Source organism: Kitasatospora sp. NPDC004723, from assembly GCF_040609255.1.
Lineage (GTDB): Bacteria > Actinomycetota > Actinomycetes > Streptomycetales > Streptomycetaceae > Kitasatospora.
The window spans coordinates 1-55662 of the sequence record NZ_JBEXJT010000042.1; the positions used below are offsets into that span (position 1 = coordinate 1).

General features: G+C 73.2%; 51 protein-coding genes and 1 pseudogene. 22 read left to right on the forward strand and 30 right to left on the reverse strand.

Features of this window, described 5'->3' with window-relative positions:
- Positions 1-210: 210 nt before the first annotated feature.
- Positions 211-1179: a cytochrome c oxidase assembly protein gene (locus ABZW10_RS29845; RefSeq protein WP_355371906.1), complete on the reverse strand. Its 969-nt coding sequence runs from the start codon at positions 1177-1179 to the stop codon at positions 211-213.
- Between the two features lie 377 nt (positions 1180-1556).
- Here ABZW10_RS29845 and ABZW10_RS29850 point away from each other — a divergent pair, with 377 nt between their 5' ends.
- From ABZW10_RS29850 to ABZW10_RS29870, 5 genes are all read left to right on the forward strand, one after another.
- Positions 1557-1937 (forward strand): hypothetical protein, encoded by a 381-nt coding sequence (locus tag ABZW10_RS29850; protein WP_355371908.1) that lies wholly within the window; start codon positions 1557-1559, stop codon positions 1935-1937.
- An 82-nt stretch (positions 1938-2019) separates the two neighbouring features.
- Positions 2020-3192 (forward strand): inorganic phosphate transporter, encoded by a 1173-nt coding sequence (locus ABZW10_RS29855; RefSeq protein WP_355371910.1) that lies wholly within the window; start codon positions 2020-2022, stop codon positions 3190-3192.
- On the forward strand, positions 3189-3437 hold the full coding sequence (locus tag ABZW10_RS29860; protein ID WP_355371912.1) for a hypothetical protein: 249 nt from the start codon (positions 3189-3191) through the stop codon (positions 3435-3437). The genes ABZW10_RS29855 and ABZW10_RS29860 overlap by 4 nt, the downstream gene beginning before the upstream one ends.
- Before the next feature lie 172 nt (positions 3438-3609).
- The gene (locus ABZW10_RS29865; RefSeq protein WP_355371915.1) at positions 3610-3942 is read left to right on the forward strand and encodes a MarR family transcriptional regulator; all 333 of its coding nucleotides are present in this window, start codon (positions 3610-3612) and stop codon (positions 3940-3942) included.
- 63 nt (positions 3943-4005) lie between these two features.
- Positions 4006-4236: a hypothetical protein gene (locus ABZW10_RS29870; protein WP_355371917.1), complete on the forward strand. Its 231-nt coding sequence runs from the start codon at positions 4006-4008 to the stop codon at positions 4234-4236.
- Between the two features lie 208 nt (positions 4237-4444).
- On the opposite strand, the gene ABZW10_RS29875 is transcribed toward ABZW10_RS29870, so the two are convergent.
- The 3 genes and pseudogenes from ABZW10_RS29875 to ABZW10_RS29885 all read right to left on the reverse strand — a co-directional run bounded on the left by ABZW10_RS29875 (position 4445) and on the right by ABZW10_RS29885 (position 5587).
- Positions 4445-5116, reverse strand: coding sequence for a peptidoglycan-binding domain-containing protein (locus tag ABZW10_RS29875; RefSeq protein WP_355372058.1), 672 nt, complete (start codon positions 5114-5116; stop codon positions 4445-4447).
- Positions 5093-5359, reverse strand: a pseudogene (locus ABZW10_RS29880) (peptidoglycan-binding domain-containing protein); the annotation flags it as partial. The pseudogene ABZW10_RS29880 and the gene ABZW10_RS29875, both read right to left, overlap by 24 nt.
- A gap of 78 nt (positions 5360-5437) precedes the next feature.
- Positions 5438-5587 carry a hypothetical protein gene (locus tag ABZW10_RS29885; RefSeq protein WP_355371919.1) on the reverse strand — a complete coding sequence of 50 codons (150 nt, stop codon included), beginning with the start codon at positions 5585-5587 and terminating at the stop codon, positions 5438-5440.
- 527 nt (positions 5588-6114) lie between these two features.
- Here ABZW10_RS29885 and ABZW10_RS29890 point away from each other — a divergent pair.
- Positions 6115-6585: a helix-turn-helix transcriptional regulator gene (locus ABZW10_RS29890; protein WP_355371922.1), complete on the forward strand. Its 471-nt coding sequence runs from the start codon at positions 6115-6117 to the stop codon at positions 6583-6585.
- A gap of 56 nt (positions 6586-6641) precedes the next feature.
- On the opposite strand, the gene ABZW10_RS29895 is transcribed toward ABZW10_RS29890, so the two are convergent.
- The 3 genes from ABZW10_RS29895 to ABZW10_RS29905 all read right to left on the reverse strand — a co-directional run bounded on the left by ABZW10_RS29895 (position 6642) and on the right by ABZW10_RS29905 (position 9147).
- Positions 6642-7361, reverse strand: a complete 720-nt coding sequence (locus ABZW10_RS29895) for a peptidoglycan-binding protein (protein ID WP_355371924.1) — start codon at positions 7359-7361, stop codon at positions 6642-6644.
- A gap of 197 nt (positions 7362-7558) precedes the next feature.
- Complete coding sequence (locus ABZW10_RS29900; protein WP_355371927.1) at positions 7559-8638, reverse strand: N-acetylmuramoyl-L-alanine amidase; 1080 nt, start codon at positions 8636-8638, stop codon at positions 7559-7561.
- Positions 8639-8781: 143 nt separating this feature from the next.
- The gene (locus ABZW10_RS29905) at positions 8782-9147 is read right to left on the reverse strand and encodes a peptidoglycan-binding domain-containing protein (RefSeq protein ID WP_355371929.1); all 366 of its coding nucleotides are present in this window, start codon (positions 9145-9147) and stop codon (positions 8782-8784) included.
- A 282-nt stretch (positions 9148-9429) separates the two neighbouring features.
- Between ABZW10_RS29905 and ABZW10_RS29910 the strand changes: the two genes are divergently transcribed.
- From ABZW10_RS29910 to ABZW10_RS29925, 4 genes are all read left to right on the forward strand, one after another.
- Positions 9430-9756, forward strand: a complete 327-nt coding sequence (locus ABZW10_RS29910) for a MazG-like family protein (RefSeq protein WP_355371932.1) — start codon at positions 9430-9432, stop codon at positions 9754-9756.
- 84 nt (positions 9757-9840) lie between these two features.
- A complete protein-coding gene (locus ABZW10_RS29915; protein WP_355371934.1) occupies positions 9841-11136 on the forward strand; it encodes an ABC transporter ATP-binding protein in 1296 nt (431 codons plus the stop codon).
- Positions 11137-11203: 67 nt separating this feature from the next.
- The gene (locus ABZW10_RS29920; protein WP_355371937.1) at positions 11204-12076 is read left to right on the forward strand and encodes a PIG-L deacetylase family protein; all 873 of its coding nucleotides are present in this window, start codon (positions 11204-11206) and stop codon (positions 12074-12076) included.
- Positions 12048-12419, forward strand: coding sequence for a transposase (locus tag ABZW10_RS29925; RefSeq protein WP_355371940.1), 372 nt, complete (start codon positions 12048-12050; stop codon positions 12417-12419). The genes ABZW10_RS29920 and ABZW10_RS29925 overlap by 29 nt, the downstream gene beginning before the upstream one ends.
- Here the strand turns inward: ABZW10_RS29925 and ABZW10_RS29930 are convergent, their stop codons facing one another.
- Entirely contained in the window at positions 12420-13022 is a 603-nt protein-coding gene (locus ABZW10_RS29930) for a TetR/AcrR family transcriptional regulator (RefSeq protein WP_355371943.1), read from the reverse strand.
- A 63-nt stretch (positions 13023-13085) separates the two neighbouring features.
- Between ABZW10_RS29930 and ABZW10_RS29935 the strand changes: the two genes are divergently transcribed.
- Together ABZW10_RS29935 and ABZW10_RS29940 are read left to right on the forward strand one after the other, a co-directional pair.
- Positions 13086-13535, forward strand: coding sequence for a hypothetical protein (locus ABZW10_RS29935; RefSeq protein WP_355371945.1), 450 nt, complete (start codon positions 13086-13088; stop codon positions 13533-13535).
- Between the two features lie 121 nt (positions 13536-13656).
- On the forward strand, positions 13657-14133 hold the full coding sequence (locus ABZW10_RS29940; RefSeq protein WP_355371948.1) for a YdeI/OmpD-associated family protein: 477 nt from the start codon (positions 13657-13659) through the stop codon (positions 14131-14133).
- A 361-nt stretch (positions 14134-14494) separates the two neighbouring features.
- Here ABZW10_RS29940 and ABZW10_RS29945 read toward each other — a convergent pair whose 3' ends face one another.
- On the reverse strand, positions 14495-15475 hold the full coding sequence (locus tag ABZW10_RS29945) for a WYL domain-containing protein (protein WP_355372061.1): 981 nt from the start codon (positions 15473-15475) through the stop codon (positions 14495-14497).
- A gap of 117 nt (positions 15476-15592) precedes the next feature.
- Here ABZW10_RS29945 and ABZW10_RS29950 point away from each other — a divergent pair, with 117 nt between their 5' ends.
- The gene (locus ABZW10_RS29950) at positions 15593-16534 is read left to right on the forward strand and encodes an alpha/beta hydrolase (RefSeq protein ID WP_355371950.1); all 942 of its coding nucleotides are present in this window, start codon (positions 15593-15595) and stop codon (positions 16532-16534) included.
- A gap of 226 nt (positions 16535-16760) precedes the next feature.
- Here ABZW10_RS29950 and ABZW10_RS29955 read toward each other — a convergent pair whose 3' ends face one another.
- Both ABZW10_RS29955 and ABZW10_RS29960 read right to left on the reverse strand, forming a co-directional pair.
- Positions 16761-17444 carry a response regulator transcription factor gene (locus ABZW10_RS29955; RefSeq protein ID WP_355371953.1) on the reverse strand — a complete coding sequence of 228 codons (684 nt, stop codon included), beginning with the start codon at positions 17442-17444 and terminating at the stop codon, positions 16761-16763.
- Positions 17441-18655: a histidine kinase gene (locus ABZW10_RS29960; RefSeq protein WP_355371956.1), complete on the reverse strand. Its 1215-nt coding sequence runs from the start codon at positions 18653-18655 to the stop codon at positions 17441-17443. Before ABZW10_RS29960 ends, ABZW10_RS29955 begins: the two co-directional genes overlap by 4 nt.
- 143 nt (positions 18656-18798) lie before the next feature.
- Here ABZW10_RS29960 and ABZW10_RS29965 point away from each other — a divergent pair, with 143 nt between their 5' ends.
- Both ABZW10_RS29965 and ABZW10_RS29970 read left to right on the forward strand, forming a co-directional pair.
- Positions 18799-19527 (forward strand): ABC transporter ATP-binding protein, encoded by a 729-nt coding sequence (locus tag ABZW10_RS29965; protein WP_355371959.1) that lies wholly within the window; start codon positions 18799-18801, stop codon positions 19525-19527.
- 85 nt (positions 19528-19612) lie between these two features.
- A complete protein-coding gene (locus ABZW10_RS29970) occupies positions 19613-22015 on the forward strand; it encodes an FtsX-like permease family protein (RefSeq protein ID WP_355371962.1) in 2403 nt (800 codons plus the stop codon).
- A gap of 344 nt (positions 22016-22359) precedes the next feature.
- Here the strand turns inward: ABZW10_RS29970 and ABZW10_RS29975 are convergent, their stop codons facing one another.
- Positions 22360-23355, reverse strand: a complete 996-nt coding sequence (locus ABZW10_RS29975; RefSeq protein WP_355371965.1) for a 2-hydroxyacid dehydrogenase — start codon at positions 23353-23355, stop codon at positions 22360-22362.
- Between the two features lie 267 nt (positions 23356-23622).
- Between ABZW10_RS29975 and ABZW10_RS29980 the strand changes: the two genes are divergently transcribed.
- Together ABZW10_RS29980 and ABZW10_RS29985 are read left to right on the forward strand one after the other, a co-directional pair.
- Positions 23623-24039, forward strand: a complete 417-nt coding sequence (locus ABZW10_RS29980) for a tyrosinase cofactor (protein WP_355371968.1) — start codon at positions 23623-23625, stop codon at positions 24037-24039.
- A gap of 42 nt (positions 24040-24081) precedes the next feature.
- Positions 24082-24909: a tyrosinase family protein gene (locus tag ABZW10_RS29985; protein WP_355371970.1), complete on the forward strand. Its 828-nt coding sequence runs from the start codon at positions 24082-24084 to the stop codon at positions 24907-24909.
- A gap of 107 nt (positions 24910-25016) precedes the next feature.
- On the opposite strand, the gene ABZW10_RS29990 is transcribed toward ABZW10_RS29985, so the two are convergent.
- The 7 genes from ABZW10_RS29990 to asnB form a co-directional block, all read right to left on the reverse strand.
- Positions 25017-26042, reverse strand: coding sequence for a 6-phosphofructokinase (locus tag ABZW10_RS29990; RefSeq protein ID WP_355371973.1), 1026 nt, complete (start codon positions 26040-26042; stop codon positions 25017-25019).
- A 370-nt stretch (positions 26043-26412) separates the two neighbouring features.
- Positions 26413-27141 carry a glutamine amidotransferase gene (locus ABZW10_RS29995; RefSeq protein ID WP_355371976.1) on the reverse strand — a complete coding sequence of 243 codons (729 nt, stop codon included), beginning with the start codon at positions 27139-27141 and terminating at the stop codon, positions 26413-26415.
- Positions 27142-27205: 64 nt separating this feature from the next.
- Positions 27206-28468 carry a MurT ligase domain-containing protein gene (locus tag ABZW10_RS30000; RefSeq protein WP_355371978.1) on the reverse strand — a complete coding sequence of 421 codons (1263 nt, stop codon included), beginning with the start codon at positions 28466-28468 and terminating at the stop codon, positions 27206-27208.
- A gap of 294 nt (positions 28469-28762) precedes the next feature.
- A complete protein-coding gene (locus ABZW10_RS30005) occupies positions 28763-30220 on the reverse strand; it encodes a GNAT family N-acetyltransferase (RefSeq protein ID WP_355371980.1) in 1458 nt (485 codons plus the stop codon).
- Positions 30221-30276: 56 nt separating this feature from the next.
- On the reverse strand, positions 30277-31800 hold the full coding sequence (locus ABZW10_RS30010; protein WP_355371983.1) for a pyridoxal-dependent decarboxylase: 1524 nt from the start codon (positions 31798-31800) through the stop codon (positions 30277-30279).
- 123 nt (positions 31801-31923) lie between these two features.
- Positions 31924-33060: a hypothetical protein gene (locus ABZW10_RS30015; RefSeq protein WP_355371986.1), complete on the reverse strand. Its 1137-nt coding sequence runs from the start codon at positions 33058-33060 to the stop codon at positions 31924-31926.
- Between the two features lie 276 nt (positions 33061-33336).
- Positions 33337-35187, reverse strand: coding sequence for an asparagine synthase (glutamine-hydrolyzing) (gene asnB / locus ABZW10_RS30020; RefSeq protein ID WP_355371988.1), 1851 nt, complete (start codon positions 35185-35187; stop codon positions 33337-33339).
- Between the two features lie 203 nt (positions 35188-35390).
- Here asnB and ABZW10_RS30025 point away from each other — a divergent pair, with 203 nt between their 5' ends.
- Together ABZW10_RS30025 and glmS are read left to right on the forward strand one after the other, a co-directional pair.
- A complete protein-coding gene (locus ABZW10_RS30025) occupies positions 35391-35675 on the forward strand; it encodes a hypothetical protein (RefSeq protein WP_327683601.1) in 285 nt (94 codons plus the stop codon).
- Between the two features lie 64 nt (positions 35676-35739).
- Positions 35740-37566 (forward strand): glutamine--fructose-6-phosphate transaminase (isomerizing), encoded by a 1827-nt coding sequence (gene glmS / locus ABZW10_RS30030; RefSeq protein WP_355371991.1) that lies wholly within the window; start codon positions 35740-35742, stop codon positions 37564-37566.
- Positions 37567-37656: 90 nt separating this feature from the next.
- On the opposite strand, the gene ABZW10_RS30035 is transcribed toward glmS, so the two are convergent.
- Complete coding sequence (locus ABZW10_RS30035; protein ID WP_355371993.1) at positions 37657-38811, reverse strand: serine hydrolase domain-containing protein; 1155 nt, start codon at positions 38809-38811, stop codon at positions 37657-37659.
- 118 nt (positions 38812-38929) lie between these two features.
- Positions 38930-40762, reverse strand: coding sequence for a beta-galactosidase (locus tag ABZW10_RS30040; protein WP_355371996.1), 1833 nt, complete (start codon positions 40760-40762; stop codon positions 38930-38932).
- A gap of 366 nt (positions 40763-41128) precedes the next feature.
- Here ABZW10_RS30040 and ABZW10_RS30045 point away from each other — a divergent pair, with 366 nt between their 5' ends.
- Positions 41129-42562 carry an amidase gene (locus tag ABZW10_RS30045; RefSeq protein ID WP_355371998.1) on the forward strand — a complete coding sequence of 478 codons (1434 nt, stop codon included), beginning with the start codon at positions 41129-41131 and terminating at the stop codon, positions 42560-42562.
- Between the two features lie 18 nt (positions 42563-42580).
- On the opposite strand, the gene ABZW10_RS30050 is transcribed toward ABZW10_RS30045, so the two are convergent.
- The 5 genes from ABZW10_RS30050 to ABZW10_RS30070 all read right to left on the reverse strand — a co-directional run bounded on the left by ABZW10_RS30050 (position 42581) and on the right by ABZW10_RS30070 (position 48188).
- Entirely contained in the window at positions 42581-44569 is a 1989-nt protein-coding gene (locus ABZW10_RS30050; RefSeq protein ID WP_355372000.1) for an FUSC family protein, read from the reverse strand.
- Positions 44570-44684: 115 nt separating this feature from the next.
- Positions 44685-45980 carry an MFS transporter gene (locus ABZW10_RS30055; protein ID WP_355372003.1) on the reverse strand — a complete coding sequence of 432 codons (1296 nt, stop codon included), beginning with the start codon at positions 45978-45980 and terminating at the stop codon, positions 44685-44687.
- Positions 45977-46675 carry a helix-turn-helix domain-containing protein gene (locus ABZW10_RS30060; RefSeq protein WP_355372006.1) on the reverse strand — a complete coding sequence of 233 codons (699 nt, stop codon included), beginning with the start codon at positions 46673-46675 and terminating at the stop codon, positions 45977-45979. Before ABZW10_RS30060 ends, ABZW10_RS30055 begins: the two co-directional genes overlap by 4 nt.
- A 73-nt stretch (positions 46676-46748) precedes the next feature.
- Positions 46749-47129 carry a MerR family transcriptional regulator gene (locus ABZW10_RS30065; RefSeq protein ID WP_355372064.1) on the reverse strand — a complete coding sequence of 127 codons (381 nt, stop codon included), beginning with the start codon at positions 47127-47129 and terminating at the stop codon, positions 46749-46751.
- A 36-nt stretch (positions 47130-47165) separates the two neighbouring features.
- The gene (locus ABZW10_RS30070) at positions 47166-48188 is read right to left on the reverse strand and encodes an NADP-dependent oxidoreductase (RefSeq protein WP_355372067.1); all 1023 of its coding nucleotides are present in this window, start codon (positions 48186-48188) and stop codon (positions 47166-47168) included.
- A gap of 275 nt (positions 48189-48463) precedes the next feature.
- Between ABZW10_RS30070 and ABZW10_RS30075 the strand changes: the two genes are divergently transcribed.
- Positions 48464-49207, forward strand: coding sequence for a PIG-L deacetylase family protein (locus tag ABZW10_RS30075; protein ID WP_355372009.1), 744 nt, complete (start codon positions 48464-48466; stop codon positions 49205-49207).
- On the opposite strand, the gene ABZW10_RS30080 is transcribed toward ABZW10_RS30075, so the two are convergent.
- The 3 genes from ABZW10_RS30080 to ABZW10_RS30090 form a co-directional block, all read right to left on the reverse strand.
- On the reverse strand, positions 49204-51057 hold the full coding sequence (locus ABZW10_RS30080) for a SpoIIE family protein phosphatase (RefSeq protein ID WP_355372012.1): 1854 nt from the start codon (positions 51055-51057) through the stop codon (positions 49204-49206). The two genes, ABZW10_RS30075 and ABZW10_RS30080, sit on opposite strands and share 4 nt — an antisense overlap.
- 65 nt (positions 51058-51122) lie before the next feature.
- Complete coding sequence (locus tag ABZW10_RS30085; RefSeq protein WP_355372015.1) at positions 51123-51317, reverse strand: DUF1918 domain-containing protein; 195 nt, start codon at positions 51315-51317, stop codon at positions 51123-51125.
- Between the two features lie 183 nt (positions 51318-51500).
- Positions 51501-52178 (reverse strand): TetR/AcrR family transcriptional regulator, encoded by a 678-nt coding sequence (locus ABZW10_RS30090; protein WP_355372017.1) that lies wholly within the window; start codon positions 52176-52178, stop codon positions 51501-51503.
- Between the two features lie 126 nt (positions 52179-52304).
- Here ABZW10_RS30090 and ABZW10_RS30095 point away from each other — a divergent pair, with 126 nt between their 5' ends.
- Complete coding sequence (locus ABZW10_RS30095; RefSeq protein WP_355372020.1) at positions 52305-52865, forward strand: hypothetical protein; 561 nt, start codon at positions 52305-52307, stop codon at positions 52863-52865.
- A 129-nt stretch (positions 52866-52994) separates the two neighbouring features.
- On the opposite strand, the gene ABZW10_RS30100 is transcribed toward ABZW10_RS30095, so the two are convergent.
- Entirely contained in the window at positions 52995-54662 is a 1668-nt protein-coding gene (locus ABZW10_RS30100) for an FAD-binding protein (protein WP_355372022.1), read from the reverse strand.
- Between the last annotated feature and the right edge of the window lie 1000 nt (positions 54663-55662).

Consider the following 55662-nt stretch of genomic DNA (forward strand, 5'->3'; position numbering starts at 1 on the left):
TTTTTATTTGTTTTGTTGTCCCTTGGGGGGGGCCCCGGGGTTTCACCCGGGGGCCCCCGGGCGGCCCCCCCCCGCACCCCCGGGGCCTCCCGGCGTTTCCCTCGCGGGGCCCGGGCGCCCAGGCCCCGGAACGCTCTCGGAAACGCCTCCGGAAACGCCGGAGCCCCCGTCCGGATCGGACGGGGGCTCCCTCGACGCTGCCGCCGGGTCTCAGCCGGCGTCGGCCGCGGGGCGCCGGCTGCGCTGGTCCAGCGAGGCCAGGTAGGCGTTGTACGCCGCCAGCTCGGCGTCACCGCTGCGGTCCTCGGCGCGGTCGCGGCGGCGCGAGAGCCGCTGCTCCGAGCCCATCCACTGGTAGACCAGCGCGATCAGCACGATCGCGGTCGGGATCTCGCCGAACGCCCAGGTGATGCCGCCGGCGAGCTTCTGGTCGGCCAGCAGATCGGTGCCGGGTGGCGCCATCTCGGTGGTGAAGGTGTTCACCAGCTGGTGGTTGGCCATCATCACCGCGACGCCGAAGAAGGCGTGGAACGGCATGCCCATGAACAGCTCGATGATCCGCATCACATGGCCCGGCCGGTGCGGGCCCGGGTCCACGCCCATGATCGGCCAGAAGAACACCAGGCCGGTCGCCAGGAAGTGGACCATCATGAAGATGTGCCCGAGCCGGTACTGCATGAGGAAGTCGAACAGCGGGGTGAAGTAGACCCCGTAGAGGCTCGCGATGAACAGCGGGATGGTGAAGCCCGGGTGCGAGACCACCTTGATGTAGGTCGAGTGCAGCAGCGCCACCAGCAGCTCGCGCGGCCCGCGCGGACGCCCCTTGCCGGCCGGCCGCAGCGCGCGCAGCGCCAGGGTGATCGGCCCGCCGAGCAGCAGCAGGATCGGCGACAGCATGGAGAGCACCATGTGCTGCATCATGTGCGCGCTGAACAGCACCATGCCGTAGTCGTTCAGCCCGGTGCAGGTGACCAGGATCACCGAGCCGACGCCCAGCACCCAGGCCACCGTGCGTCCGACCGGCCAGCTGTCGCCGCGCCGCCGCAGCCGGACCACGCCGGTGAGGTACAGCGCGAGCGCGGCCAGGCTGCCGATCAGGAACACCCAGTCGGGGGACCAGGTGAGCACGTTGGAGAGCGAGAAGGGCCCGAGTTCGGTCATCCCGCCGTGGTGGTGCATGCCTGACATTCCGTCGCCCATCGGCGGGTCCCGCTTTCCCTCGTCCCGGCCCCTGGACGGGTCCGGTTCGCCCGTTTTGCTTCGGCATACAGCCTAGGCGGGCCTTACCCCGGCCGGTTCCCCGGCCCCCGTTCCGTCCCCCGTGTTCCGCCACGCGTGGTGGCGCGCGGGAGCGGGGTGTTCGTGCCAAGACGGTCTGTCTGGGCAGTGCCGCCTGCCCCATTTCCTCCTTCGGCTGCATCTCCGGTTGCGTCGCCGCCACCGAGTAGCCGCCGCGGACCAGGGGTTCCGCACCGCGGTGGGCCGGCCGGGCAAGCGGGCCCGCCGCGGTGCCCCCGGAGACGTTCCACCGACCACCAGTGAAGGAGAGCCGGGCCATGGAAAGCCTCCGGCACGAGTTGACGCGGTTCATCCAGCAGCCCGCCGCGCAGCAGGACCCACCCGCGCTCCACCGCCGGCTGCTCGCCGAGGCGCCGGTGCTGGACCTCGGCCGCCTGTACGTGGTCTCCGGCTACGAGGAGATCCTCACCGTTCTCACCCACCCGGGCGCCGCCGTCGATCCGGCGGCCGTGGGCCTGCCCAGGGCCGGTTCGACCGCGCTCGCCGAGGTCGTCACCCGGATGCTCCCGATGCGCCTTGCCGCGAGTGCCGCTCTCACCCACGGTGTGACACCCGGGCAGCGGCGAGGGCGGCCTCGGCGTCGTCGGGATGCGCGTGCCCGGAGTCCGACGGGCCGAACGGGCCGAAAGGCCCTGTGAGGCGTGCGCGGTGTTGGCCCGATCGGGTGGTGGGCCTTCGCCCCTCGGTGCGCGGCCTCGGCGGGCGGGCTAGGTTCGGTGCGTGACCGGCAACGACGCGGTCCTGGCGTTGATGGTCATGACGGCGCTGGGCTTCGACTTCACCAACGGCTTCCACGACACCGGCAACGCGATGGCGACCTCGATCGTCACCGGGGCCCTGCCGCCGCGCGTCGCGGTCGCGGTCTCGGCGGTGCTGAACCTGGTCGGCGCGTTCCTGTCGACCGCTGTGGCGGCGACCATCGCCAACGGCCTGGTCGCCAGCGGGGACGTGACCCTGACCGTGGTCTGCGCCGGCCTGACCGGCAGCATCCTGTGGAACCTGGCCACCTGGTACCTCGGGATCCCCTCCAGTTCCTCGCACGCGTTGATCGGCGGGGTGATCGGGGCGACGATGGCGGCGGCCGGCACCTCGGCCGTCAAATGGCAGGGCCTGGTCTCCAAGGTGATCGTGCCGGCGGCGCTGTCGCCGTTCATCGCCGGCCTGGTGGCCGTGGTCGGCACCCTGCTGGTCGCGCGGATCACCCGGAACGTGTCCGAGCGCCCGCGCGAGAACGGGTTCCGGCTCGGCCAGATCGGCTCGGCGTCCATGGTGTCGCTCGCCCACGGCACCAACGACGCGCAGAAGACCATGGGCGTCATCACCCTCGCCCTGATCGCCAACGGCACCCTGGCACCCGGGGCGACGGCCCCGGACTGGGTGATCGTCTCCTGCGCGCTGGCGATCGCCCTCGGGACGTACGTCGGCGGCTGGCGGGTGATCCGTGCCCTGGGCAAGGGGCTGGTGGAGATCGCACCGCCCCAGGGGATGGCCGCCGAGTCGGCCTCCGCCGCGGTGATCCTCTGCTCCACCGACTTCGGCTACTCGCTATCCACCACGCACGTGGCCACCGGATCGATCCTGGGCTCGGGAGTCGGGTGGAAGGGCGCCGAGGTCCGCTGGCAGCTCGCCCGCCGGATGGTGACGGCCTGGCTGCTCACCCTGCCGGCCGCCGCGCTGGCCGGCGCGGCGGCCTACTGGGTCGCGAACGGGATCGGCGGGACGGCCGGGGTGGTGGTGGTCTTCGTCGTGCTGGTGCTGGCGTCGACCGCCTTCTTCATCGCCTCCCGCCATCCGGCCGTGACATCGGAGAACGTCAACGCCGTGTGGACCGGCTCGGTGGTTCCGGAGCCGGTCGGGGTCGCGGTCGCGCCCAAGGACGAGGTGGGCTCGTGAACTCCTGGATCAACCTCGACGCGGTGTGGAGGATCGTCGTGGTGGGCCTGCTCACCGGCGCCGGCCTGCCCGCGCTCTTCGCCCTCGGCCTGCGCCTGCTCAACCCGCCCGGCGGCCCCACCGGCGGCCCGGCGGACGCACGCCCCGCCGCCGGACCGGCCGCCCGCACCCTGGCCGTACTGCTCTTCGCGGTGGTGCTCGCGGCGATCGGCTGGGGCATCTCCGTCATCGTCGGCCACCGCTGAGAGCACGCGCTGCGGCGCGGAGGCAGCGACGCCGGCCGGCGAACAGGGCACTCCACGCCTGTCGGCGTCACCGCGGCCCGCCCCGCGTGCGCAAACGCGGATCACCCCCCGAGAGCGGGCTGTACGAAGTCGAACCCGACCGGGCATCGACCGGGTTGGACCTCTGGGGCAAGTGGTCCCTGGAGGAAGCAGGGTTGCCGACCGGCTCAAGCCCACCGAACTGACCAACGCGCTGCTGCTGTCCTCCGGCGGCACGAGCAACGTGCTCAAGCGCCTGGCCGGGGCCGGACTGGTCTCCCGCGAGGCCGACGACGGGGACGGCCGCAGCTCCTGGGTGCGCCTCACGCGCCGGGGGGTCGAGGTCGCCGAGGACTCCGTGCGCGCGGTGACCGCGGCGCACGCTCGGATCGTCGCCCGGATCCCCGAGGCGGAGGCGGAACTGCTGAACCGCATGCTGCGGGACGTGCTGGCCGCCGTCGAGGAGGGCGTGCTCGTCCGCAGGTGAGCCGCAGCCGCAGCTCCTCGGCCCGGCCACGAGGCCCGGCAGGCCCGGGTGCAGCAGCCGCCCGTGCCGCTTGACCACGTGCCCGGCGACCAGCACGGTGTCGACGTCGGCCCGGTCCATCGCGCAGACCACCGTGCCCACCGGGTCGTGCACCGGCAGCAGGACGTCGGCCTGCTTGCCGAGGGCGAGCGAGCCGATCCGGTGCTCCAGGCCGAGGGCGCGGGCGCCGTCGATGCCCTTCCCGTCACCGGCCTGGGCAGGATCGACAAGAAGGAACTCCGCAACCGGCCCTGAACGGCCGCGAGCTTCCGGCCGCACCGACGACTCCGTGGCCGAAGCACCCCGGCCTCGACGGCGCCGGAAAGCGTCGGGACCTCGGGCACCACGCGATCGAGTCGTTTCCCGTGGTCGGCTCCGGCGGCGCGCTTGCCGAGCTGCTCGAAGCCCCGAGGGGCACCGGATGCGTCCGGTGCCCCTCGGGGTGTGGTCGTGCCGGGGGCCGTCAGCCCGTGAAGGTCACGTCCCAGTGGTTGCCCTCGTTGGCGTAGACGTTGCCCGAGGGGGCGGTGTAGAGGGTGGCGCCGTCGCCGCGGACGCCGCTGTAGGCGAAGTTGCCGGTGATGTGGCTGGTCAGGCAGCTCACCATCGCGAAGTCCAGCTTGTAGCCGTTGGCGTGGCTGTAGGTGCCGGCGGCGTGGCCGGTCTCGGTGCCTCCGGTGATGGTCAGGCCGCAGCCGCCCACGGCGTGCTTGAGCGCGACGGCGCCGTCCGCCGAGGCGCGGCGCAGGCCGTCGAAGGAGGTGCAGTTGCTGTTGTTGCGGTTGGAGCAGTTGCCCGAGGAGGACCAGGTGATGCCCGCGGAGGAGAACATCGCGGCGGCCTGGGACTGGCTGAGCAGGTCGCCGCTGCCGCCGCCGGTGCCGCCGCCCGTGCCGGAGAGCAGGGCGGACCAGGTGGCGGGGCCGACGATGCCGTCCACCGGGCTCAGGCCCGCGGACTGCTGGAAGCCGCGCACCGAGGAGTCGGTGCCGGCCCCGAAGGCGCCGTCCACGGCGAGGTTGGCGCCGCGGGCGTTGAGCTGGACCTGGAGCGCCTTGACGGCGTCGCCGTTGTCGCCCTGGCGGACGGTGACGATCAGCTTCGGCCAGGTGGCGCCGCCGACGATGCCGTCCACCGGGCTCAGGCCGTTGGCGCTCTGGAAGCTCTTGACCTTGGCCTCGGTCGCGGGGCCGAACGCACCGTCGGCGTCGGTCGCGTAGCCGCGGGCGTTCAGCAGGTACTGGACGGTGGACACCTTGGCGCCCTGGTCGCCGCTGCGGACGACGGGCCAGCTCGCGGCGTGGGCGGCGGGGACGGACAGCACCGCCGCCAGGAGGCCGGCGAAGATCGCGGCCACGACGGCCGGGAAGCGCTTCACGGAAGTTCCTCATTTCTGCTGAGGTGGATGAGGGGAAGGGGACGTACCGTCGGCGGACGGCCCCGGGAACGGGTCGGGCTACCAGGTCGGCAGGTTCTCCCAGCAGGTGGTGCCCCAGGAGAACTCGTTGTGGACGATCACTTCCTGCATCTCGCTGCCGGTCTGGATGCCGACGATCCCGGTGGCCGTCACGACGGCGGCGCGCTTGATGACCGGGAACACGGGCACGGCGGGGCTCCTGGGAGACGTGGGTGAGGGCGGCCGCAACGGCCGTCGACAGCCGACACTACGAAGCCCCGAAGACGTCCCGCGATCGTTTTCGCGTCCCTGGGACGCCCTTCCTCACGGGGCGCCGGCCGGGGACGGCGGCGGCGTCGCCGCGCCGTTCCGGGCGCTGCGCCCCGGCTCCGCAGCGCGGGCGGCGACGGCGTCCCACGGCGCCCGTCCGAGGCCCGCGGTGTCTCAACCTGAGCGGTCCCGGCGTCTCAAACCGCAGCTCAGGGCAGTTCGATGCGTCGTACCCATCCCAAAAATCCGAAAGATCGTGGACTTTCGTCCCGGGGATGGCACACAGTGGATCAAGCCGCAGCACGTGACCCGGGGTGGGCCGTGCTGCGGGAGGGCGCACCGTGGGGGCGGGGGCCTCGGCCGCCGGGAGACCGGTTCGGCCCGTGGGACCGGCCGGCGGGAGTGCGGCACGGCGCCCGGCTCCGTTGCGCGTCCTCGATCGCACCGGAACGACCTGGGGGGTACACATGATGGACCACGTTCCTTTGTCCGGCGGCACGCCGAAGGGCCCTGCCGACCGGCTCTGCGAGGAGCTTCAGTCACTGAAGTCCTCGTCCGGCCTGACCTACGCCCGGATCAGCGAGCGCACCCACTACGCGAAGTCCTCGTGGGAGCGGTGGGTGAACGGCAAGCAGTTCCCGCCGCGTGACGCCGTCGAGCGGATCGCCGCCGTCTGTCAGGCCGACGAACGGCGCCTGCTGGAGCTGTGGACCCTGGCGGAGGCCTGCCGCACACCGGCCGCCGCACCGGGTGCCGCACCGGGGGCCGCCGGGTGCGGCGGCGCGCCCGGCGAGGGGGACGCCGCCTCGCCGGACCGCCGGCAGACGGTCCTGTTGCTGCTGACCGTGCTGGCACTGGCCCTGACGGCGGGTCTGGCGCGGTCCGTGGCCCTGCGACGGGAGCTGCGGCGCGACACCCTTTCCGGCGGCGGCGTGTAGGGACGACGCGGGCAGGGCCCCACCCCGCCCGGGGTGGGGCCCTGCCCGCGTGCCGCTCAGTACCAGTTGTGGGACTGCCAGAAGCTCCAGGCCGAGCACGGGTCGCCGTAGCGCGACTTGATGTAGCTCAGGCCCCAGCTGAGCTGGGTGGCCGGGTTGGTCTGCCAGTCGGGTCCGGCGGTCGCCATCTTGGTGGCGGGCAGCGCCTGCGGTATCCCGTACGCGCCGGACGAGGGGTTGGTCGCGTAGACCTTCCAGCCGCTCTCGTGGGTGTAGAGCTGCTCCAGGCAGCCGAACTGTCCGTTCACGCTCCAGCCGAGGGCGGGGAACTTCCACTGCGCGGTGATCCGCACCGTCCGGGCGATCCCCAGCGCGTTCATGGTCGCGGGCCCGGCGATGCCGTCGGCGTCGAGCCCGTGCGCCCGCTGCCAGGCGGTGACGGAGGAGGTCGTCCCCGCGCCGTAGGCCCCGTCGGCGCCCGAGCCGGTCGCGCGCTGGACCTCGGCGACCTTGTTGTGGAGGGCGAGTTCGGTCCTGGGGCCGTACACGCCGTCCTCGTCGAGCCCGTTGTCGCGCTGGAAGCCGCGGACGGCGGCGGTGGTGGCCGGGCCGTAGTCGCCGTCGACACCGCCGCTCGCCAGGTAGCCGATCCCGACCAGGTTGCGCTGGATCCAGGTGGTCGAGTCGACGGCCTGCGCCTGGGCGGGCAGCAGGGCGAAGGCGACGAGTGCGAGCACGGCCACGGCGAGGCCGCGCAGGGCTGCGATGTGTTTCACGGTCATTCCTTCCGGTGCGCCTGTCGGACGATCAGGCGGTGCGGTTCACTCTCGGCCCGGGTACGGGCGTCCCGCCACGGTCCGTGGCGTCCCGGGGACGTCCCGCGACGGCCCGGGCCGGCCCCCGTGCGCCGGGCGTGGCGCCGCCCGCGGTGACCTGGTCCGCGGGCGGCGCCGGAGCCGTACGGCATCGGGCGTCAGGCGAGCAGCCGGCTCCAGGTCCGGGCGTCGACCACGCCGTCGGCGGGCAGCGACGCCGCGCTCTGGAAGGACGCCACCCCGGACTGCGTCCCGGGGCCGAAGGCGCCGTCGACCGCCACCGTGACGCCGTGCGCGACCAGCTGGCTCTGCACGGCGGTCACCGCGCTGCCCGAGGCCCCGCGCGCGAGCGGCGCGACCGCCTGACTCCACGTCTGGTTGCCCGCGACGCCGTCCGCCGAGGCGTGCACCGCGCTCTGGAAGGCCGTGACGGCGCTGCGGGTGGCGGGACCGAACGAGCCGTCCACGGTCAGGGAGGCGCCCCGCTGCACCAGCAGGTACTGCAGGGTCTTCACCCGCTCGCCCGAGGCGCCGCTGCTCAGCACCGGCCACACCGGGCCGGTCGGGTCCCCGCCGATCTGGGCGGCCACGTCGCGGCGCAGCTGCGGTATCAGCGCGTACAGGCGGTCGCCGGGGCACTCGGTGGCGTTGAAGTCCCGGTGCCCGTAGATCTGGTAGGCCCGCAGTCCGTACTGGCGGCAGATGTGGGTGATGAGGGCGACCAGCGCCGCGTACTGCTCGCTGCGCGGGTCGACGGTGCTGTAGGTGCCCTCGTTCTCGATGCCGATCGCCACCGTGTTCTGCCCCGTGCAGTGGGCGGACTCCACGTGCTGGGTGCCGCCGGTCAGCGTGGAGAGGCTGTTGTGCCGGCCTTCCGTGATGTACGCGCCGCGGCTGACGGTGAAGTGCTGGCCGGTGTCGATCCAGCCCTCGGTGTCCATCTGGTACGTCTGCATCGACCTGGCCAGCGAGAACGCGGCGGCCTGCGAGTAGTCGGTGACGTTGGCGGTCGCGGTGTGGTGCACGATCACCTTGTCGGGCGCGCCGGGCAGGATGGTGAGCGGGCCGGACGAGGGCCGGGCGCCCCAGGCGGCCGTGGAGGCGATCGCCGGGCCGGTGGCGGCGCGTGCCGTCCCGGAGGGGAGCGCGGTGGAGAGCAGCGCGCCGGTGCCGAGCGCGAAGGCGCCGGCGAGCACCGAGCGGCGCCCGGGGTGGGAGGGGGTGGGGTCGTTGGTCATGTCGAGGGCTACCTGGTCCTTCGGAGGAGGAGGGGGAGGTCCGGGGCGCGGCGGAGCACCGCTGCCCCCGCGCCTGCTGTCGGCACGAGGGCAGCGGTGGGCCGCCGGGATCCGGCGGGTGGGTGGGGCGTCCGGGCGGCGGGTCAGCTGCTGGTGGGGATGTACTCGTAGCAGAGCTCGCTCAGGACCACGTTGCCCGAGTTCAGGAGAAAGCCGTTGTAGAGGACGTCGCCGGTCCTCCTACCGACGATGCCGTCCGCCGAGAGGCCGTGGCGGCTCTGGAAGTCGGTCAGTGCCGCGTAGGTCGCGTTGCCGTACTGGCCGTCGACCGCGAGGGAGTACCCCGCCCTGTTCAGCCCCGCCTGCACGCAGGAGACCGCCTGGCTGTGCTGGCCGGGCTTGATGTTCGGGGCGCTCGTACTGGCCTGGGCGACGCCGGCGAGCGAGGTGACGGCGATGGCCGCGGCGCCGAGGGTGACGGCTCCGCGCCGGAACACGTGCTTGATCATGGAAGGTTCCCCCTTCTCGGAAGCGGTCACGGGCCGCCCCCGCGGGAAACTCCCCCCGAGGCTGCGGTCCGTGACTCGGACACGGCCCATGCTCGGCGCCGCGGCACCCGTCCCTCCAGGGCCTTTCCGTCCCTGGGACGCCCCGTACCGGCCGGGGGAGCGCGGCCGGGGCGTCCCCCTCCGTCCCGCTCCCTCCCTGCCCTTTCCCGCCCGCGTCCCGGCCCCGGTCCCCGGTGCGGGACGGCGGATCGCCCCATTCGAACAGCGACAGGATTCTTGCCCATGGAAGAGACCTGGAAAATCGTCAACTCCCTTGCAGGCGCGCTCGACAAGCACTTCGACCGCAGTGACGAGCTGCGCTGGACCGTCCAGGCCCTCAAGCTCCAGGAAGAGGCCGGGGAAGTCGCGGAAGCCGTCATCGGGGCACTCGGCGCCAACCCCCGCAAGGGCTTCTCCCACGACTGGGACGACGTGCGCAAGGAAACCTGCGACGTGGCGCTGTCCGCCCTCGTGATGCTCGCCCGGATGGGCGGCGACCCCCGCCGGTTCTTCGACGAACACCTGCGCCAGGTCGCCGCCCGCGACACGAGCGACAGCGCCCCGGCCTGAGCACCCAAGCCGCAGCCCGGGGACGGGAGTCCGCCCCCGTTCGCGGGCTCCACGCCGCGCCCACCCGCTGACGGAAGGACCCGGATGCGCAGTAGGCCGAACAGCGCCGAGGAGGTCTCCGACAGCGAGCAGTTGCTGTTCGGGGGGCCGATGAAGTACGACTACGGCTGGGCCAAGCACGAGATGGCCAGCGGGGAGGTGACCGAGTCCGCCGAACAGGAGCAGGCCCGCCTCGCCGGCGCCCGTGCCCGCACCGACCTGCTCACCGCCACGCTGGCCGGTATCGCGACGACCGGCGCGTTCGCCCTGCTCGGCTGGCTCGTGCTGAAGGGTTCGATCCCGCTCGCCGCCGCCGGCACGGCCGTGGTGGCCATCCGGACCGGATCGGCGAGCATCGGCGGCCTCGTCTCCCAGGTCAACCGCCTCTACGAGGAGTCGCTGTTCGTCCGCGACCTCGACCAGCTGCGGCGCGAGGGCCACCGCCGGGCGATCCCCACCGGCGGCACACCGTTGCCCGACCGCCCGGAGACGATCACCGTCGAGAACGTCACCTTCAGCTACCCCGGCCGCGACACCCCGGCACTGGACAACGTCAGCCTCACGATCCCGCGTGGGCAGGTGGTGGCTCTCGTCGGGGCGAACGGATCGGGCAAGTCGACGTTCGCCAACATCCTGTGCGGCGTCTACCAGCCCCACCAGGGACGGGTGCTGTGGGACGGCATCGACACCGCGACCGCCGACCGCCACCAGCAGTTCCGCTCCGTGGCCCTGCTCGCACAGAACTTCCAGCGGTGGATCTTCACCCTGCGGGCCAATCTGCTGCTGGGGCGGCCCGAAGTCCCCCTCGAACAGAAGCACCTGGACACTGCCGCCGACTACGCCGACCTCCAGCCGGTGATCGACGAACTGCCCCGCGAATGGAACACCCTCCTCGCCAAGGGCTTCGAGGGCGGTGTCCAGCTCTCCGGCGGGCAGTGGCAGAAGGTCGCCCTGGCCCGCACCCGCCTGCGCCTGACCACACCCGACACCGCCAACCGCCTGCCTGCGCTGGTCGTCGTCGACGAACCCACCTCCGCCCTCGACCCACAGGCAGAGGTCGAAGCATTCGAGCAGATCCGCCAGCTCACCGACCTGGGTATCACCGTCATTCTGATCACCCACCGCCTCGGCGCAACGGCGAAGGCCGACCAGATCTTCGTCCTCGACCACGGCCGGCTCTTGGAGGAGGGCAGCCACGCCGACCTCATGGCCCGCCGGCCCGCAACCCAGTACCGGGCGGCGTATCGGCTGCAGGCCCGCCAGTACGACACCGACATCCCCCACCAGCGCGACACCGACCCGGCACAGGACACGCCGGCCCCCGCCCCGGAACCTTCCTGACCCCGCCGGGCGGGAACCCACCCGCCTCCACCATCTCCTCGGCCACACCACGACGAAGAGGACCTCCGTGCTACAGCCATCCGCCCTGCTCGCCGTCGTCGCCCATCCGGACGACGAGGCGCTCCTCGCCGGCGGGGTCCTCGCCCGGCACACCGCGCGCGGCGCACGGACGGCGGTGGTCACCGCCACCTGGGCCCCGGACACCCAACGCGCCGCCGAACTCGCCGACTCCCTGGAGATCCTGGGCGCGGGCCAGCCGAGGATGCTCGGGTACGCCGACCACCGCGTTCCGGAGTCCGCACCCGGCCGGCCGAGGCTGTGCGACGCGCCCTTCGACCAGGTCGTCGAAGACGTTGTGCGACACATCCGTGCGGTCAGGCCGGAGACCGTGATCACCCACGACGCCTACGGACAGCTCACCGGCCACCCGGACCACCGGCAGACACACCGCGCCACCCTGCTGGCCGTTGCCGCCGCAGGACTGGCGCACCTCTACCCGGACACCGGGGAGCCCTGGCAGCCCACCGCCGTCCACCTGGCCACCCACCCCCATTCGGCGGTCGCCGACCTCGGCCCGCTCCTGACTCGGGCCGCCAAGTCAGTACTCAGCGTCCCGGACGACACCGTCGACCTGACGGTCGACGTGCGCCCCTGGCTCGACCGGAAGTGGGCCGCGATCACGGCACACCGCAGCCAGGTCGAAAGGGATCGCCCCCTGCCCGGCCTTCTGTCCCGCCTGCCCCGAGACGCCAGGGACCGGATCCTGGCCACCGAGTACTACACCCGCCTCACCTTCCGCCCCGCCCCGAATCGGCCGACCGGGTCGGTGCAGTCAGCCGGTCTCGCCGAACGTCAACCACCTTGGCCAGAGCCAGACTTCGACACAACGGGCGAACCACTGCCGGTACGAGATGCGGGAGATTCTCAACGCGATCCTTGACCAGGCCCGCACCGGCTGCCAATGGTGTTACCTGCCGCACGACCCCCCGCCGCCCAGCGCCGTCTACTACTCCTTCGGCACGTGGCGCGACGACGGCACCGCCGGGCTGTCCACGACCTGCTGCGCCGGCAGGTCCGTGAGGGCCGGAATCGGCACGAGGACCCCATCGCGGTCGTCCTGGACTCCCAGACGGTACGCACCTCGACGAACGCGCCCAAGGAGACGACCGGGCTGGATGCGGGAAAGCCGAAATCCAGCGAGGGGCCCGGGGCGAGATCATCGGATGACGCCGGCTTACCGGCATACCCGTACCGCGTCGGCCCGGTGCCCGCGGTCGCCGTAGTCACCCCGCGCCGGAGGCCAGGGCGCAGGCGGCGTCGGCGAAGTACTGCTCGTCGGCACCGTGGGCGAGGCCGAGGATGACGCCCTGGCTGAGGCCGACGAACAGTGCCCTGAGCGCGATGACCAGGCGTCGCGCCTGATGCGACGTCACGACGCTCCCGTTGTGTGTTCTTCCGGCGAACAACCCGACCAGCTGGTCCTCCTGTGTCCGGACGGACGCGGCGAGCTGGGATCCCAGCTCGGGGTCGTGCATGGCCATGTCCAGCAAGGTGATCTGCAGCGACAGGCCGGACAACGCCTCGGGGGCGTCACAGCTGCGCCGGTAGTGCCGGGCGAAGGCATCGACCGCTTCCAGCAGGTCCAACCCAGCGGGAACCGCTTGCTCGATCTCTTCGTAGTGCGGCCGCAGATAGTCGGTGACCAGGGCGACCACCAGACCGTTCTTGCTGCCGAACAGCGAGTAGATGGCGCCGGTGGTCAGGTCGGCCCGCTCGGCGATCTCCTCAAGCCTGGCGCGGTACCCGTCTCGGGAGACGACCTGGAACGCAGCGTCCAGCAGAGCACGGCGGTTGCGTTCCTTGCTCTCAGCTCTCTTCGTTCTCATAATCCCATTATTGTAGTAACTGAGTTACGGAACTGCGAGACAGGCAACAGGGGAGGAACGCTCATGACCCAGACCCAGACCCAGACCCAGACCCAGGCCGTGCCATCGACAGGGCCACGCCGGACGGTGGGGATCATCGCCGACGGCGTCGTCAAGGTGTTGCTCGCTGCCGCCTTCATCATCGGCGCTGCCCCGCTCGGGCATCTGCTCAGCGCGCCCGCCTGGCTGATGGTCGTCTCAGGCATAGCTCTGCTGATCGGCGGTGGGATCGAGATCAGGTATGTGAACAGCCGCCCGGTGCGTACCTGTACGCGACTTATGGTTGCCTACGACAGCGGGTGGGTGTTGGCGGCGCTTGCCGGCCTGCTGATGGCATGGCGGGGCAGCGGCGCCGGAGGTGAGGTGTGGATCGGATACCAGACGGTCGCTCCCATCGCGCTCGCCGCACTGCTGGTAGCCGCCACCCCCGTGCAGACGACTTCGGACACCCGCGCAGGGGACTCCGCACCCTGACCCTGACTTCGACACAACGGGCGAACCACTCAAGGCCTCGCAAAACTCTCTCTCAAGTCCTGAGGAGTTCCGGGACTGGCTGGAGGAGCGCCACGCGACTGCCTCCGAATGCCGGGTGGGCATGTGGAAGAAGGGAGCGGGCAAGCCCACGCTGAGCTGGTCGGAGGCGGTCGACCAGGCCCTGTGTTACGGCTGGATCGACGGCCGGCAGGGCCCGATCGACGACTTCTCCTGGACGATCCGGTTCACCCCGCGCAGGCCGCGCAGCAACTGGAGCCTGGTCAACCTCCGCAAGATCGAGGAGCTGATCGCGCAGGGGCTCATGCGGCCGGCCGGCATCGCGGTGTTCGAAGCCCGTGACCGGGGCCGCGAGGAGAAGCCGGTCCGGGAGTTCGAGGCGGCGCAGCTGGCTCGCTTCCAAGCGGAACCGCGGGCGTGGGAGTGGTTCAGCGGGCAGGCGCCGTCCTACCGCAAGTCGGCCATCCACCATGTGATCAGTGCCAAGCGGGACGAGACTCGGGAGCGGCGGTTGGACGAGCTGATCGCCGACAGCCTGGAGGGGGTGCGGCTCAAGCCGTTCCGGCGACCTGGAACCTGAGGGCCCGCTGCAACAGCCCAGCGCGATCGCGTAGCCCTCCAGCTCGGCCGTCCAGCGCGGGATTTGCCGCTCCGGGAACCCCACGGGCTGGCCTTGGCCGCCCATGGCCCACGGCCCGTGATCGACGGCGCCGCCTACGAGGCGCCAGCCGCCGCCACAACCTGCTCCGCCCGTCGCGACCTCGACCTCGGAAGCGCGCCGAGTGCGTGGCGAGTGCGTGGCGATGCCGGCCCGGCACGAGACGGTCCACCCCGCAGCGAGCCAGGCCGGCAGACCCGCCGACTCGTGACCGGGCGACTGCCGGAACGGACAAACCCACCCTATTGAGCGGAACTGTTCTCGAAGCCCTGCCTCGTCCGCTTCAAGACGGGTGAAGGTCTCCGCTGGTGCGCGGCCGGCCGTATCGTTCGACGAGGGCGTTGCCGATCGAGGCCAGGTGGTCTCGGACCCCCGGAGGGTCGGTCACCTCGACCCATTCGACCAGCCCGGAGAGCTCGCCGGCGAGGATGTACTCATTGGGGCCGCGGATCACGACCTCGATGCGGCCATCGGTCGTGGAACCTCCCACGTCCAGCCGGTCGCCGAGCGCCATCCGGAGTATGCCTATCCCGTCGGGTGTGCATACCGCCCGGACCTCCAGCGGCGTTCGCTTGCGATCGACCTCTTTGGCGATCTCGTTCCAGCTCTCGGCAAGGTCGAACTCCTCGGGTCGGTGCACAGGGTCGCCGGTCGGGTCGGCAGATGACACGCGGTCGATCCGGAAGATCCGTCGGCCGGTCTCGGTGTTGGAGACGAGGTACCACACAGGACCTTTGGCGACGATGCCCAGCGGGTGGACGGTTCTCCTGGTTTCGACGCCTTTGCTGTCGACGTAGCCGAGCGACACCTGGACGCCGCTGATCACCGCGTCCTGGAGTTCGTCGAGGAAGCGAGGCGGCCGGTGCTCGATCCGGCTCGCCCCCCATCGCTGCGGGTCTACGACCAGCGACGCCGCCGCTGCCTCGGCCTGCACCTGGAAGGGCTTCGGTAGGGCATGGACGAGCTTGCGCAGAGCTGCTTTCATCGCCGGCGTCGCATCCGAGGCCGGGCCGACAGCCAGGAACAGGGCGCGGGCCTCACTGGCGGTCAACCCGGACAGGTCGGTACGAGCACCGCCCACCAGGCGCCAGCCGCCGCCTCGGCCCTGCACGGAGTACACGGGCACCCCGGCCATGGCCAGGGCGTCGAGGTCGCGGCGGGCGGTGCGCTCGGAGACGTCCAGCTCTCGGGAGACCTCCGCGGCTGTCACCTGCTCGCGCCGTTGGAGCAAGAGGAGTATGGCCACCAGTCGATCGGATCGCATGCTGACAAAACTCTCATGGAAACCGGTCATGAGGTGACCGGTTTAGGTATCAAGATGGCGACATGACCTCATCGAGGAGGTCGACCGCCAGCGAACGCCCCCCAGGGAGGAAATGCAGTGATCAATCAAGCAGAATTTCCCGAGCCCACCCTCATCCAGGTCAACGGTGTGGAGCTCGAAGTATTCGAAGCAGGTCGGGAAAACAAGGGCAATCCCATCGTGCTCTGCCACGGCTGGCCGGAGCACGCTTTCTCCTGGCGTCACCTGATGCCCGTCCTCGCAGCGGCCGGCTACCACGTCATCGCACCGAACCAGCGGGGTTATGGCAACTCATCCCGCCCGACCGAGGTGACGGACTACGACATCGAACACCTGACGGGTGACCTCGTCGCGCTCCTGGACCACTATGGCTACGAGGACGCCACCTTCGTCGGCCATGACTGGGGTGCGTTCGTCGTCTGGGGGCTGACCCTGTTGCACCCCGACCGGGTGAACAAGCTGATCAACCTGAGCCTGCCTTACCAGGAGCGCGGAGAAACGCCGTGGATCGAGGTCATGGAAACCTTCCTCGGCGGCGACTTCTACTTCGTCCACTTCAACCGGCAGCCGGGCGTCGCGGACGCCGTATTCGACGCCAACACCTCCCAGTTCCTCCGCAACCTCTACCGGAAGAACGTGCCCCCCGCACCCCCTGAGCCGGGCATGGCATTTATCAACCTCGCCAAGGCGGAAACAGCACTCGGTGAGCCCATCATGAGCGACAGCGACCTGGCCGTCTACGTCTCCGCGTTCGAGACGTCGGGATTCACGGGCGGCATCAACTGGTACAGGAACCTCGACCGCAACTGGCGCCGGCTGGCGGACGCGGACCCGATCATCAAGCAGCCCGCCCTCATGATCTACGGCGACCAGGACTTCGCGATCCCGAGGTTCGAAAGACTGGCAGAGTTCGTGCCCAGCGTGGAAGTGGTCGGCCTGGACTGCGGTCACTGGATCCAGGAGGAAATGCCAGAAGAAACCAACCAGGTGATTTCGGAATGGCTGGAACGGCAGGGCTAGTGTCCTGTGATCCGGTTCGTATCACCTGAAGGGCAGGTGCTCGCCGACGGGGGCTCCGGTCGTCGGCTGTGCGCGGATGGCGGCCAGGAGCTGCCCGGCCGCGAGGGGTCCCGCACCAGCGGGCTCTTTCCGCCCGGAGCACTCGACTGCGAGAAGTGTGTGCCGGAGGGACGCTGCGTCAGCATCAGTTCCCAGATCGAGTCGCCCCAGTTCTTCTCATCCTGCCCTACCGTCTGCGCGGGACGAGTCCGGCCTCGAAGGCGATGATCGCCAGGTGGACGCGGTCGCGGGCTTCGAGCTTGGCGAACAGACGCGCGACATGCGTCTTCGCCGTCGCCGCGCTGATCACCAACCGCTCGGCTATCTCACCGTTCGACAGTCCCTGTCCGACCAGTGCCAGCACCTCGCGCTCCCGGTCGGTGATCCCCGTGATGAGACGTGAGTCCGCGGCGGGCTCGGCGTCCGGTTCGGGGGACGCGGGGCTGGACGTTCCGGCGAAGTCCGCGATCAGCCGTCGGGTCACGCTCGGCGCGATCAATGCGTCGCCGGCCGCCACCACGCGGATCGCGTCCAGGATCGCGTCCAGGGCCATGCTCTTGAGCAGGAATCCGCTGGCCCCGGCGCGCAGTGCGCCGTAGACGTACTCGTCGTCGTCGAAGGTCGTCAGCACCAGCACCTTGGGCGGGTCCGGCTCGGCGGTCGCCTGCCGGGTCGCCTCGATCCCGTCCATGCCCGGCATCCGGATGTCCATCACCACGACGTCCGGCCGCAGCTCACGCACCAGCCGCATCGCCTCGCGGCCGTCGCCGGCCTGGCCGACCACCTCCAGGTCGTCGGTGTCGCCGATCAGGATCCCGAGCCCGACCAGCATCAGCGGCTGGTCATCGACCAGCAGCACCCGCACGCTCATGCCGGAATCCTCGCCGCCACCCGGAATCCGCCCTCCGGACGCCGGCCCGCGCTGAACTGGCCGGACAGCAGCGACACCCGCTCGCGCATGCCGAGCAGGCCGAAGCCGCTCCCGCCGACCGCCGCCGGGGGCCTCGGACGGCCGGGCCCGCCGGGACCGTCGTCCCCGTCGTCCACCACCTCGATCGTCACTCCGGTCGGCTCGTAGCCGACCGCGACCCGGCAGGTCCGCGCACCGGAGTGCCGCACCACGTTCGTCACCGACTCCTGGACGATCCGGAAAGCCGACAGCTCGATCTCCGGCGGCAGTGGACGCTGCTCGCCCTGCCAGGTCACCTGGACCCGCACCCCGGCATCGGCCGTGCGTTCGGCGAGCCGCGGGACGTCCGCCAGGCTGCCGCCCGGCGCCAGCGGAGCGGCCTGCGGCGTGGCGTCGTCGGGCTCGGCGCGGCGGAGCGCTCCGAGCATGCGCTGCAGCCCGAGCAGCGTCTCCCGGCTGGTGGTCTCGATGCCGGTCAGCGCCTGCCGCGTCTGCTCGGGCCTCGTCTCCACGACGCGCGCCGCCGCTCCCGACAGCACCGTGATGATCCCGATGCTGTGCGCGACGCTGTCGTGCAGTTCGCGGGCGATCCGCAGCCGCTCGGCCATGACGGCGCGGGCCTCGGTCTGCTCGTGCAGGGCTTCGAGGTATTCACGGCGTTTGCGGTACACCCCGCCGAAGACCCACGCGACCGCGAACACGAAGGCGAGCTGCCCGGCCCGCGGGGCCGCGTAGCCGACGGATTCCCTGTGGTAGCCGAGGGTGCGCTCGGCGAACACGGTCGCGACGGCCACGACGGAGCCGACGGCGGCAGCCGTCGGCCGCCGGGCGGCGAGGTGTCCGGCCAGGACCAGGAGCAGGAGGAGCACGATCCAGGGGTTCGCGCCGAAGAGGTCACCGAGGGCTGCTTCGCCCAGGACCACCGCGAAGACCGCAGCGGGCAGCCGGCGCACCAGCAGGACCGGAAGGGCGAGCACGACGCAGAGACCGATCATCTGGTCGGGCCCGAGGTCGGGGAACCGGAACAGGCCGCCGGAGCGCCGGAGCTGACCGAGCGGCATCGTCCAGAAGAGCATCATCGCGTAGAAGCAGGCGGCGGCCAGCACCACGGCCCGTGACGTCAGCCAGGTCACGGGTTTCGATGTCGAGAAACGCTGGAGCAGCTCTTCCATGCGGAGATCGTATGGATTGGCGTCGGCTCTGCGCGTCACCCCGGGGATGTACGCGGGGTACGCCGCCGGGCCGACGGCCTGGGAGAGGGGTGACATCCGCCGGCCGACGCGATGGACCATGGCCCGTTCCTAGGTTCGTGGCCATGACGAATGAGCCGATGATCGATCTCCAGGACGCGACGAAGAAATATGATGACGGCCCGCCCGCGCTGGCCGGGGTGACCCTGTCCGTGGCGGCCGGTGAGTGCGTGGCGATCCTCGGCCATTCCGGCAGTGGCAAGTCGACGCTGCTGAACCTGGTCGCGGGTCTGGACAAGCCTTCCAGCGGCACCGTGACCGTCGACGGCATCCGCGTCGACCAGCTCGGCGAGGCCGATTCGGCGAAGTACCGCCGGGCCTCCATCGGCATGGTCTTCCAGTTCTTCAACCTGCTGGACGACCTGACCGTGTTGGACAACGTCATGGTTCCGGCGCAGCTGGCCGGGATGGGCAGGAACGAAGCGAAGCGGCGGGCCGTCGACCTGCTCGGCTCGCTGGGCATCGACCGGCACGCCGATGCCTATCCGCAGCGGCTGTCCGGCGGGCAGCGGCAGCGGGTGGCGGTGGCCAGGGCCCTGATGAACGACCCGGCGCTGCTGCTGGCTGATGAGCCGACCGGCGCGCTGGACTCGCGCTCGGCCGAGGACGTGCGCCGGCTGCTGCTGGAGCTGAACGCCGACGGCCAGACCATCCTGCTGGTGACCCACGACATCCAGCTGGCCGCGAACACCGCGCGACGCACGATCGAGCTGGTGGATGGTGCCGTGGCCCGGGACGTGGTCAACACGGTCAGCGGCGCCACCTCCAACAGCTCGGCGGGAGCGGTCCGATGACGGGGCTCCCAGCGCTGCCGTCCCAGCGCCTGTGCGAGGTTTCCTTCCGGGCCGTGGCCCGTCTGCTGCCGGCGGGAGCGGGCCGATGAGCGCCCTGGGCAAGGTCGTGCGCTCCGGCGTCGGCCGGCGTCGTGTGCAGTCCCTCGTGATGGCCCTGACGACGTTCGCGGCCGTCACCTCCTGTGTGCTCTCGCTCGGTCTGCTGGCCGTCGTGCAGGCCCCGTTCGAGCACGCCTTCAAAGCCCGGAACGGCGCGCACCTGTCGGTCCAGTTCGACGGCTCGAAGGCCACTGCCGCGCAGGCCGCCGCCACCGCGCACGCCGCCGGCGTCACCGAGGCGTCCGGGCCCTACCCGGTCACCGCCGCCCTCAACACGAGCTTCGGCACGGACTGCACCGCGAACATCGCCGCGGGCATGCCGATGGCCGGTCGCGCCAACCAGCCGGTCGTCGCCGCCACCCGACCCGACCTGGCCGGCACCTCCGGCCTGGACCAGCTGGCCCTGGTCCAGGGCAGGTGGCCGACCACCGCGAACGAGATCGTCCTGGCCTCATGGGACCATCACTGCGCAGACGGTTCCGTGGTGTTCGACTCACTGCCGGGCAAGCCCTCGTTCAAGGTCGTCGGCCTGGCGAACTCGCTGACCAACACCGCGACCGGCTTCCTCACCGGCGACGGCTTCGCGCGGCTGACCGCCGCCGGCGCCAAGACCGACGAGCAGATGCTCTACCGGTTCGCCACGTCCGGGACCGACGCCGACCTCACCACGGACAAGCAGGCGATCGCCGCCGCCGCGCCGGCCGGCTCGGTCGAGAGCGGACAGTCCTACCTGGCCGTGGAGAAGCAGGTCGTCGGCAGCGCGAAGTCCTTCGTGCCGTTCCTGGTCGTCTTCGGCCTCCTCGGTCTGTTCCTGTCGGTGCTGATCATCGGGATCGTGGTCAGCGGCACGGTGGTCTCGGGAATCCGGCGCATCGGGATCCTGAAGTCGCTCGGCTTCACCCCCTGGCAGGTGGCCCGCGCCTACGCCGCACAAGCCCTGATCCCGGCGACGATCGGCGTGGTGGGCGGCACGCTGTTCGGCAACCTGCTGGCTGTTCCGGTCCTGGGCAGTGCCAGCAAGGATCTCGGTGCCGCCGACGCCGGCCTGCCGATGTGGGTCAGCCTCGTCGTGCCGATCGGCACCTTGGTCATCGTCAGTGTCACCGCGCTCGTCCCGGCACTTCGGGCCGGCCGCATGCCGGCTGTGCAGACCCTGGTCGTCGGCCGCGCCCCCAAGGCCAAGCGCGGCCAGGGCGCGCAGCGCCTGGCAAGCAGGCTGCCGCTGCCCCGGCCGATGTCGTTGGGACTGGCCCAGCCGTTCGCCAAGCCGGCCCGGGCCGCACTGGTGGGCGCCGCGGTGCTGTTCGGCGCGGTCGGCGTCACCTTCGCAGTCGGGCTGGAGACCACGTTCACCAAGTACATGGACACGGATAGCACCGGTTTCAGGGCCGCGTCGATGATCGTGGTGCCCGCCGGCACGCCCGCCGGCCTCCACGCCTCCGGCGGTGGCCCTGCCAACCCCCACCTGGACTACCCCGGGGTGGCCGCCGCGCTCGCCTCGGTCCCGGGTACGAAGGCCGCGTTCGGCTGGGGCGACAGCGGCGCGACCGTGATCGGCGCGCCGACGGGTGACCACACGAATGTGGACACCACCACCGGCGACCTGTCCTGGACCAATCTGGCTCTGCTGCACGGCCGCTTCTACCAGAACCCCGGCGAAGCCGTGATCAACGACCACCTGGCCTCAGCGGCCGGGATGCACGTCGGCGACACCGTCACCGTGACGCAGGACAACAAGCAACTGCGTTTGCGGATCGTCGGCATCGACTTCGATGCCAGCAGCAACGGGGTCGTGATGACCGACTCGGCCACGTTCACCGCCGCCGGTCTGACGCCGTACATCACCCAGTTCAACGTCGAGCTGGCCGACAACGTCAGCGGCCCGGACTGGTCCGCCTCGGCCACCCCAGCGCTGACCCCGCTGCACGCCGAGGCCACCCCGAACATCACGTACCCGAACCTCACGGTGCTCACCATGGTCGCCCTGGTGGCCACCCTCACACTGATGATGATCGCGGTCGCCGCGCTCGGCGTGCTGAACACCGTGGTGCAGGACACCCGGGAGCGGATCCACGACCTGGGGATCTTCAAGGCCCTCGGGATGACACCCAAGCAGACCATCGCGATGGTGCTGACCTCGGTGAGCCTCACCGGGCTGATCGCGGGGCTGATCGGGGTCCCGATCGGGATGGCGGTGGAGAGCGCGACGCTGACCCGGATGGTGAGCGCGATCGGCAGGAACCTGCCGTCGAGCGTGACCGACGTCTACACCCCCGGGATACTGCTCCCGCTGCTGGCCGGCGGGATCGCGATCGCCCTGCTCGGGGCACTGCTGCCGGCCGGCTGGGCGGCGCGCTCCCGGACCGTCGCCGCGCTGCGGACCGAGTAGAACCGGTCGCTCGTAGCACTGGTGTTTCTCCGCCTTGATCGGCGGGCGGGGCCCGGGGGACCTGGACACACTTCCAGTCAAGGCCCTCGGGCCCTCCTCCGGTGCTTGGGCCAGAGAGCCGGCGTACGCCGCCAGTGCCTTGGTGAGCTGCCGGTGGCCCTGGCCCAGACGACCGCGGACGCGCAGTCGCGTAGGAGCCCGTCCGTGAAGTGGTGCTTCCCGGGGCGACTGGGGGTCAAGTGGTTCTCGGAGGATGAGGGGTTGTCGATCGGCTCGGTTGTTTCGCGGTCCCGGCATGTCGCTCCCTCCGCACGAAGGCTGGCGGGTTGTGGTGATGGGTGCGCTCAGGCTTTCGGGACGAGGGTGTTCTCGTTAGTGCGGCCGGCGGCGTGGTCGTCGACGTTGCGGACGGTGGCGTCGATGATCTGGCCGACGGCGGTGTGGGTGAAGTAGGCCTGGTGGCTGGTGACCAGGACCTGGGGGAAGGTGACGAGGCGGGCGAGGGTGTCGTCGGTGATGCCGTGGATGGAGCGGTCGGTGAAGAAGACGCCGGTCTCCTCCTCGTAGACGTCGAGGCCGACGCCGGAGAGGCGTCCGGCGCGCAGGGTCTCGACCAGGGCGGCGCTGTCGATGAGGCCGCCGCGGCTGGAGTTGACGAGGATGGCGTCGTCCTTCATCCGGGCGAGGGCGGCGCCGTCGATGAGGTGGTGGGTGGACGGCAGCAGCGGGACGTGCAGGCTGATCAGGTCGGCGCGGGAGAGGAGCTCGGGGAGTTCGGTGTAGGTCATGCCGAGGTCGAGGCAGGCGGGGTTGGGGGCGATGTCCCAGCCGAGGAGCTGGGTGCCGAAGCCGGCGGCGATGCGGGCGAAACACTCGCCGATCTTGCCGGTGCCGATGACGCCGACGGTCATGCCGTGGATGTCGCGGCCGAGCAGGCCGTCGAGGCGGAAGTCGAACTCGCGGGAGCGGTTGGCCGCGCGGGTGAGGCGCCGGTTGACGGCCAGGGCCAGGGCCCAGGCATGTTCGGCGACGGCGTACGGACTGTAGTGGGAGACCCGGGCGACGGTGAGGCCGAGCTTGGCGGCGGCGTCCAGGTCGATGTTGTTGAAGCCCGTGGAGCGCTGGGCGATCAGCCGGGTGCCGCCCTCGGCGAGGACGGCGAGGGTGTCGGCGTCCAGGACGTCGTTGACGCTGCTGCTGACGGCCGGGTAGCCGGCGGCGAGCGGTGCGGTGTCGCGGTTGAGGAAGACGGACAGGCAGCGCAGCCCGTGCCGGTCCGCGAACGCCTCCTCCATCAGCGGCCGCTCGTCCGCCTGCACGCCGTACGCGAGGATCTCCATCGCCTTGGTGTCCTTCCGTCGGGATCCGGTCCACGGTTTGGTCCACGGTGTGGTCCACTCTGGCCCACCGATCAAGGCCGAGCAAAGATGACCGAATCTGAACACAACCCTTCGTACCCCCGCCGATTGGCTGTTCCCTAGGTCGCCAAGCCTTGCAAGCATCGAAATGGCGGCTTCGATCAAGAAATCGCCTTGGAATAACGATTCACCAATCGTTTGTGAACTGTGCCTTAACAAAAGCGCGAGGCACATGAGGGGGTATTCAGCATGTCCGAGGACACCCACGGCAGCGAGCTGACCCGCCGGAGGATGCTCCAGGGGGCCGGGGCCGCGCTGGCCGTCGCCACCGGGACGATCGCGATCGGCGTGGCCGGCCCGGGTGGAGGATCGGCCACGGCCGCCGACCCCGGGGCTTCCGACAGCTTCGACGAGGTCTTCCAGGGCCGCCGGATCCAGGGCCGCCCGGTCAGTGGCGGTGGCCACCACGGCGGCACCGGCACCGGCACCGGCACCGGCTACGAGGTGCGGATCGACGGCGACGAGCTGCACATGATGCGCAACGCCGACGGCACCTGGATCAGCGTGGTCAATCACTACCAGACCTTCGCGACGCCGCGCGCGCTCGCCCGGGCCGCCGTCAACGACCTCCAGGGCGCCACGCTCGTCCCGGTCGCGACCGCCTGATCCGGCGCCACCCGACACCAACCGACCACAGAGGGGGGACTCATGGGAGTCCGCAAGAACCAGGCGACCCTGACCGCCCAGGAGAAGCGCGCCTTCGTCAACGCGGTCCTGGCACTCAAGGCGAACGGCGGCTACGACCCGTTCGTCACGACGCACAACCAGTTCATCCTCAGCGACGTCGACAACGGCGAGCGCACCGGCCACCGCTCGCCGTCCTTCCTGCCCTGGCACCGCAAGTACCTGCTGCAGTTCGAGCAGGCGCTCCAGGCCATCGACCCGAGCGTCAACCTGCCGTACTGGGACTGGACCGCGGACCGCTCCACCGGTTCGAGCATCTGGGGCGCCGACTTCCTGGGCGGCAACGGCCGCGCGAGCGACGGCCAGGTGACCACCGGTCCGTTCGCCTACTCCACCGGCGGGTGGACGCTCAACGTCAACACCGACAGCCGCACCTACCTGCGCCGCCAGCTCGGCGCCGGGGTGGCCCAGCTGCCCACCCGCCCCGACGCCGAGTCGGTGCTCGCCATCACCACCTACGACGCCGCGCCGTGGAACAGCTCCTCGGCCGGCTTCCGCAACGCCCTGGAGGGGTGGCGCGGGGTCAACCTGCACAACCGGGTGCACGTCTGGGTGGGCGGCCAGATGGCCACCGGGGTGTCGCCCAACGACCCGGTGTTCTGGCTGCACCACTGTTTCGTCGACAAGCTCTGGTCGGAGTGGCAGAAGCGCAACCCGGGCCAGACCTACCTGCCGACGGCCGGCACGCCGGACGTGGTCGACCTCAACGAGCCGATGAAGCCGTGGAACAACGTCTCCCCGGCGGACATGCTCGACCACAGCGCCCTGTACACCTACGACACCGGCTTCTGATCCGGCACTCCGCTCCCGGCAGGGCGGCTGCCGAGAACGGCCCGGCCCCCCGAGGCTCGCGCACTCGGGGGGCCGGGGCTCCGCGGAGAAGCGGGGGAGCGAGGCGGTCAGATGACCGTCTCGGCCTCCAGGTAGCGGTCGGCCGGCACGGTCTTCAGCTCGGCCACCGCCTCGCCCAGCGGCACCAGGTTGATGTCGGTGCCCTGCAGGGCGGTGATGTGCCCGAAAGCGCCCTGGTGGACGGCCTCCACGGCGTGCCAGCCGAACCGGGTGGCGAGCACCCGGTCGTAGGCGGTCGGGGTGCCGCCGCGCTGGGTGTGGCCGAGGATCACCGGGCGGGCCTCCTTGCCGAGGCGGTGCTCCAGCTCGCGGGAGAGCTGGGTCGCGATGCCGGTGAAGCGCTCGTGGCCGTAGATGTCCTTGGTGCCCTCCTCCCAGTGCATGGTGCCGGGCTCGGGCTTGGCGCCCTCGGCGCAGACCACGATCGCGAACTTCTTCTGCCGGTCGAAGCGCTCCCGGACGACGGCGGTGAGCTTCTCGATGTGGAACGGACGCTCCGGGACGACGATCGCGTGCGCGCCGGCGGCCATGCCCGCGTTCAGCGCGATCCAGCCGGTGTGACGGCCCATGACCTCGACGACCATGACGCGCTGGTGCGACTCGGCGGTGGTCTTCAGCCGGTCCAGCGCCTCGGTGGCGACCGACACGGCGGTGTCGAAGCCGAAGGTGACGTCGGTGCAGGCGATGTCGTTGTCGATGGTCTTCGGCACGCCGACGATCGGCAGGCCCGCGTCGCTCATCAGCTTGGCGGCCTTCAGGGTGCCCTCGCCGCCGATCGGGATCACCGCGTCCAGGCCGAGGTCCGCGCAGTACTGCTTGGCGCGCTCGACGCCGTCGCGCAGGTGGCTGGGCTGGACCCGGGAGGAACCGAGGATGGTGCCGCCCTGGGCGAGGATCCCGCTCACCGAGTCGAGGGTCAGGGGCCGGTGGTGCCCCTCCAGGAAACCGCGCCAGCCGTCCTCGAACCCGATGATCTCGTCGCCGTGGTCGACCACCCCCCGGTGGACCACGGAGCGGATCACCGCGTTCAGGCCGGGGCAGTCACCGCCGCTGGTCAGCACTCCAATACGCATTGCTTTGCAACTCCCGAGCAGAACCGAGGAACGGCCGGACTACAGGCTGGGACGACGGACCGCCACCGTAGCGAGCCGTTCCCGCGCCGGGTCGACGCGGAGATGGCCGCCGGGTGAAGGACCGGCCGATCCGGACAGAACGTCCGAAACCGGCCGTGGTTGTCGAGCATACGGCCCCTGCGTCCGGCCGGGCAGGAGCCGACGCGGGAGCGGCGCCGTCGGCGCCCCCGCGTGGAAGTGCAGCCTGCTGCCGAGGAGGGTGTGCAGCCGGCAGCCCCGGGAAGGGGCAGCCCCATTGTCGTACGTTCCGGCCCGCCCGTGGGCCGGGTGACCGCATCGCGGGCACCCGGTCGGACGGGCCCGGGACGTGCTACGCGGGGCGCGTCGTGGCCGCGATGCGCTCGGAGCGCAGCGCGTCGTACCAGGTGGTGTCGGCCGGCGGCAGGGCGTTCACGTCCAGCGCCAGCTTGATCAGCATGTCGGCGACGGCGGGGTTGCGCGCCATCACCGGGCCGTGCAGGTAGGTGCCGAAGACGGTGTCCCGCCAGGCGCCCTCGGTGCCGTCGCCGGTGCCGTTGCCCCGGCCGGCGGTGACCCGGGCCAGCGGCTTGACGCCCTGGCCGAGGTGGGTCACGCCCTGGTGGTTCTCGAACCCGGTCAGCTGCGGCAGGCCGAGGGCCGGGTCGACGTCGGCCAGCACGTCGCCGACGCAGCGCTCGCCCTCGCCGCGGCTGGTCCAGACGTCCAGCAGGCCGAGGCCCGGCTCGCGCTGGCCGAGGTCGTTGATGAACTCGTGGCCGAGGATCTGGTAGCCGGCGCAGACCGCGAAGATGATCGCGCCGTTCTCGGAGGCCCGCACCAGCCCGGAGTCGTTGCGCAGCCGCTCGGCGGCGAGCCGCTGCGGACGGTCCTCGCCGCCGCCGATCAGGTAGATGTCGCCGCTGGTGGGCACCGCCTGGTCTGAGCGGACGTCGATCCGGGTCACGTTGAGGTGGCGCTGCCGGGCCCGGCGCTCCACGACCAGGGCGTTGCCGCGGTCGCCGTAGGTGCTGAGCAGGTCGGGGTAGACCCAGACCACGCGCAGGCTGCTCTCACTCATCCTCGAAGGCCTTCCATGACGTACGTGCGGTGGGCTGCTGGGGCTGCTGGGCGGGTGGCCGGCATCAGCCGGCCACGACCTTCCGCAGCTGCTGGAAGGCGGTGTAGTTGGCGATCGCCTCGATCCGGCCGGGCGGCGCCATCCGGACGGCCTGCTCCAGCGAGTCCACGACGTGGAACTGCAGGCCGGCGACCTCCAGGCGCACCGCCAGGTCCAGCTTGCGCTGGCCCAGCACGAACACCGGGTGCCCGGCGAGCCGCTCGTAGTCCACGTCCCACAGCCACGAGGTGTCGGTGCCGTCGGCGTCCAGCGCGTTGACCGAGAGCACCACCGGGGTCGGCGGGCCGTCGATCAGCGAGAAGGTCTCCAGCCAGCCGGCCGGGTTCTTGGCCAGCAGCAGCCGGATGTCGCGGCCCTGGTACTGGACGACGTCGTAGCGGCCGGCCACCGCGGTGACGGAGCGCATCCGCTCCAGCGCGACCTGCGGGGAGACGCCGAACACGGCGGCGACGGCGGCCGAGCTGGTGGCGTTGGCCAGGTTGGCCCGGCCGGGCAGCTGGAGCTGGATCGGCCAGGCGCCGCGCTGCGGGTCGATGACGTGGGTGCCCTGCAGGGCCCAGTGCGGGTTGGGGCGCCGGAAGCCGCACTCCTGGCAGAACCAGTCGTCGCCGGGGCGCTGCATCACGCCGCCGCAGGCGGGGCAGGACCAGGCGTCCTCCTTCCACGCCTGTCCGGCGGCCACCCAGACCACCTTCTTGCAGGAGGACGCGGCCCAGGTCACCAGCGGGTCGTCGGCGTTGGCGATCACCACCGCCTCGGTGTCCTGCAGGCCCTCGCGCCACTTCTCCGCCATCATGCGGGTCTCGGCGGCGCGGTCGAGCTGGTCGCGGGAGAGGTTGAGCAGGGCGATCGCCTTGGGGCGGGTGTCCCGGGCCACCATCGCCAGGTACTTCTCGTCGACCTCGATCACGCCGAAGCGGGCCTCGGAGCCGCCGGCCAGGGCGGAGGTGATGCCGGCCGGCATGTTGGCGCCGAGCGCGTTGGAGACGACCGGGCCGGCGGCGCGCAGCGCCTCGGCGATCAGGCGGGTGGTCGTGGTCTTGCCGTTGGTGGCGCTGACCAGCACCACGTCGAGGTTCTCGGCGAGGGTGGCGAGCAGATCGGGGTCGAGCCTCAGGGCGACCTTGCCGCCGATCACCGATCCGCTGCCGCGCCCGGCCTTGCGGGAGACGGCGGCGGCCACCTTGCCGGCGGTCACCGCGATCTTCGCGCGCGCCGGCAGCGAGGCGTCGCGTGCGCCTGTGGGCTCCGATTCGGTGCCTGCCATGCTCAGTGGTTCCTCCTTGCTGCGGCACCGCCCGGGGGCCGGACTACGGGCCGTCGGGCGGCGGGGACGGGATCAGCCTACCGACTCCGCTGCCCGGCTCGGCGCCCCGGACCCCGTGCCGCCTGCTGCGGAGCGCCCGGAGAGCCCGTCCGGGAGGTCCTGACACGGGATCAGGGCCGGCGGTGTACGGAGGGGCCGTTCGCCGTCGGGGACGCACCACCGGGGTGCGGCGGTTCCGGCCGCCGGGGCGGGAGGGGCCCTTGGTGAGGGTGTGGTGAAGAAATGACCAGATGATTACCGGCCTGGGCGGGTCTGCCAGGGCACCGGCAGCTCCTCGGCCGCCTCCGCCAGGTGCGCGGTGATGACCAGCGTCCCGTCCTCCACCTGGTAGTCCAGCGGCGCCGCCAGCCGCCGCATGGTGGCGATCAGCCCGGAGTTGGAGGACTGGGTGACCGCGTACACCGTGTCCACCCCGGCCTCCAGGGCCAGCGCGGACATCCGCCGCATCAGGTCCAGGCCCAGCCCGCGCCGCTGCCAGGCGTCCTCGACCAGCACCGCCACCTCGGCGCCCTCGTCGTCCCACATCAGGTGTCCGAGGGCGACGATCCGCCCGTCGGCCGTCTCCACCGCCAGGGTCTGGCCGTGCCGGGCGTCCAGCAGGTGGTCCAGGTAGCGGTCGGCGTCCCGGACCGGCCCGTGGTAGCGCTTGCGCAGCGTGTCGGGGGAGCAGCGGTGGTGCATCGCCAGCGCCGCCTCCTTGTCCGCCGCGTCGGCGCGCCGCACGGTCAGGTCGGCGCCGGCCGGCAGGCTCAGCCGGGCCCGGACGTCCGGCACCCGGGGCCCGAGCAGGGCGTCCAGCTCGACCAGCGCCTGCGCCCGGGCGAACTCGGTCGGGGTGAACGGCAGCTGCGGGCGGGTGAGCTCGACGAGGTCCCCGGAGGGCACCGGCAGCCGCATCACGTGCCCGTCCACCCCGGCGGCCCGCCCGGCGGCGCCCGGGTACTGCCGGATGCCGCACTGCCCGAACAGCCGGCGCAGCGCGATCGGCAGCTCGGCGGCGTCCAGCGCGGTCCGGGTGGCCAGCCCCAGGACGTGGGTCGGCAGGTCCACCAGGTCGTGGGCGTCGGCCGGGCCGGTCCAGATGTCGTCGCCGCCGGCCCCGGCGACCAGCGCGGCCAGGTCGGCCCGGGCCAGCGAGTGCGGGGCGCGCACGAAGAACTCGTCCACCGCGCCGGACGGCAGCGGGTGGGACTGCATCGAGACGATGTTCACCTGCCGCGCCGCGAAGGCCGCGCAGATCCGGGCCAGGCTGCCGGGGGAGTCCCGCACCGTGGTGCGCAGCCGCCACAGCGCGGTCTCCTCGAAGTCGTGCAGCGGCCCCTTCAACGGCTCGGCCTGCGAGGACTGCACGACCTGCGCGGCCTGCGAGGCCTGCACCTGCGCGGCCGACCCGGCCGGCGGCGCGGGCGCGTCCGGCGCGGGCGGTCCGTGCAGCCGGTGGTGGTGCGACCACCAGGTGTGGAACAGCGCCGTGGCGAGCAGGGCGGTGGCGGACGCGGCCAGCACCACCGGCCCGTCGGGCCCGTGCACCACGAGCTTGGCCACCAGGTCGGCGGTGGTCACCGAGACGAAGACGGCGGCGAGCTCCACCGCGTCGCGCCGCCACCGGTGGGTACGGCCGCCGCGGCGCTGGGCACGGGAGGGGTTCGGGGACTGGACGTTCTCGGGCTTCGGCTTCTCCAGGTGCTCCATGCCATCAATCTGCCGCTTCGGTGTTTCACGATCACGAATCCCCCGTGACCTGACGGTTAATGGTGCCGCCCATCGGCTGCGCCGCGCCCCGCCTCCTTCACTTCGTCGAGCAGGATCCGCAGGTCCGTTTCGGTGGTGGCCGGATTGAGCAGGCAGGCCCGCAGGATCTCGCGGCCGGCCAGGCGGGCGCCGGTGACGAAGGCGCGGCCGCGGCGCTGGACGGCGGCGGGCAGCTCGCGGTTGAGGGCGTCCAGGGCGGCCTCGGTCAGGCCGGGCGGGCGGAGGCGGAACGCGACGATGGAGGTCTGCACCTCGGCGAGCAGCTCCAGACCGGGGTCGGCGGAGACGAGTTCGCCGAGCCGGCGGGCGAGGGCGGTGGTGCGGGCGATGTCCCGGGCGAGGCCGTCGCGGCCGCGGTGGGCGATGGTGGCCCACACCTTGAGGGCGCGGAACGGGCGGGTCTGCTCGGTGCCGTACTCGGAGAACCAGCCGAGCTCGCCGGCCGTCTCGTCGCGCAGGTAGGAGGGGACGAGGCTGAAGGCTGCGCGCAGCCCCTCGGGGTCGCGGACCAGCGCGCAGCCGCAGTCGACCGGGACGCCGAGCCACTTGTGCGGGTCGAGGGCGAGCGAGTCGGCCCGCTCCAGCCCGGCGTAGCGGTGCGCGATCACCGGGTCGAGCACGCCGAACGCGCCGTAGGCGCCGTCCACGTGCAGCCACAGGCGCTCCTCGGCGCAGAGGTCGGCGAGCGGGCCGAAGGCGTCCACCGCGCCGGTGCCGACGGTGCCGGCCGAGGCGACCACCAGGAAGGGCAGCAGTCCGTCGGCCCGGTCGCGGGCGACGGCGGCGCGCAGGTCGGCCGGGTCGAGGCGGCCGTCCGGGCCGGTGGCCACGGTGCGCAGGTACCGGCTGCCGAGGCCCAGCAGCTCGGCGGCCTTGCGCACGCAGGAGTGGGTCTCGCCGGTGACGTAGCCGACCAGCGGGGGCATCCCGGCCAGGCCGTCCGCGCGGACGTCCCACCCGGCGGCGCGGGCGGCCCGGTCGCGGGCGGCGGCGAGGCAGACGATGGTCGCCATCGAGGTGCCGGAGGTGAGCAGTCCGCCGCCGGGCCGGTGGGGGAAGCCGACCAGCTCGGCGATCCAGCGGACCACGGCCCGCTCCAGGTGGACGTCGGCGTGGTCGCCGCCGGCCGAGCTGGGGTTCATCGCGGCGGCGGCCAGGGTGGCGAGCACGCCCGCCGGGGCGGGGGCGGAGTTCACCCAGCCGAAGAACCGGGGGTGGCCGTTGCCCATCGGGTACGGCAGCACGTCGCGGCCGACGGTCTCCAGCAGCTCGGCGAGCGGGCGGCCGGCCGCGGGCAGCGGGGCGTCCAGCAGGGCGCGGCGGGCCGCGTCGTCCATCGGCTGCCAGACCGGGCGGGCGGCCAGCCCGGCGAGGTGGTCGGCGGCCAGGTCGGCGGCGGTGTGCGCGGCGGCGCGGAAGTCGTCGTGTGCGGTGCGGAAGCCGTCGGCGGTGCGGGGGGCCTCGGCGGCGTGGGCGGCGTCGGTGCGGGGGGCGTCGGTGCGGGGGGCGTCGGAGGTCATGTGCGGCTCCGGGGTGGTGCGGGCCTGGTGGCGCGGCGTCCTCGGCGCACCCGGATTCCCGTGATCCTACGGAAACGGGCCCGCGCCGTGCGGCGCGGGCCCGAGGAGCAGGACGGGCGGCGGTCAGTCCAGCGAGGCGGAGAGCCCGCTCGCCGAGCGGCAGTAGCCCTGCATCTCCTTGTCGGTGACCTTGGCGCAGAGCCGGCCGGCCGCCCCCGCGTCGGTGTAGTTGACCGTGTAGTAGCTGACCAGGCCCTCCGCGCAGGCCTTGCGCTGCCAGCCGTCCGCGGCGGTCGCGCACTGCTGGGCGGCCCAGTCCTCGCGGTCCAGGTTGTACTTCATGGTGCGCGAGCCCACACCCCGGCTGCAGTCCACCGCCCCGCCGGAGGCCTTGCCGTTGAGGCACCACTTCAGGGCCTCGGCGTACACCTCGGGGTGGTTCGGGTAGTCGTGCGAGGAGAGGTAGAAGGTGGGCGCGTAGAAGTAGCAGGCGGACTGGAACAGCGACGGCTGGTCCTTGCACGGGTAGAGCGGGTCCTGGGCGAGCTTGTCGGCGGGGAGGTTGGCCTTCGCCTTCTCGTCCTCCTCGTCGGGGCCGAAGAGCTGCATGAACAGGCCCTCGGAGCAGCGGATCCGGTTCTGGTCGGTGGTGAACTTGTTGCACAGCTCGCGGGCCTTGGCGACGTCCTGCTTGGCGACGAACATCGTGCCGTGGCCGACGCCGTGGATGCACGGGCCGCTGTTCTTGGGCGCGCAGAGCTTGACCAGGTCGGTCTCGGGCTGGGGGGAGGCGTTGAGCATCTCCTCGACGGCGCCGTGCAGGTAGCCGGCCGCGCACGTCTCGTGCGGGTAGGAGATGACCTTCTGGAAGTCGGCGTTGAAGCGCTTGACGGCCGCGTGCCCGAGCTCGTGGGCGATCGGGTGGCAGAACCGGACGGTGTAGGGCAGCTGCTTGGTGATCCGGTCGAGGTCGGCCAGCGCGACGCCGGGGTCGCTGGCGTCCATCTCGGCCATCAGCTTGTTGCGCAGCGTCGAGCGGGTCCACACCGCCGGGTCCCCGGTCGCCGTGCCGCCGGCGGCCGTGACACCGGCGGCCGTGGCTCCGGTGGCCGGCTGCGCGGTGCCGGCCCCGGGGGCGGCCGGCTGCCCGGCCACCGCGGCGGTGACCGGCTCGGGCGTCCAGTCGGTGACGGCCACCGACCCCAGGCCGAGCACCCCGAGCAGCAGGGCGGTGAGGATCGCGAAGGCTCGCGGTTGCATGACGGAGATCCCCCGGCGGATCGAGACGGACGGGACTCTCCCCATCCTGACGGCACGGGCTTCGGATTCCGCGTTATCGACCGCCATTCGGGAGGTGTCGGCGACGCTATCGCACGTCCTGCCGGGTCAACGACGCGGGTTGGCGGCTGGTCACGGGACGGGCCCCGGCGGGCCGTCGGGGGCCCCGGGCGGCGCGGCGTGCGCGCCGCCCGGGGCGGGTCGTCCAGGGTCGTCCAGGGCCGTCCGAGGTTGCCCGGGGTCGCCCCCGGGGTCGGCTCAGAGCTCCAGCGACACCTGGTACTCCGTCAGCCAGGCGTCCAGGTCCAGGGCCAGATCGGTCGCCAGCCGGACCGTCTGCGGATCGGTGTCCGGCGCGAGCGCGTCGGACAGCGCCCGCCGGTCCAGCAGCGCGAGGGCGGGGGAGGCGGGATCGGCGGCCAGCGTGGCGAGCTCCGCGCGCAGCAGCTGCGGATAGCGCGGGTCCTGCACGATCGGGTAGGGGCTCTTCATCCGGTCGGCGATCTCGGGCGGCAGCACGTCCCGCACCGCGGCCCGCAGCAGGCTCTTCTCCCGGCCGTCGAAGTGCTTCATCGCCCACGGCGTGTTGAAGACGTACTGCACCAGCCGGTGGTCGCAGAACGGCACCCGCACCTCCAGCCCGGTCGCCATGCTCATCCGGTCCTTGCGGTCCAGCAGGATGCAGGCGAAGCGGGTCAGGTTGAGGTACGACACCTCCCGCATCCGCCGTTCGAACGGGTCGGCGTCCGGCAGGTGCGGGACCTCGGCGAGCGCCTCCCGGTACCGGGCCCGCCGGTAGCCGTCCAGGTCGAGCTTGCGGAGCAGCTCGCGGTCCAGCAGCTGTTCGCGCGGTCCGCTGCCGGTGCCGCCGAGGCTGCTGAGCACGGCCGCCCACGGGAAGTCGTCGGCGTGCACCAGCCGCGGGTCGTGGAACCAGCGGTAGCCGCCGAACAGCTCGTCCGCCGACTCGCCGGACAGCGCCACCGTGGAGCGCTCGCGCACCCCGCGGAAGAGCAGCAGCAGCGAGGCGTCCATGTCGCCGACGCCGCCCGGCAGATCGCGGGCGCGCAGGGTGGCGAGCCGCTGGGCCGGGGCGCCGAGGGCGGCGGTGTCCAGCTCGATCACCCGGTGGTCGGCGCCCACGTGGCGGGCGAGCAGCTCCGCGTACGGGCCGTCCAGGGTGGTGCGCACGGCGTCCGGGGCGAAGTGCTCGGACTGGCCGGTGAAGTCGACCGCGAAGGAGCGCACGGGGCCGGCGCCGGCGGCGCGCAGGGTGCGGGCGGCCAGGGCGGTGACCGCGCTGGAGTCCAGGCCGCCGGAGAGCAGCGAGCAGAGCGGCACGTCCGACTCCAGCTGGCGGTGGACGATGTCCTCCAGCAGGGCCCGCACGGTACCGATCGTGGTGGGCAGGTCCTGGGTGTGCTCGCGGGCCTCCAGCGACCAGTAGCGCCGGACCGTGATGCCCTGGCGCCGCACCCGCACCACATGGCCGGGACGCACCTCGAAGATGCCCCGGTACGGGGTGACCCCCGGGGTGCGGGCCAGGGTGAGCAGTTCGCGCAGCCCGTCCAGGTCGACCACCGGGCGCACCGCGGGGTGGGCGAGCAGCGCCTTCGGCTCGGAGCCGAAGACCACGCCGTCCGGCACCGGGTGGTAGTGCAGCGGTTTGACGCCCATCCGGTCGCGGACCAGCAGCAGTTCCTCGGTGCGGGCGTCCCAGACCGCGAAGGCGAACATGCCGTTGAGCCGTTCGGCCAGGTGTTCGCCCCACTCCAGGTAGGCGCGCAGCACCACCTCGGTGTCGCTGCGGGTCCGGAAGCGGTGCCCGGCGGCCTCCAGCTCGGCCCGCAGCTCGCGGTGGTTGTACACCTCCCCGCTGTAGCTGAGGGCGGCCAGCAGCCGGCCGTCGTGCTCGGCCGTCATCGGCTGGACGCCGCCCGCCAGGTCGAGCACGGCGAGGCGCCGGTGGCCCAGCGCGGCGTGCCGTTCCAGGTGGACGCCGCCGGCGTCCGGGCCGCGGCAGAGCTGGGTGCCCGTCATGGCGTCGAGCACCGCATGTTCAAGGGTCAGGTCACGGTCGTAGGCGACCCATCCGGTGATCCCGCACATCAGCAGGCCTCCCGTTCTTCCGACACTCTTCCGACGCTCCCTTTCCTCCCCCGGCCCCCCGGTGTGTGAGCAGGTCATCACGCTACGTGGTCACTCGCGTCGGCTACAAGACCCCCGTTCATGAATCGAACACGGCAAGATCCTGCCCGAAATCGGGCAGGATCTTTGATCTTTCGATGGAGGGGCGCCTAGGCTCCCCACTCGTGTCCAGCTCGCCCGGTCCCTCGCACCCTCACGAAGACCTGCTCGCCCACCTCACCCGGACCAGTCCGCTCGGGCCCCGGGAGGCGGCGCGGGTGGTGGCCGAGGTGCTGGCGTACTTCTCCGAGACCACCGAGGAGTACGTCCGGCGCCGCCACGGCGAACTCCAGGCACGCGGCCTGACCAACGAACGGATCTTCGCCCGGCTCGCCGAGGAGCTGCCGGCCCGCCGGGTCGCGGCACCCGGTCTCTCGGCCCGGCAGCTGCGCCGCATCGTCTACGGCTGACCGGCCGTCCCCGGCCTCGCCGACCTCACGGACCTCACCGACCTCACCGACCCAGGAGTCCACCATGTGCGGAATCGTGGCCTACATCGGCCCCAAGGACGCGACGCCCTTCCTGCTGGAAGGCCTCGCCCGGCTGGAGTACCGCGGCTACGACTCCGCCGGCGTGGCCGTCGCCGGACGCAGCGGCGGCATCAAGGTCCGCAAGGTCAAGGGCCGGGTCGCCGACCTCGCCGCCGACATCCCCGCCCGCTTCAAGGGCGCCACCGGCATCGGCCACACCCGCTGGGCCACCCACGGCGTCCCCAGCGACGCCAACGCCCACCCGCACCTGGACAACGCCGAGCGCATCGCCGTCGTCCACAACGGCATCATCGAGAACGCCGACGAGCTGCGCGTACGGCTCGCCGCCGACGGCGCCGTCTTCCGCTCCGAGACCGACACCGAGGTGCTCGCCCACCTCGTCGCCGCCCACGCCGCCGAGGGCGTCGAGCTGGAGGAGGCCGTGCGCGCCGCCCTCGCCAAGGTCGTCGGCACCTACGGCATCGCCGTCCTCGACGCCGAGCGGCCCGACCGCATCGTGGTCGCGCGCAACGGCAGCCCGATCGTGCTCGGCATCGGCGAGAAGGAGATGTTCGTCGCCTCCGACGTCTCCGCCCTGGTCCGCTACACCCGCCAGGTCGTCCACCTGGAGGACGGCGAGCTGGCCACCGTGCGCGCCGACGGCTTCCGCACCTTCACCGAGGACGCCCGCACCACCCACCGCCAGCCGTCCACCGTCGACTGGGAGATCGACTCCTACGACACCGGTGGCTACGAGCACTTCCTGCTCAAGGAGATCCACGAGCAGCCCGGCTCCGTCGAGCGCACCCTCAGCGGACGGCTCGACGAGCGGTTCGCCACCGCCCACCTCGGCGGCCTCAACCTGGACGCCCGCGAGCTGCGCGAGATCCGCCGGGTCAAGATCCTCGGCTGCGGATCCGCCTACTACGCCGGCGAGATGGGCGCCCAGCTGATAGAGGAGCTGGCCCGCATCCCCGCGCACAGCGAACCCGCCTCCGAGTTCCGCTACCGCAACCCGGTCATCGAGGCCGACACCCTCTACATCGCGGTCAGCCAGTCCGGCGAGACCTACGACACCCTCGCCGCCGTGCAGGAGGTCAAGCGCAAGGGCGGCCGGGTGCTCGGCGTCGTCAACACCGTCGGCAGCGCCATCGCCCGCGAGTGCGACGGCGGCATCTACCTGCACGCCGGCCCGGAGATCTCGGTCGCCTCCACCAAGGCCTTCACCTCGACCGTCGTCGCCTTCGCGCTGCTCGCCCTGCACTTCGGCCGGATCCACGACCTCTCGCCCGCCGACGGCCGCCGGATCGTCTCCGCCCTCAAGGCGCTGCCCGGCCAGATCCGCGAGGTCCTCGCCCAGAGCGACGAGATCGCCCGCCTCGCCGCCGAGTACGCCGACTCCACCGGCATGATGTTCATCGGCCGGGTGCGCGGCTACCCCGTCGCCCGTGAGGGCGCGCAGAAGCTCAAGGAGATCTCCTACGTGCACGCCGAGGCCTACCCGGCGAGCGAGCTGAAGCACGGCCCGCTGGCCCTGATCAGCCCCGAGCTGCCCACCGTCGCCCTCGTCCCGGACGACGAGCTGCTCGACAAGAACCTCACCACCCTCGGCGAGATCAAGGCCCGCTCGGGCCGCGTCCTCGCCGTCGCCCACCGCCGCCCCGAGGCCAGGCTCGCCGACCACTGCATCCTGGTCCCCAGGAGCGAGCCCGAGCTGGACCCGCTGCTCCTCAACATCCCGCTCCAGCTGCTCGCGTACCACGCCGCGGTCGCGCTGAAGCGCGACGTCGACAAGCCCCGCAACCTCGCCAAGAGCGTCACCGTCGAGTAGCCGCGGGCACGGTGGAGCCCGGGGACCGGCCGCGTCGCACGCGCCGCTCCCCGGGCCCGATTCCGAGGGAGGGTCAGGCCCGCCGGACGGTCAGCCGGCCGCCCCGCGCACCGCCTCGGCGGCGCGGACCACGGCCTCGGCCAGCCGGTGGTTCTCCGGACCCAGCGGCAGCGAGGTGAACCGGCGCCGGGTGTAGCCGTAGGCGACGCCACTGCGCGGATCGGCGAAGGACTGCGCACCCGACGCGCCGCTGTGCCCGAAGGCCTCCGGCCCGAGGAACGGGAAGCGCGCGCTCTGCGCCTCGAAGCCGAGGCCGAAGTGGTCCTCCTCGGCGGTCACCACGTCGGTGCCCCGGGTGCTGACCCGCCCGAACTCGGCGATCGTGGCCGGGGTCAGCAGCGGCGCCCGCCCGTCCGACTCCTGCGCCGCCGCCGCGTACATCGCCGCCAGGCCCCGGGCGTTGCCCACGCTGCCGGTCGAGGCCGGGCCCTGTGCCCGCACCGACCGGCGGTTGGCGAACTCCACCAGGTCGGTGGGCGGGGTGGCGTTCAGGTTGAAGGCGACCGCCATCAGGCTGTCCGGCGCCGGCGGCGCGGCCGGCCGCCCCGGCACCGGGACCGCCGGAAGGATCGGCAGGTAGCGCGCCTCCAGCTGCTGCGGCAGACCGAGGAAGAAGTCGAGCCCGAACGGCGCCCGGATCCGCTCCTCGAACAGCTCCTGGATCGTGCGACCGGTCCGCCGGCGGACCACCTCGCCGGTCAGCGCGCCGATCACGAAGGCGTGGTAGCCGTAGGCCGTGCCGGGCTCCCAGTAGGGCTTCTGCGCGGCCAGCCGCTCGGCCAGCCGCCGGTCGTCCGCCAGCTCCTCCGGGGTGAAACCGCCCTCGACGCCGATCAGCCCCGAGCGGTGCTCCAGCAGCTGGCGCAGGGTCAGCCCGCCCTTGCCCTCCGCCGCGAACTCCGGCCAGTGGCGGGACACCTCCTCGTCCAGCGCGAGCACGCCCTCCTGCACCAGCAGCGCCACCACCAGGTGCGCCGCCCCCTTGGCGGAGGAGTAGAGCGCGAACAGCGACTCGCCCGACACCCCCTCGCCGGCCCAGAGGTCGACCACCCGGCGGCCGTCCAGGTGGACCGCCAGCTGGGCGCCGCCGCCCGCCGGCTCCTCGGCCGCCACCGCGGCGAACTCCTCCCGCACCCGCTCGAACCCCGGTGCGACGCTTCCGCCCACGGTGTCTCCGGCTGCCATCTTTCCCCCTCGTCCGCTGCTCCCCGGTGAACGTGATCACCGCCTGCCGGACCGTCAACTGTGTCCGGGGCCGGACTATTCCGGCCCCGGACGGGCGAGCGCCACCGGTGGTGGCGGCTCAGTAGTCGGCGCTGGGGGCGCGGGTGGTGGGGCCGAGGTCGGGCTCGTCGCGGAGTTCCAGCGACCGGCCGTGGCGGGCGAGTTCGAGGACGACGAGGGTGTTGCGGCCCGGCCGCCAGAGCGGCGCCGGGGCGTAGAGGGTGCGCTGCGGGCCCTCGTCGGTGTAGCGGCCGAGCAGGAAGCCGTTCAGCCAGAGCAGGCCGCGGCCCCAGCCGGGGAGGGCGACGAAGGCGTCGGCGGGGGCGTTGCCGGTGGCGCCGCCGGTGCCGCCGGCCGCGTCGAGGCCGGTCTCGAAGCGGTGGAAGACCGGATCGCCGTCGACGGGGTCCGGGCCGTCGTCGTGGAAGGCGAGCGGGCCGAGGTCGGTGAGCGGCAGCGGGCGGATCTCCCAGCCGTGCAGGCGCTGGCGCTCGTGCGAGACACCGCGCCGGATGCCCTTGCGGTCGTCCATCTGGGGCCCGTAGTTGGCGCGGCCGAGGGCCTCGACCAGGATGTCCAGGGCGACCCCGTCGGGACCGGTGGCGAGCGGGAGGGTCGCGCCCGGGGCGTTGCGGTCCAGCACGCCGAGCGGGCGGCCGTCGGCGAACACCTGTGCCCGGTCGCCGATCCCGTCGATGCGCAGCGGGAGTTCGGGGCGCGGGCCGGGGACGCGGGTGCGGTAGTGGATCAGGCCGAAGGACTGGCCGAGGCGCTCCATCGGCTCGGGAGCGGGGCGGTGGACCGGGGCGGACAGGGCGTCGAGGGAGTCGAGCAGCCGGGCCCGGCCGCTCGCGCCGTCGAGCCGACGGGGCGCCAGCCGGGCCGGACGGGGTGGGAGTTCGCCCTCCGGCAGCGGGACGTACCGGCCGATGACGGCGCGCAGGGCGTGGAACTTCTCGGTCAGCTCGCCCGCCTCGCCGATCGGCGCGTCGTAGTCGTAGCTGGTGACGGTCGGCTCGTAGCCGGCGGTGTCCGGTCCGGTGCCGGAGTGGTTGGCGCCTGCCCAGAAGCCGAAGTTGGTACCGCCGTGCGCCATGTAGAGGTTCACCGAGGCGCCGGTGGCGAGCAGCTCGTCCAGCGACTCGGCGGCCTCCTTGGCGTCCCGGACGTGGTGCGGATCGCCGATCCGGTCGAACCAGCCGATCCAGAACTCCATGGCCGCGAGCGGCCCTTCGGGCTGTTGGCGGCGCAGCACCTCGAAGCGCTCGGGGGCCCGGGAGCCGAAGGTGGCGGTCGCCAGCAGGCCCGGGATCGCGCCGCCCTGCTGCATGAAGTCCTCGGAGCCGTCGGCGGTGAACAGCAGGCAGTCCACCCCGCGCGCCAGCAGGCCGTCCCGCAGGTGCGCCAGGTAGGCGGCGTCGGTGCCGTAGCTCCCGTACTCGTTCTCCACCTGGACGGCCACCACCGGTCCGCCCCGGCTGCCCAGCAGCGGCAGCAGCTGCGGCACCAGCGCGTCGAACCAGCCGTCCACGGCGGCCAGGAAGGCGGGGTCGGAGCAGCGCAGCCGGATCCCGTCCACGGCCAGCAGCCGGGCCGGCAGGCCGCCGAACTCCCACTCGGCGCAGATGTACGGGCCGGGGCGCAGGATGACGTCCAGCCCGTGCCGCTCGGCGAGCCGGACGAACCGGGCGATGTCCCGCCAGCCGGTGAAGTCCACCTCGCCGTCCGGCAGTTCGTGGAAGTTCCAGGGGATGTAGGTGTCCACCGTGTTGACGCCGAGAGCGCGCAGCCGGGCCAGCCGGTCGTCCCACAGGTCCGGGTGGACCCGGAAGTAGTGCAGGGCGCCGGAGACGATGCGGTGCGGTGCGCCGTTGCGGCGGAAGCCGCCGGCGTCGAAGTCGAGCTCGATCATGCGGACCAGCTTTCGGTGGTGACGCGGGCTTCGGTCGGGTGCTGCTGCGTCGGAGCCGGCCCCGGGGCGTCGGCCCACCGCGCCGGCCCTCGTCCGGCCAGCGTATACGAGCTGTTGGACGCCCGGCCCCTGCGTTTCGGCACGCCCCGGCTCCGCCGAGCACGGGGTCCGGCGGACTCGCCGTGAGGACCGGCGGGGAAGGCGGGGCCGCCGACGCCCGGGCGGCCCGTCCGCGGTGCGGAACACGGGGTGTCCGCCGGGGCCGCTCCGCCCTAGACTGCTCAGCTCGCACGGCATTACCGACGGGTAGGCAGGTGTCCGCGGGTGCCGCCACCGACCGGCAGCAGGCAGGGAAGGGGAGTCCGGATGGCCGACGAGCGGGTGCACGCCTACGGGGACGACGCGCTGGGGGAGCACGACGCGGTGGCCCTGGCCGCCCTGGTGCGGTCCGGCGAGGTGAGCCCCGCCGAGCTGGCGACGGCCGCCGCGGCCCGGGCCGAACGGGTCGACGCGGCGCTCGCCCCGGTCGCCTTCGCCGCGTACGGCCGGCCGTACGGCGTGGACGGCGGCCACGGCGGCCACGGCGGGCCCGGCGCGGGGGCGGACACGCCGCTGTACGGCGTGCCCAGCTACCTCAAGGACAACACCGACCTGCGCGGCATGCCCACCGGCCAGGGCAGTTCGGCCTTCCGCGCCAAGCCCGCCCGCCGCACCGCCGGCTTCGCCGAGCAGTTCCTCGGCACCGGACTGTCCGTCCTCGGCAAGACCCGGCTGCCGGAGTTCGGCCTCAACGCCTCCACCGAGTTCGCCGCGGCCCGCCCCGTCCGCAACCCCTGGCGGACCTCGCACTCGCCGGGCGCCTCCTCGGGCGGCGCGGCGGCGCTGGTCGCCGCCGGCGTCGTCCCGATCGCGCACGCCAACGACGGCGGCGGCTCGATACGGATCCCGGCCGCCTGCTGCGGACTGGTCGGCCTCAAGCCCACCCGCGGCCGGACGGTGCCCAACGCCCAGGGCCGCCGGCTGCCGGTCGACCTGGTCACCGACGGCGTGCTGACCCGCTCCGTGCGCGACACCGCCGCGTTCTTCGCCGCCGCCGAACGCCACCACCGCAACCTCGCGCTGCCCCCGCTCGGCCTGGTCGAGGGCCCCGGCACGCGCCGGCTGCGGATCGGCCTGGTGGTGGACTCCCCGACAGCGGCCACCGACGCGCCGACCCGGGCGGTGGTCGAGGAGACGGCCGCCCGGCTCGCCGCGCTGGGCCACCGGGTGACGGAGGTGCGGCTGCCGTTCGGGGAGGAGTTCTCCCGCGACTTCGTCCTCTACTGGGGCTACATCGCCTTCCTGATCGCCGCCACCGGCCGGCTGGTCGTCGACCCCGGTTTCCGGGCGTCCCGGCTGGACGGGCTGACCACCGGCCTGCGGCGGCTCTTCCACCGCGAGTTCGCCCGGGTCCCGGGTGTGGTGCGGCGGCTGCGCGCGGCCGAGCGGACGTACGCGGAGCTGTTCCGCACCCAGGACGCGATCCTGTCGCCGGTGCTGGCGCACGTCGCGCCGCCGATCGGCCATCTGAGCCCGAACGTCGCGTTCGACGAACTGATCGAACGGCTCACCCGCTACGTGGCGTTCACCCCGGTCAACAACGTCACCGGCGGCCCCGCCATCGCCCTGCCGGCCGGCGCGAGCCCCGACGGCCTGCCGATCGGCGTCCACCTGTCGGCCGCCCACGGCGAGGAACGGCTGCTCCTGGAACTCGCGTTCGCGCTGGAGGCGGACCGGCCCTGGCGGCGGATCCAGGACTGACCGGGCCGGTCGGGCGGGTCAGCCGAGGACCGGCGAGGCGATGGCGCAGGCCGCGCGCACCTCGCGGCGCAGCGGGGCGAGGACGTCGTCGGCGGTGCTGCGGTCGGGCCCGGTCGCTTCCTCGGGGGCCGGCAGCGGGGTGCCGGTCCGCAGTGCCTCGGCCAGCGCGGCGAGGTCGGCGGCGATGGCGGCGACCTCCTGCGGGGGCGGCGCCGGCACCCCGTGCTCGACCCGCACCCGGGTGGCGGTGGTCGCCTCCACCACCCGCTCCACCGCGATCACCAGCGGCCACCACGCCGCCGCCCGGGTGCCGGTCGGCGGCGGCTCGGTGAGCGCGCGCTGGAACTCGGAGCGGACCGCGGAGAGGTCCCGGTAGAGCCGCCGGCGCCGGCGCGGCCGGGACGGCTGGTCGCGGCCGGGGGCGGCGGCGAAGGCCAGCGCCACGTACCCGGAGGCGTCCGCGACGGCGTCGGCCAGCCGGTCGCCGATCCGGGTGTGCCAGGACTCCGGCCAGCACAGGTAGCCGGCCAGCAGGGCGATCGCGCAGCCGATCAGCGAGTCGTACAGCCGGGGCAGCACCAGTCCGAAGCCCTGGTGGTTGAGCAGGTCGGAGAGCAGCAGGATGACGGGGGTGATGGCCGCCGTCTGGAAGGCGTACCCCTTCGCGGAGAACGCCGGGATCAGCGTGGCCAGCAGTGCCACCGTCGGCACGTCCCACCAGCCGCGCGGCACCTCGGCGAGCACCGGGACGGCGATCAGCAGCCCGAGGGCCGTGCCGAAGGCGCGCAGCACGGCGCGCGAGAACACTGAGCCGAAGTCCGGCTTCAGGACGAAGGTGACGGTCAGCGCGACCCAGTACGAGCGGGGCACCGGCAGCACCGAGACCAGCACCTGGGCCAGCCCGATGCACAGCGCCAGCCGCAGGCCGTAGCGCCAGGACGCGCCGGACAGCAGCGCCGCCCGGGTCGCGCGCCGGGCCCGCTCGCCGGGGGCGGCGGGGCGCCCGAGCCGGTCGGGGTCGGCGTCGGCGCGCCCGGGCTCGGCGTCGACGGCGGCCGCGTACCGCAGGGCCTGGTCCAGGGCCCGTTCGGAGGGGCCGGTGGGCGGTGGCAGGGCGAGGAAGGCGGCGGGGTCCTCGCCCGGGGCGGGGGCGGCCCGGCCGCGTTCGACGGCGTCGGCGAGCGCCAGGACGGCGGCCGGGTAGGCCTCCGGCAGCGGGCCGAGCCGGGCGACCGGGCGCAGCTTGGCGGCGGAGGCCGCCTCGACGACCGGTATCAGCGCGTTGAGCCGGGCGATCAGCCGGGCCAGTCCGGGCGAGCGGCCGTGCCGGCGGGTGCGGTGGGCGAGCAGCAGGTCGTACGAGGCGTTGAGCGACTGGGTGACGGCCAGCCGCCGTTCGTCGTGCTCCGGGGTGCCGGCGGCGCGGACGAACGCGGCGACCGCCCGGTAGCTGCCGGCCACCGCCGCCCGCTCCGGCAGGCCGCCGCGCAGCGGCCAGGCGAACAGGGTGAGCAGCAGCACCACGGCCCCGCCGGCGAGCAGCAGCAGCGGCGCCGTCCACCACGGGCGCGGCATCGGCAGGCCGGCGCCGACGACGGCGTTGAGCAGGAGCAGCAGGCCGCAGACGGAGGCGACCGAGCCGATCGAGGAGATCATCCCGGAGACCAGCGCGACCAGCGTGAGGACGGCGACGGCCGTCCAGTCGCGCCCGAACACCAGGGTGCCGAGGGCGATGCCGGCGGCGCCGAACAGCTGCGGCACGGCGATGTTGAACACCCGCATCCGGTAGGCGTCGGCGGTGTCGCCGATGACGGCGGACAGCGCGCCCATCGACGCCAGTGCCCCGTACGCGGGCCTGCCCGCCGCCAGCCCGACGGCCAGCGGCGCCGCCAGCCCGGCGGCGGCCCGGGCCACCGCCGCCCACGGGACGGGCGCCGGCTGCGGCCGCATCCCGGCGGTCAGCCACTTCGGGGGTGAGAGCCGGCCACCCGGCGCGTCCTGTGCCATGGCGTCAACCTACGGCGCCCGCGCGGCCCGCCCCGGCCACGGCACGCGCGGGCGTTCCGGGGCGGCGCCCCGCGGGCCCGGCGAGGTGCCGCGTCGGCGAGGCGCCGGACCCGCGTCAGGCGGTCACGGTCTCCGGGGCCGGGAACGGGGCGTCGGCCGGGCGGGGCGTGGAGGGCAGGTCACGGGTGCGGCCGACGGGGGAGAGGAGCAGGACGAGCGCCGCCAGCGGCACTCCGGCGGTGGTGATCCACAGCGCGGGGCGCAGGCCGAGCACGGTGCCGAGGACACCGGCCAGCAGCGCGCCGAGCGGGATGGTGCCGTAGCTGAGCACGGCCCCTCCGGCGCTGATCCGGCCGAGCAGCTCGGGCGGGCAGTAGCGCTGCTGGAAACCCGACTTGATGACGTTCCCGGCCACCACGCCGACCGAGATGCCGAACCCGCCGGCCACGTAGCAGAGCACGCCCGCGCCGGGACCGGTGAGCGGGATCAGCAGGGCGGACGAGCACAGGCCCAGTTCGAAGAGGATCATCGCGCGCGCCGTGCCGATCCGCGCGGAGACCCGGCGGGCCACGAAGGCACCGAGGACGCCGCCGCTGCTGACCGTCGCGATCAGGGCGCCGACGGTGCCCGGTGCGAGGCCGACCTCGCGGACCAGGAAGGCGACCTGGATCGACTGGTAGCCCATCAGCGCCAGGTTGGACGCGCCGGCGAACAGGGCGAAGGTGCGCAGCCAGGGGTCCCCGGTGAGCAGCCGCAGGCCCTCGCCGACCTCGCGGCGCAGCGAGCGGTCGGCGGCGGGCTCGTGCGGTGTCTCACGGTGCCGGATCCGGCCCAGGCAGAGCAGCGAGACCAGGAAGGTCGCGGCGTTGGCGAACATGCCGTTGGCGGCGCCGGCGAGTTGGGCGATCAGGCCGCCGGAGCCGAGGCCGGCGATCTGGGCGGCGGAGGCGCTGCCGTGGAGTTTGGCGTTGCCCTCGGGCTGGTCGGCGGGGGACAGCAGGTCGGGCAGGTAGGCGGTGTAGGCGGTCTGGAAGAAGACGGCCGCGGTGCCGGTGAGCAGGGCGACGGCCAGCAGCAGTCCGACGCTGAGCCGGCCCGCCCACCCGGCGACGGGCACGGCGGCGAACAGGACGAGCGAGACGGCCGCGGCGGCCAGCATGACCGGGCGGCGCCGTAAGCGGTCCACCCAGACGCCGGCGGGCAGGCCCATGACCAGCCAGGGCGCCCAGGAGGCGGCGCTGAGCAGGCCGATCTCGAAGGTGGAGGCGTGCAGTTCGGAGACGGCGATCAGCGGCATGGCGACGCCGGTGACGGAGGCGCCGAACTTGCCGGCCGTCTCGCCGCACCAGAGCAGCCGGAAGTCGCGGTGGCGGCGCAGCAGGCTGCGGGGGGCGGTGGCGTCGCGCTTCACTCGGCGCCCCCTGCCCGGCCCTCGGCGGCCTCGGTGCTTTCGGCGGCCTCGGCGCTCGCGGTGCTTGCGGTGCTCGCGGTGCTTCCGGGTTCGCCGGTGCCCGGGGGCTGCGGGCGGCGCGGGAAGGACTGGAGCTGGACGACGACCGGCAGTGCCGTCGGGTCCGGCTCGGCGTCCGGGTCCGGCAGATGGCGCTGGACGACGGCGAACAGCTCGTCGTTGAGCGCCCGGAGCTGGGCCGGCGTCAGCCGCAGCCGGCTCCAGTCCGAGATGGTGCCGGCGCTGCGCCACTCGTCCGGCCAGTCCTCGGTGATGTAGGTGTTGATCCGGCTGAAGTACTGGCCGACGAGTTCGTGCAGGTAGAGCGAGACCGCGCCGCGGGAGTCCGGGTCGTCCCGGAAGTCGGTGGTGTTGAGCTGGTTGGTGACGGGAACGCGCCGCCACCAGCGCTCGCGCTTGGTGCCGCGGCCGGTCTCCTCCTCGATGAACCCGTGCTCGGCGAGGTGGCGCAGGTGCCAGCTGACGGTGCCGGTGTTCTCGCCGAGCCGCTCGGCGAGCCGGGTGGCGGTGGCCGGGCCGTCGAGGTTCAGCAGCTCGAAGATCTTCATCCGCAGCGGGTGGGCGAGCCCGCGCAGGCTGCGCGCGTCCAGGCGGCGCATCGGCCGGTCGGTGGTGGGGTTCTCCTCGGTGGGCATGACGGAATCGTAGGACGCAGAGAGTTCTCTGCATAGGGGTCTCTGCAGAGAACTCTCTGGAAGTGGTGGGCGGTTACGCTTCGACGGTTCCCGTGTGCCGGGCCAGGGCCTCGCGCAGCCGGGTCAGCCGCGCGATCTCCGCGTCCAGGGCGGCGAGGCGCTGCTCGATCACCGGGGCGAAGGTGTCCGGCCCGAAGTCCCCCTCGGACGCGCAACTGCGCGGCGGGTCCGCGGCGAGCAGGTCCAGCCGGTGCGCCCGGCTGGCGAGGTCCTCGACGGTCAGCCCGAGGGCCAGCAGCGCCCGGATCACCCGCACCCTGGTCACCGTGTCCGGTCCGTACTCGCGCTGCCCGGCGGCGGTGCGCACGGGCGGCGGCAGCAGGCCGCGCTCCTCGTAGAAGCGCAGCGCCCGCGGTGTGGTGCCGGCCGCCGCCGCCGCGTCCCCGATCCTCATCCGTCCCGTCATCCGCCCCTCCCCGAGCGTCCCTGCCTACAGCTCCACGACCATGGCGCCGAAGACGTCACCGTCGATCAGCCGGGACAACGCCCCGGGCGCCTGCGCGATGCCCGGCAGGACCGTCCGGGGGACGGCCAGCTCGCCGGCGCGCAGCCAGCCGCCGAGCCGCTCGTGCCACTCCGGCTCCAGCTCCGCGTACCGCTGCCCGCTGACGCCGTGCACGGTGACGCTGCGGGTGAGCAGCCGGAAGGTGTCCACCACGGCCGGCGCGTCGGCGCCGCGCCGGGCCGGGTCCATCTGCCCGGCCAGCGTCCCGATCAGCGCGAACCGCGCGCCAGGACGGGCGGCGTCGACGGCCGCCGTCAGCTGCTCGCCGCCGACCATGTCCAGCAGCACGTCGACGCCGTCCGGGGCGGCTTCGGCGAGCTGCCCGGCGATCGGCCCCGCCCCGCGCACCAGCACGGCGTCGTAGCCGAACTCCTCGGTCAGCCGCCGTGCCTTGGCGGCCGAGCCGGCGGTGCCGATCACCCGGGCCGCCCCGAGCAGCCGGGCCACCTGCCCGGACACCGTGCCGAGCGCCCCCGCCGCGCCGGTGACCAGCACGACGTCCCCCTCCCGGACGCGCGCCGCCCGGGTCAGCGCGCCGTAGCCCGTGAGGCCGGGGGAGAGCAGGGCGAGCGGGTCGGGGAAGCCGTCGGCCACCCGGGTGAACGCGGCGGCCTCGGCCACCGCGTGGTCGCGCCAGCCGAGCAGGTGGGTGACCAGGTCGCCGGGCCGCAGCGGTCCGCCGGCCGGTGCGGCCAGCACCTCGCCGAGGGCGGGCCCGGCCAGCACGTCGCCGGGGCCGATGGTGAAGGGCGCGTCGGCGAAGTCGCCGCCGATCAGGGTGCGCAGACCGGGGAAGACGAGGAAGGCCCGGTTGCGGACGAGCACCTCGTCCGGGCCCGGCGCGGCGAGCGGGCCCTCGACCAGGGCGAAGCTCTCGGGGGTGGGCAGACCGGCGGGCTCGGCGACGAGCCGGATCTCGCGGACGGTACTGGGGAAGGATGGCACGATCGGACTCCAGGGTGTGCGGGGCGGTGGGTTCGCCGTGCGGCGGCCGTTCCGCCGCGCGGTGCGGGGACGCTAACCCCTGCCCCGCGCGTCAGGGGCAAGTCCGTCACCGCGCGCTGCGATCGCCCGACGGGCCGTCCGGTGATCTTCTGGAGTCACGCCCGGTGTGACCGTATGGCCGTATGACTGCACGGCCGCCCCGTCGCACGACTGCACGACCGCACAACTGCACGACCGCACAACCGCACGCACCGGCACCACGGAAAGGCAGCACCACCATGACCGAGCAGCAGGCACCCACGCCCCTCCAGCCCGTCGACGAGGACTGGCGGACCGCCCTGGTGGTCGTCGCCCACCCCGACGACATGGAGTACGGCGGGGCCGCCGCCGTCGCCCGCTGGACCGACCAGGGCAAGAAGGTCGTCTACGTGATGGCCACCAGCGGCGAGGCCGGCATCGACGGCATGGACCCCGAGCGCTGCCGCCCGCTGCGCGAGGCCGAGCAGATCGCCTCCGCCGCCCTCGTCGGCGTGGACACCGTCGAATTCCTCGGCCACCCGGACGGCGTCGTCGAGTACGGCCTGCCGCTGCGCCGCGACATCGCCCGCGCGGTGCGCCGCCACCGCCCGGACATCGTCATCACCAGCAACTTCCGCGACACCTGGGGCGGGGTCTTCCTCAACCAGGCCGACCACATCGCCGTCGGCCGGGCCACCCTGGACGCCGTGCGGGACGCGGGCAACCGCTGGGTCTTCCGCGAGCTGGTCGACGAGGGGTACGAGCCGTGGGACGGGGTCAAGGAGATCTGGGCGGCCGGCTCGCCCGAGTCCGCGCACGCGGCGGACACCACCGAGCACTTCGACCGCGGCGTCGCCTCGCTGGAGGCCCACAAGGCCTACCTGGCCGGCCTCGGCGGCGCGATGGCGGACGCCCGAGGCTTCCTGGAGGGCGTCGGCCGCGGCGCGGGCACCCGCCTCGGGACGCGCTTCGCCGTCGCCTTCGAGGTCTTCCCGCTCCGCTAGAGCGTCGCGTCGCCCGGGGCGTGGGCCGCGGAGCGGGCCGGGTTGCGGCGCAGGGCGAGGATCGTGAGGTCGTCCCGGCGGCGGCCGCGGCTGTGGCGGCGGACGTCCTCGTCGACGGCCTCGGGGAGGGTGTCCGGGGTGTGCCCGGCCAGGGCGGGCAGCCGCCGCTCGACCGGATAGAAGACGCCGTTGCCGTCCGCGGCCTCGGTGACCCCGTCGGTGAACAGCAGCAGCGTCCCGTCGGCGGGCAGGTCGAACCACTGGACGGTGCGCACCTCCCCGGCGAGGTCGGCGAGCCCGAGCGGTACGCCGGGCGACAGCTGGACGGCCGTCGCGCCGCCGCCGGCCAGCAGGTACGGGGCGAGGTGGCCGCAGTTGACCGCCTGGACGGCGGCCGTGCGGTCCAGGCAGAACACGGTGGCGGTGACGAAGCGTTCGGCCTCGCCGCTCTGCGCCGCGTACGTGTTGTGCCGGGTGACCGCGTCCTCCAGGGCGAGGACGACGTCGGTGAGCGCGGGTTCGCGGAAGGCCGCCTCGCGGAAGGCGCCGAGCACGGCGAAGCCGGTGCCGATCGCCGGCAGGCCCTTGCCCTGGACGTCGCCGATGACCACCCGGGTGCCGTACGGCGTCTCGGCGATGTCGTAGAGGTCGCCACCGACCATGGCGTCCTCCTCGATCGGCCGGTAGCAGCCGTGCAGCAGCACGTCGGAGGTCAGGGCGGGCAGCGGGCGCAGCAGCTGGCGCTGGAGGGCGACGGCGCTCTGCCGCATCCGGTGCAGGTCGCGCTCGCGCTGGATCCGGCGCGCGCACAGCGCCACCGCGACGCCCGACGAGCCGACGACGGTGGCCACCGTCAGCGCCCGGCCGTTGACCGACTCCGGGGGGAAGAACACCGAGCTGATGATGATGACGCCGGTGACCCAGACCGCGGCGGCGACGGTCTGGGCGAGCGTGCCCAGACCGGCCAGCAGCGCGGGGACGAACACCAGCAGCAGCACCAGCCGGGCGCTGGTGCCGCCCGCCGCCTGCGCGGCCAGCACCAGCACGGTGGCCAGCAGGACGGCGAGCACGACGGTCCGGTTGGCGGGCATGCGCAGCGCCCCGTCGCTCCCGGGACCCCCGCGCGCCCCGTGTTCCGCCATCCTCGCCTCCCAGGTGATCGTTTCCAGGCTCACCGGTCGGGGCGCGCGTCGCAACCGCGCGCGCCCCCGGCGGCCGCGCAGCAGCCGGTGGGCGGCGAGCAGGACGACGAGCAGGCCGAGCGCGAGCAGCAGCCACAGCTGGTAGCGCACCGCCGTCCGCCAGACGGTGCCGACGTGGGCGCCGGCCAGGTACCCGACGGCGGCCCACACGCCCACCCACAGCGCGGCGCCGATCACGTTGAACACCTGGAACCGGGGCCACGGCATGCCGGTCGTCCCGGCGATGATGCCGTTGGTCTGCCGCAGCCCGTCGAAGAACCGGGCGACCGTCACCACCTTGCCGCCGTGCCGCTCGAAGAACACCTCGGCGCGGGCCGTGCGTTCCGGCGTGAGCCACACGTACCGGCCCCAGCGGTGCACGAAGGCGCGCCCGCCGGTGCTGCCGATCAGATGGCCGAGGGTGTTGCCGAGCACCGCCGCCGCGAAGGCGATCGCCACCACGGCGGCGAGGTCCAGGTGGCCGGTGCCGGCGAAGACGGCGGCCAGCACCAGGACGGTCTGCCCGGGCGCGGGGATCGCGCAGTTGTCGAGCAGGACGAACAGGGCCAGCGCCGGGTAGCCGTAGTGCTCCAGCAGCGGCGCGAGCGCGGCCAGCGGCCCCGGCAGCGCGGGTGCGCCGTCGGCGGCCGAGCCAGCCGAGGCGGCCAAGGCGGCCGGAAGCGGCACGGCTCACCGCCGCGGGCCGCAGGGGCGCGGGGCGGTGGCCGGTGGCGTCAGTGGATCGCCTCGCGGGGTTCGATGTTGCAGTCCGGACCGGGGTAGATCAGGCCCGTGTGGCCGTCCTCGAAGCGGACCACGTACGGTGGCTGGCCGTCCTGGCCGCGCACCTCGACGATCTCGCCCTTCTGGTCGGTCATGCCCACCGCCCGGCTGTGGATGTGGAGCTGGTCGCCTACTGCTGCGTGCATGGTCGTGCTCCTCGCGGTGTGTGCGGACGCCGGGACCGGCGGGGCGGCCGTTGCCCCGTTCCTCTGTCTCCACTGTGCTTCCGGCCCGCCCGGGCCGCAACGGCTCGCCGGCTCCGCCAGGGCCGGGCGAGCCGCGCCGGGACCCGACCGGACCCGTGGGGGCCTGCTCCGGTCCGCGCGGGCTCAGTGCGGGCCGAGCTGCTCGACGAGGTAGCCGCGGACCAGCCGCTTGCACTCGGCGATCATCGCCGGATCGCCCTGCGGGTCGCCGCGGAAGGCGAGCTTGAGCACCGCGTCCGCCGCCTCCAGCGCGACCCGCAGTCCGAGCGTGAGGGCCACCGGGTCGGCCGCCGCGAAGAGTTCGCCGCCGAGCGCCTGGAGCCGCAGCGCGACCGCCGTGTTGTTGTCCACCTCGGTGTCCAGCAGGTGCCGGTCGTCCCGGACACCGCTCGGCGCGGCCGGACCGGCGAACCCGAAGTCCACCTGCCCGAAGCCGGGGACCGTGCGCTTCATCGCGACGAACTCCTCCACCGCGAGGTCGGTGAATCCGGCCGGGCCGGTGGGCGGCTCGGCGCGCAGCCGGCCGTCGAGCCGGTCCAGGTAGCGGTCGAGGTTGCGGCCGGCGAGCGCGGCCAGCAGGTCCTCCTTGCCCGCGAAGAACTGGTAGAGCGTGCCGATCGGCACCTGCGCGCGCTGGGCCACCTCCTTGGTGGTGAGCGCCGCCGCCCCGGCCTGGTCGAGCAGCGCGGCACAGGCGTCCAGGATCCGCTCGTAGCGCTCCTGGCTGCGCTGCTGCACCGGCCGCCGCCGCCCGGCGCCGGTCCGCCCGGGGGCCGGGTGACTCCTCGTGTCCGCGCTCATGGGGCCACTGTGCCGCATCGGCCGTTCGCCGGGCCAATTGCGCGGGGCCGTCCTCGGGACGGTCCCCGCAGGTCCGGCGCAGGCCATAGGCTCTGCGCTGATCACCAGGGGCAGGGAGAGGAAGACATGGGGCAGAAGATCATCCGGTTCTCGGACCTGACCGGCCGGCACGCGGAGGAGGAGGGCCTGGTGCGGATCGTCGTGCGGGAGCACCCCGAGCTGGTCGACGGTCCGGTCGAGATCGAGGCGCTGCCCGGGGAGCTGGCCGGGGTCGCGGACCTGGCACTCGACCTGGTGACGGTCGAACTGCACCACCCGGACGGGGACGAGCCGGAGACCGTCGTGATGACCGTCGAGGCGTTCGACCGGCTGGCCACGGTCGCGCCGATGGCCGAGGTGCTGCGCGGCGCCGAGCGGGCCGCCCCCGCCGTCCCGGGCCCCGGCGCGCCGGCCGTCGCCGCCACCGCCCGCGAGCGGGTCAACTACGCGAGCCTGGAGCACGCCGGGCGCCCCCACAAGGGCCGTACCACCGACGCCGAGAAGCAGCTCGTCCGACAGCACCTGGACGAGATCAACGAGCGGCTGGCCGCCGAGGGCGTCCGTACCGTCGACCTGGCCAACGCCGAGCACGTCACTCGCTACGGCCTGGAGGACCTGGCCCGCGAGCGCGGCGCCACGCTGGGCTGACGCCCGCACCGGTCGCGGCGGCCGGCCGGCACACGCCGACCGGCTGCCACGACCAGGGTGACGCCCGGGGCGGCGGTGTCGACGGCGACCAGGACCGCCCCGGCACCTCCAATCCCGGCGCAGTGGCGCCTACTCCGGGAGCGTGACCGAGAGGGCGTGCCGGAAGACGTTGCGCGGGTCCCACCGGGCCTTGACCCGCTGCAGGCGCGGGTAGTCGTCCTTGTAGTAGAGGGTGTACCAGGGGACGCCCGAGGTGTTCCAGGCCGGGTCGGCGAGGTCGACGTCCGGGTAGTTGATGTACGACCCGTCGCTCACCCTCCCCGGTACGGGCACACCGCCGGTGTCCTCGTAGACCTCCCGGTAGAGCGCGCGCACCCAGGAGAGGTTGGCGCCGTCGTCCTCCTCCCCGGCCCAGACGCTGTGGTAGACCGCCTTCATCACCACGTCCCGCTGGGCCACCGCGGTCGCGCCCGGCTCCACGGCCCGGACCCGGCCGCCGTAGCCGACCAGCAGCATGCCGCAGGCGGCGTTGCCCGTGTCGTTGGTCAAGTGGCGGTGGATCGTGGCGAGTTGGGCATCGGTGAAGGAGCGTCTGAGGTAGCCGGCCTTGCCCTTGTACCGGCGGGTGATGATGTCGCCGGCCTCGCCGTTGCCCGGCCAGGTCATCGGGTAGAGCCACGGGACGGTCGCGCTGCCGCCGTCGACGTCCAGACCGGTGCCGGCGTTCACCTGGTCGACGAAGTCCTTGACCATGTCCGCCGCGCCGGGGATCCCGGCGTCGATCTGGACCACCATCGAGAAGGTGGTCGCCTCGCGGTGGTTGAGCCGCAGGACCGCGTACAGGCCGACAGCGGGCGAACCGGGGTCGCTGTTGCGCTCGTGCCAGGCGCAGAAGTTGCGCAGCAGGGTGGTGAACGCCCGCCGGGTCGTCCGAGGGCTGTCCCAGGACCACTCGACCAGCGCCTCCAGCATCTCGGCGGGCGCCGGCGGCAGCAGACGGCACGGGTCGGGAGCCGCCGCACGGGCCTCGGCGTCGGCCTGCGGCGAGCGCAGCCAGTACCGGGTGACCACGCCGAAGTTGCCCCCGCCGCCGCCGGTGTGCGCCCACCACAGCTCGCGGTCGGGGTCGTCCGGCTCGCGGGTGGCGACCACGGCGCGGGCGGTTCCGTCGCGGTCGACGACCACCACCTCCACGCCGTACAGGTGGTCCACCACCGAGCCGTAGCGCCGCGACAGCGGCCCGTACCCGCCGCCGACCAGGTGCCCCCCGGCGCCCACCTCCGGGCAACCGCCAGCGGGCACGGTCACGCCCCAGCCCCGGAACAGCGTCCGGTACACCCGGCCGAGCGTGGCGCCCGGCTGCACCTCGAAGGCCCGCCTCCCCGGGTCGTAGCCCACCGCGTCCAACGGGGAGAGGTCCAGCAGCAGCCGGATCGCGGGGTCGGCGGTGAAGCCCTCGAAGCAGTGGCCGCCGCTGCGTACGCCGATCCGCCGACCGTCGCGGACCGCCTCCTGCACCGCCCGCACCACCTGCTCGGTGGTGCCGACGACCCGGATCTCGTCGGGGTGTCCGACGAAGCGCTGGTTGTCGCCCTTCAGCAGGCTCGCGTAGCGCGGGTCACCGGGGCGCACGACGGCCGGACCGAAGGGGACCGGTTCGCGGTGCCCGGCCGCCCCGGCGGGCTCCGTCGTCGCCGCCGTCGCCGTCGCGGTCACCGCTGCGGCGGCGAGGCCGCCGGCGGCGGTGAGCAGCGCGCGCCGTCCCGGGCTCGCCGCGTTCGTGGGTTCTCGATGCATCGTCAGCTCCCCGGGGGTGAAAGCCGGTCTCCCCGGTAGCATGCGCGCTCGTGCCAGGGCGCGGCCAGTGTCCGGCCGGACGTGTCGGCGGATCCCGTGGTGCACGCTCGCGGAGCGCCTCCTCAGCCCGCAGGCCCCACGCCCCGCTGCCGTTACCCCTGTGGTGTGAACGGCGCGGGCCGATCCCCCTCGGAAGGCGTGTCGGAAGGACGCGGGCGGTGTTCGGGGTAATAACTAGCTCATATGCCCGGCTGGAAACTGTCCTTCTGCGCGGCTGCCGCCGTCCTGGTGGTGGCCGGATCGGCCACCGGTCCGCCGCTGGCCAACTCGGCCGCCAACCTCCCCTACGGCGGCCCGGGCGCCGGCGCGTTGACGCTGACGGTGACCGTCGACGGCCGTGCGGGCACCCCCGTGGTGAAGGCCGGCGACGACGTGCGGATCAGCTACCGACTGCGCAACGACGGCGAAGCCCCGGTCGTCGACCTGCAGATCACCGACACCCTCGCTCCCGGGATCGAGCCGCATTGCCCGGGCCGCGACGCCGACGGCAACCTCCGACTCCCCCCGGTCGCCACCCTTGTCTGCACGGCGACCGTGCGTGCCCTCCCCGGTGAACACGAGGGCCTGGTCACCGCCCGCGGTGTGCTCGCCTACGGCCACTACGTCCTCACCCGCACGGCACACTCGGGCTACACCGCCGTGGGCGCGAGCCCGGCCGCTCCCTCCGTCGCGGCAGCACCGGGCGCGGGGGTACCCACCGTGGGGACACCCGGCGCTGGGACACCCGGCGCGGGGGTGCCCGCCGCGGGCACACCCAGTGCAGGGACACCCACGCCGGCGGCCGGGGCGACGGGAGCACCGGTGTCCGCTCCGGCAACACCTGCCGCACCCGGCTGCGAAGTCGGTGCTCCCCAACCGGGGACCCCGGCGGGCGGAGCGGCAGCGCCGGGCGGTCCTGTGCCCGGTGGTCCCACGCCCGGGGTTCCCGCAGCCGCTGCCC

Bases quoted from the DNA above. Each gene is read 5' to 3' on its own strand.
- asnB (WP_355371988.1), bottom strand. From the start codon at position 35,187: ATGTGCGGGATCACCGGATGGGTCGCCTACGACCGTGACCTGACCCTT.
- ABZW10_RS29965 (WP_355371959.1), top strand. From the start codon at position 18,799: ATGACGAATGAGCCGATGATCGATCTCCAGGACGCGACGAAGAAATAT.
- ABZW10_RS30095 (WP_355372020.1), top strand. From the start codon at position 52,305: ATGGGGCAGAAGATCATCCGGTTCTCGGACCTGACCGGCCGGCACGCG.
- ABZW10_RS29930 (WP_355371943.1), bottom strand. From the start codon at position 13,022: ATGAGAACGAAGAGAGCTGAGAGCAAGGAACGCAACCGCCGTGCTCTG.
- glmS (WP_355371991.1), top strand. From the start codon at position 35,740: ATGTGCGGAATCGTGGCCTACATCGGCCCCAAGGACGCGACGCCCTTC.
- ABZW10_RS29980 (WP_355371968.1), top strand. From the start codon at position 23,623: ATGTCCGAGGACACCCACGGCAGCGAGCTGACCCGCCGGAGGATGCTC.
- ABZW10_RS29975 (WP_355371965.1), bottom strand. From the start codon at position 23,355: ATGGAGATCCTCGCGTACGGCGTGCAGGCGGACGAGCGGCCGCTGATG.
- ABZW10_RS30005 (WP_355371980.1), bottom strand. From the start codon at position 30,220: ATGGAGCACCTGGAGAAGCCGAAGCCCGAGAACGTCCAGTCCCCGAAC.
- ABZW10_RS29905 (WP_355371929.1), bottom strand. From the start codon at position 9,147: ATGATCAAGCACGTGTTCCGGCGCGGAGCCGTCACCCTCGGCGCCGCG.
- ABZW10_RS30075 (WP_355372009.1), top strand. From the start codon at position 48,464: ATGACCGAGCAGCAGGCACCCACGCCCCTCCAGCCCGTCGACGAGGAC.
- ABZW10_RS30040 (WP_355371996.1), bottom strand. From the start codon at position 40,762: ATGATCGAGCTCGACTTCGACGCCGGCGGCTTCCGCCGCAACGGCGCA.
- ABZW10_RS30000 (WP_355371978.1), bottom strand. From the start codon at position 28,468: ATGGCAGGCACCGAATCGGAGCCCACAGGCGCACGCGACGCCTCGCTG.
- ABZW10_RS30050 (WP_355372000.1), bottom strand. From the start codon at position 44,569: ATGGCACAGGACGCGCCGGGTGGCCGGCTCTCACCCCCGAAGTGGCTG.
- ABZW10_RS29995 (WP_355371976.1), bottom strand. From the start codon at position 27,141: ATGAGTGAGAGCAGCCTGCGCGTGGTCTGGGTCTACCCCGACCTGCTC.
- ABZW10_RS29900 (WP_355371927.1), bottom strand. From the start codon at position 8,638: ATGACCAACGACCCCACCCCCTCCCACCCCGGGCGCCGCTCGGTGCTC.
- ABZW10_RS29925 (WP_355371940.1), top strand. From the start codon at position 12,048: ATGCGGGAGATTCTCAACGCGATCCTTGACCAGGCCCGCACCGGCTGC.
- ABZW10_RS30035 (WP_355371993.1), bottom strand. From the start codon at position 38,811: ATGGCAGCCGGAGACACCGTGGGCGGAAGCGTCGCACCGGGGTTCGAG.
- ABZW10_RS29850 (WP_355371908.1), top strand. From the start codon at position 1,557: ATGGAAAGCCTCCGGCACGAGTTGACGCGGTTCATCCAGCAGCCCGCC.
- ABZW10_RS29940 (WP_355371948.1), top strand. From the start codon at position 13,657: ATGTGGAAGAAGGGAGCGGGCAAGCCCACGCTGAGCTGGTCGGAGGCG.
- ABZW10_RS29990 (WP_355371973.1), bottom strand. From the start codon at position 26,042: ATGCGTATTGGAGTGCTGACCAGCGGCGGTGACTGCCCCGGCCTGAAC.
- ABZW10_RS29945 (WP_355372061.1), bottom strand. From the start codon at position 15,475: ATGCGATCCGATCGACTGGTGGCCATACTCCTCTTGCTCCAACGGCGC.
- ABZW10_RS29935 (WP_355371945.1), top strand. From the start codon at position 13,086: ATGACCCAGACCCAGACCCAGACCCAGACCCAGGCCGTGCCATCGACA.
- ABZW10_RS29960 (WP_355371956.1), bottom strand. From the start codon at position 18,655: ATGGAAGAGCTGCTCCAGCGTTTCTCGACATCGAAACCCGTGACCTGG.
- ABZW10_RS29890 (WP_355371922.1), top strand. From the start codon at position 6,115: ATGATGGACCACGTTCCTTTGTCCGGCGGCACGCCGAAGGGCCCTGCC.
- ABZW10_RS30065 (WP_355372064.1), bottom strand. From the start codon at position 47,129: ATGAGGATCGGGGACGCGGCGGCGGCGGCCGGCACCACACCGCGGGCG.
- ABZW10_RS29955 (WP_355371953.1), bottom strand. From the start codon at position 17,444: ATGAGCGTGCGGGTGCTGCTGGTCGATGACCAGCCGCTGATGCTGGTC.
- ABZW10_RS30085 (WP_355372015.1), bottom strand. From the start codon at position 51,317: ATGCACGCAGCAGTAGGCGACCAGCTCCACATCCACAGCCGGGCGGTG.
- ABZW10_RS29970 (WP_355371962.1), top strand. From the start codon at position 19,613: ATGAGCGCCCTGGGCAAGGTCGTGCGCTCCGGCGTCGGCCGGCGTCGT.
- ABZW10_RS30015 (WP_355371986.1), bottom strand. From the start codon at position 33,060: ATGCAACCGCGAGCCTTCGCGATCCTCACCGCCCTGCTGCTCGGGGTG.
- ABZW10_RS30100 (WP_355372022.1), bottom strand. From the start codon at position 54,662: ATGCATCGAGAACCCACGAACGCGGCGAGCCCGGGACGGCGCGCGCTG.
- ABZW10_RS30090 (WP_355372017.1), bottom strand. From the start codon at position 52,178: ATGAGCGCGGACACGAGGAGTCACCCGGCCCCCGGGCGGACCGGCGCC.
- ABZW10_RS29985 (WP_355371970.1), top strand. From the start codon at position 24,082: ATGGGAGTCCGCAAGAACCAGGCGACCCTGACCGCCCAGGAGAAGCGC.
- ABZW10_RS30060 (WP_355372006.1), bottom strand. From the start codon at position 46,675: ATGCCCACCGAGGAGAACCCCACCACCGACCGGCCGATGCGCCGCCTG.
- ABZW10_RS30045 (WP_355371998.1), top strand. From the start codon at position 41,129: ATGGCCGACGAGCGGGTGCACGCCTACGGGGACGACGCGCTGGGGGAG.
- ABZW10_RS29910 (WP_355371932.1), top strand. From the start codon at position 9,430: ATGGAAGAGACCTGGAAAATCGTCAACTCCCTTGCAGGCGCGCTCGAC.
- ABZW10_RS30010 (WP_355371983.1), bottom strand. From the start codon at position 31,800: ATGACCTCCGACGCCCCCCGCACCGACGCCCCCCGCACCGACGCCGCC.
- ABZW10_RS29845 (WP_355371906.1), bottom strand. From the start codon at position 1,179: ATGCACCACCACGGCGGGATGACCGAACTCGGGCCCTTCTCGCTCTCC.
- ABZW10_RS29915 (WP_355371934.1), top strand. From the start codon at position 9,841: ATGCGCAGTAGGCCGAACAGCGCCGAGGAGGTCTCCGACAGCGAGCAG.